Raw genomic sequence first — 57671 nt, forward strand, 5'->3', positions numbered from 1 at the left:
GTTGCAAGAGAACTCTGACAGTGGATTCTACCTCTATAGCGCGCTCTGGTGTGTGGCTGCATGCCGCCGCGCAGGTGCTCAGGCCTGCTTTTTCAGATGGCCGGGTGTGTTTGCAGTTTGTTTATTTGTGGCTTCTGGCGATGCGACAGTGCAGATTCATTATTGCAGCCTGAAATGTTTGAACAGCGCCTGCCGCGCTTCCATATAGTTAATATTTCCATTCGGCGCGGGCATACCATAAAAGTGGTGATCACTACCGCGGTATGCCACCAGTACATCACATATTTTTATTGGTGGGCCGCTGGGAGCGCCGCTTTTGCTTTTGGCTCTTACCCATTCGCAGTCGATCACCGAGATATGTTCATGGCTTATTTTTTCATATGAAAGCCCGGCGGTACTTTCAAACCAGATAAACAGGGTTAACAGCACCAGCAGTGGCAAACACAGGTAAGCATGGTGCAATACGGCTTTGTTATAACGAAAAGCCAGCCAGGGAACGGCGACCATATTGCCAACAAGCAGTACAAATAACACCGTATCGCCCAGCATCAAAAATAAGCGTGTGTCGCTGACTGCCATCAACAGCATGGGAGCAATAAGCAGAACTTCCAGAATGACGGCGCAGCTGACACGGGTACCGGGGTTACGTGCAAAAAGAGCGAGCAGAACAAGGCTGATGCCGAGATACGCCAGTGATAAAAACACCGGTATCGCCAGCGGTGAGATAACGACCAGGAAAATATTTTCGCGGGCAATATCCAGTGCCGGAATATTGACAATAATCAGCGCACAGAGATAAAGGCTGAGCAGAATGATCAGGCTGGCCCACGGAGCATTAAGCATGGCCATAAAAATCCTGCCCAGCACCCGGTTGCAAAAGCCGGTGATATAACTGACCGGTGGGAGCATGCGCAAATCGGTGCCGTTCTGGTCTTGCGGATGATTCTGTGGCTCAGGGGCTTTGCTGTTCATTGTTGTGTTCTTGGCTGGATGTTAGTCGTATTATCCGAACGCCGTTTAAACCGGATCTGGATATACAGGAAACTACGGAAAATCCGGTTTGCTGTCAGGTTGGCTTAATGGGTATTAACAGGCCTGCGTGATTATGCCAGCAGGTGTCGATAGTAAGTGCGACGGCCATCGCAAACTGCATGGTGAGTGCAGCGTTTACCTGATCTTATCTTTACCTTTATCAGTTGCAACCTTTAAACTCCGGGCGAACTTATCAATACGGGATAGCAAATGTTCAGGTTTTCTGAGTTTGCATTAATTGCTCTGGTTGTCCTTTTAACCGGCTGTGACAGCGATTTTGCTGAGCTTAAATTCGGCAGCCCGGTGGTGGCCGATAAGGTCGATTACAGTAACGGCAGCTGGATCAAACCGGTATACCGCCAGGAGATTGAGAGTATTCTCACCGCAGCCGGCGCCGATCCGGATCTGGTAAAAATACACCACGATAAAGATGATTACCGTGGCCAGACCATATTGCTCAGCACACCGATGTTTGGTGGTATTACAACAGAGCAGAAAACAGCCATTAAAACCGCACTGGATAGCGTAGTCGCGGGCAGAAGCAACAGCCTTAATGCACGCTTTATCCTGCATCCGCAAGCGCCGGACAGTGAGATAGCGGACACAGAAAACGAGAGCTACCGTGAGGCTGTCGCCACGCTTGAGGCAGAATATAATACTGAGCTGACACTGGATGATGTGATCATTGGTATCGCATATAGCCTGAGTGATACCTATATGGCCGCGCTGCAGGGCAACAGAGAAAGCAGCGGTGAGGCATTATGTACCGTCAGTATGACGCTGTCGCCATTGCTGCCTTTTCGCGATATTAAGGTTGTGTCGCAGGATAATCAGGTTACCGGATTTGCTTTGGTTAAGCCGATGAACCGTGGCTTTGCCAGCTACGATATTCCGGCGGATATCCATGTGGATTATCCGCTGTTACAGACAAAACTCGATGATAAAGAAGCCCTTATTTCCACTGAACTGACCAATAGTGATCAGTCGCCGTTAAACCGTGGTGAAATTAAAACGCTGGAAATTCAGGTAGGGCCGATAAAAGAAGTGAAACATCAGCTTGGCAAAATGAATAATATGTCGATTTTTGCTCTTAAAGACACATGCCGGAAAATGGCTGCAGAGAAGCTGGGGCGGCCCTTTACCTACAGCATGGGAGAGTCGTTTGACCGCCTTGAGTCTGTCCGCTTTTTGTAGCGGACGATAAGCTTTCAGGAAACAAGGTGCCCTGATTTTTTCGCGGTTAAAAACACCTTAACGAAGCCAACAATCTGCCTGTCAATCTGTGGTAGAGTTTTGTCAGTGATTCTCTAACGGTGGAAATAAACATGGTCAGACCAGGTGTAATGATGCTGGCTCTGCTGCTGCCTTTAAGTGGTTATGCGGCAGATAAAATCAGAGTTCTGGCAGAGGGGGATGAAGCATCCTGTGAGCTGGTATCCCAGCAGGTGTGTTCAACCACCAGTATGAATCCGGCAGACGAATGTCTGGCCTGGCATAAAAAGCAGGCAACGGATGCCGGTGCTGATGCCCTGCTGATTCGTGGGTCAGAAGACTCACGCCGTAATAAACCTTCGCTGACCGGTATGAAAACCGTGGTTACCACCAAAGTGTCGGCAGATTATTACCGTTGTGCTGCAGCGGTCAGTGTTGCGGAAATTGTTGCGGAAACTGTAGTAAAAGACTCTGAGGGCTGGAGCACCGTAGAGAAGCGTTTACTGGTGCTGGAATCGCTGAAATCCAAAGGCCTGATTTCGGTTGAGGAATACCAGTTAAAGCGTCAGGATATCCTTAAGGACCTGTAATCAGTATGGCTGCAGCGCGGCACTGAGGCTTTGGCTGGTCAGTGCTGCAATCATTGATAGTATTCTTTGCAATGGATTGCTTATAGAATGCGCGCCGACTTGAAGGACTAAGGAGCGCACTACATTGAAGGATTTCCGTTCTGCTTTGCGTATTGCCCTGCTGGGCAGCGTTATATTCGCCCATTTTGCCACTGCAGATGGCTTGTCAGAATACCGTGCCCTTATTGGTTTTGATATACGTTCTTCCGACTCAGACAGTATGGAGACCGATAGCCGCAAACTGAGAGGGAAATTATTTTTTTCGCCAGTGAATACCCGTAATGACTACCCTATGGAGCTGCAGGAGTATTTTAACCGCAGCAGTTCGGTGTATCTGAGCCGTACCGCCGCCACTCAGGAATCAGTCATTAATGCCAGCAGTCATCATCTTGGTAAAGGACTGACACTGGCTTCAGCGCAAAGCCCCCTTGTATTCAGCTGGTCAAAACTGGAGACGCAGGATGCCGATGTAAATGCGCTGGTAAGCTTCTCTGGTCGTCAGGATGCGATGGCGGATCAGGCGGCAGATACTAAGTCTCTGGGAATATATATTGATGAGTTCTTTGTGCGTTTCAGTCGCACTGAGCTGGATTCAATGCTGAAGTACAAATATGGCGAGAGCATACATATTTCTGGATTGTCTCCCATTGCAGGTGATCATTATTACTTACAGGTGGATAGCAGGAAAACATCTGATGAACTGGCAGTGATGTATACTGACCGCATGTCGGATGGAACGTATTTTTCGGCGGGTATGAGCCTGGTTTTTTCTGATATTAATGAGGAAATATCAGATCTGAATTATTTCGTACCATTAATGCTGGGTAGTGATCCGGATTTCCCGGGTGCTTTAGTCAACAAAGTGTCGGTAAAGCGATCCTCTGACGAAGAGCTCTGGCGTTACTATGCAACCTGGTACCCCAATCGTTATTCCTACATTAAGACTGAGTATTCCCGTGGTCTTAATCAGGGGATTGCTTTACAGGGTGGCGCCTATCTTACCTACCGGATGTCTGTGTACGCGTCTTTTGTTCATGGAAGTGGCAGCCATAATCCTGCAAAAGTGACAATGGCTGGCCTGGAGTATCTGTTTTAGCGGGTTAATAGCTATTGGCGGCAATACGCTGCCCATTCCTCCAGTGCTGTCAGCACCAGCGGAAAGGGCAGGGTAACCGGGGTCAGGTTGTCACTCGGATATAAGCAATCAAGCAGAAAGCCTTCTGCGTTGCATTCGAATTCATAGCCGTTACCGCAGCCGGAAAATTCTTTAATGTTTCCTGTGGTATAGCGCCGGATACCAGTAATCAGTTCTTCTGCCTGTGTGGCTGAATGCTGTACGTCCAGAACCAGAAAACCCTGTAATGCCTGATGCGCGGGGCTGGCGTCATAGCTGCTCCAGCGAAAATTTTCTGTACTCACGGATAAGTATTTGTCGTGTAGATCGGGAAGCCCGTGTTGATTTTGCTGCTGTCGTCCGGCAGAACCGCTGTGGCAATTTCAAAGTGCTTAGCCGGAAATCCTTTGCAGTATTTATTTTCGCTATCGTTATCCGGTGCGTTCGGGCCGCATTTTGCCCAGCTCGGATTGGCGCAGTTGCCGCTGGCGTTTTGCTGTGCAAATACGATAGAAGCATTGACCTGAGCCTGGGTGCAGTGATCCGGGAACATGGAGCTGAAAGATTTAATGTGAGTACTTTTATTAAAACTCAGGGCAATTTTTTTAAGGGTGTAGATGCCGGAGGCATTCGGGGAGTCCCCTTTTTGTGAGCTGAGGTAGTCACTGGGCGGCTGGTTTTGCGGCATGGAATGAAAGCCTTTGGCATTACCGCTTTTTGCTGGTTCACCACAAAAAATATGATGCTGGTTAACCTGCATGCCTTCTATTGGAGTACTCCACTCGCTGAGATTACTGCAGTTTATGCCGTCAGCAAGGGACAAGGCCGGGAGTATCAGGGCTGATATAAATAAGAGTGTTTTCATGGATCCTTCCTTTGTACTCGGGATTATTTCATTGCTCACAGAGCGGGAGTCGGGCGTCCGTCAGACTCCAGAGGGGCGCTTTATAGCAGAATATTGGCGAGATACAAGAAAAATGGCCGATATTAACCTGCTTAACTGACTGCGCCGCCAGTTAAAGGAGGGGGAGTATCCTGTTGGTTGTGGGCTTATTTGCCGGAATATTGCGCGGAATTGTCTTATTTTATCCGCTGAGGTGTCTAATTCGCCAGAATTGGTCGGAATATTGAAACAGTTTGGCTACAAAACCTCTGTTTACACTGAACACATTACCGTTAGACTGCTACGATTTTCGTAGTCCTTTTCAGGTTTTTTATGTCCAAACAACAGAAACTCAGTGCGTTATTGGTCATTCTGCTGCTGGCCGGTGGTTATTGGTGGTGGTGGCATCAGGGCCGTGAAGATACCGATAACGCCTATGTAAAAGCCGATATCGTGCCGGTCATGAGCCGTATTCAGGGGACGGTAACGGCGACTCCCGCACCGGCCAATCGCCTGGTCGCTGAAGGTGATGTGCTGCTGCAGCTGGACCCGGCGTTGTATCAGGCGAAGCTGGCTGAGGCAGAGGCTGTGCAGGCCGAGGCGGAAGCGCGTCTGGTGCATCTGGCCGACCGTGAGAACGCTCAGCAATCGCAGATTGTCGCCGCCCGTGCCAGCGTGGCTGCCGCCGATGCCGAATGGCGCCGTACGGTGCAGCAGGCTGATCGCCTGTTGCAGTTAATGGGCAAACAATATGTGTCGCAGGATGATCTGGATGCGGCCGAACTGAATAAGGCCGCCGCGCAGGCACGATTGAATCAGGCCAAGGCTCAGCTGGCTGCACAGCAGGCCAATCTGGTGACGCTGAGTGGTGAGAAGCCACAGTTGGCTGCCGAGGTGGCCAAGGCTGCGGCGGCGGTACAGCGGGCGCAGCTGGAGCTGGATTACACCACCATCCGTGCGCCGCGTGCGGGGATTGTGACCAGTCGTCAGGTGCAGGTGGGGCAGAGTGTTGAGCCGGGTATTCGTCTGCTCAGTCTGGTGACTGAACCGATCTGGGTGTACGCCAATTTTAAAGAAACCCAGGTTGCCGATATGGCTGTGGGTCAGGCCGTCGATATTCATGTGGATGCGTTGGGCGGCAAAGTTCTGAAAGGCCATATCGACAGCTTCTTTGCTGCCACCGGCTCTGAATTTGCGTTGCTGCCACCACAGAATGCGACCGGCAATTTCACCAAGGTGATTCAGCGTTTACCGGTAAAAATTCTGTTTGATGAAGATCAGGATCTGAGCGCGGTGCGTCCGGGCATGTCGCTGGAAGTGACGGTTTTTACTGAATGAGCGAGCGCTTTCCCAAGCACTGGCTGGCCATCAGTGGCGCTCTGTTGGGCGCTTTTATGGCCATTCTCGATATCCAGATTACCAATTCATCGCTGAAGGATATTCAGGCGGCGCTGGGTGCGACGCTGGAAGAATCGTCCTGGATTGCGACCTCGTATCTGGTCGCCGAGATGATCGCTATTCCGCTCTGTGGTTTCTTTGCTGCCTGGCTATCGCCGCGGCGTTATCTGCTGTGGAACGGTACGATATTTATTCTCGCCTCGCTGGCCTGTTCTTTTGCCTGGAATCTGGAGTCGATGATTGTCTTCCGTGCCGTGCAGGGGTTCAGTGGCGGCGCGCTGATTCCGATGGCCTTTACTCTGATTATTACCCTGCTGCCGCTGGATAAGCGTCCTCTGGGAATGGCGTTGTTTGGTGTTACAGCGACCTTCGCGCCAACCATTGGCCCGACGCTGGGCGGCTGGCTGACCGAAGCCTTCAGCTGGCATTACATCTTCTATCTGAATGTTATTCCCGGTATCGCTGTATTAATGTTGCTGGCGGCGGGTCTGGATAAAGAAGAAGGTGATCCGGAACAGCTTAAAAAAATCGATCTTTTCGGCATGCTGACCATGGCTCTCGGCCTGGGCTGTCTGGAGATCATGCTGGAAGAAGGCGCGCGCGACGATTGGTTTGATGCCGAATATATCCGCTGGCTGGGGCTGGTTTCGGCCATGAGCCTGTTTCTGTTTGTGCGCAAACAGCTGACTACGGAACATCCGCTGGTGGACCTGCGCCTGTTCCGCAGTCTCGATTTCTCTCTCGCCTGTGTGGCGTACTTTGTTCTCGGTGCAGGGTTATTCGGCTCGGTGTATCTGGTGCCGTTATATCTGGCATCGGTACATGACTATACGGCGCTGGATATTGGCCTGGTATTAATGTGGGTCGGCTTTCCACAGTTGCCTTTCTTTCCGCTGATTCCCCGTCTGCTGAAATTTATTGACGCCAAATATCTGGTGGCTTTCGGCTTCTTTGTGGTCGGTGGCAGTATGTGGATGAATATGCATATGAGCATCGATTACAACGGCTCTTATCTTATTCCGGCACTGCTGGTTCGTGCTTTGGGACAGCCATTTATTATGGTGCCGCTGTCGATTATGTCGTCGCAGAATCTCGACCCCAAAGACGCACCCTCGGCTTCTACGCTGTTTAATGTGATGCGTAATCTGGGCGGCGCTGTGGGGATTGCTCTGCTGGCAACCCTGCTGTCGGAACGCACCGATTACCATCTGGCTGAGCTTAAGCAGACGCTGGTCAGTGGCAGTCAGAATCTGGCGGAATACCTGCGCCTGCTCGGAGGCGCTCTGGAGAGCGGCGGGGGCAGTGCCGATCAGAGCTATGGTGTCTTGATGAAGGAAGTAACTCAGCAGGCCATGGTTATGTCTTATAACGAGGCTTTCTTTGTGCTCGGGCTGACCCTGATGGTTGCTGCCTTGGCATCGCTGGCGATCCGTTCGGCTGATAAGCAGGCAGCAGGGGCTGAAGCCGCTGTTCATTAATATTGCCGGTTGTTATTAAAGCCGCAGGCGGAGTTTTCCGGCTGCGGCTTTTTTGTTGCCGATTCTGCAACTGGCCGGTAAACCTGCCCGCTTCCGAAAGTTTCCTGCGGCCCGTTTTGCTGTAATTATCCACCCCGGATTTGTTTATATAATTCTTTATTATTAGATTTATAAATTTGTTAACAACGTCTGAGATATTGCGCAGCTGTCCTGATTGGTGAGTAATATTGTCCGGATGCGTGATTGCATTCCGGATGCTATTTGTCCTCAGTAAAAAATTGTCGGATAAGTTGCATTAATTCTTATTTTTTCTGTTCCTGTCTCTGGCCTTAAGGGAATGCTCTGGGTAATATCCGCGGCCGTTCCGGGCATTGTTACAACGATTATTCTAAAGCCGCTGATGGCAAACGATGTGCCAGTTTTTTTTAGCAAGGCTAAAAGGATTTTATCGTGTCATTCTCACTGCGTTATCCGTGGCTGGTTATTGTTGCCGCCATGATACTAATAATAAGTCTGACAACAGGGGCGACAAAGCTGTCATTTGTGTCAGACTTCCGGGTTTACTTCAGTGCTGATAATCCGCAGCTGCTGAGCTTTGAGCAGCTTGAAAAGGATTTTAATAAACAGGATACGCTGACGTTTCTGTTGCAGCCGTCATCGTCAGCCACTGTGCTTGATCCCCTTGCGCTGAATGAAATTGCGCAACTCACCCAGGCCGCCTGGGAAATTCCCTACGCCCGTCGGGTAGATTCTCTTACCAATTATCAGCGTATTCAGTCTGCTGATGACAATATTAATATCGATGATTTCTATCGGCCCGAGCAAGCGTCTGCTTGGGATATTGCGGGTGAGTTGGAATATATCCGGACTCAGCCCGATCTGCTGAATCGTCTGGTCAATAAAGACGGCGATCTGGCATTAATTATTGTCAGCCTTTCATTACCGGACGGTGACGAAAAAGCAACCGCCGAACTGGTCGCCTATACCCGTGAATTACTCGCCGCCACAGAATTGCAGTATCTGGATGTGCAGCTGTTTGGTACGGCGATTATTAATCTGGCGCTGGCTGAAGCCGTAGAGCGCGATATGGAAGCCTTGATTCCAGCCAGTTATTTACTGATTTTCGCCGGTATCTTTTTTCTGACCCGCTCTCTGGCCGGTACTTTTCTGGCATTAACCCTGACGCTGCTGAGTGTAATGGCGACCTTTGGTGCTCTGGGATGGGCCGGTGCGCTGGGACTGACAACGGCACGCCTGACTCCGGTGGTGGGTGTTGTGCCATCGATGATTATGATTATCGTAATTGCTGACTGCCTGCATATTCTGGCGACCTATCAGCATGGGCTGCGTGCCGGTATGAGCAAAGTACCTGCACTGGCGGAAGCGGTTAAATCCAATATTCGTCCGGTGTGGATTACTTCGATCACTACTGCGTTTGGTTTGTTGTGCCTGAATTTCAGTGAGTCTCCGCCATATCGCGACCTGGGCAATTTAGTCGCTTTTGCCGCGTTGTTAGCTGCGGTGCTGAGTCTGACTCTGTTTATTGCTGCATTGCGTGTTTTACCACAGCCAAAAATACAGCCGGGCCGGACGCTGGCGCATCCCGGACAATGGCTCAGTGGTTTATTGCTGACATTCTGGCAGCGGGTATTGCAGCCGCATCCGCGGGCGTTACTGCTGGGGGCGGTCATTGTTTCAGCGATGCTGGCAGCAGGTGTCAGTCAGCTGAAATTCAATGAACAGTGGCATCAGTATTACGATGAATCCTTTGCGGTTCGCCAGGCACTGGATCTGCAGAACGATAAACTTAACGGCGTTAATTTTATTCAGTACCGCATCGCGGCACAGGATGGTGGCTCGCTGTACCGTACCGAACCTATGCAACAGTTGCAGCAACTGGCTGAGCATCTGGAAACCTTTGCCGAAGTCGGTTTTGTTGACAGTCTGCATCAGCCATTACTGACACTGAATCAGGCACTGCATGATGGCGATAAAAATTACTACCGCATTCCCGCTTCCGATGAGCAGGTCGCTCAGGCAATGCTGCTGTACGAAATGTCTCTGCCTTTTGGCATGGGTCTGAATGAGCGTCTTACTATTGATCAGACCGCCAGCCGTTTTACCGTGCATTTATTCAAGCGTACATCGCGTGAATTAGTGGCCTTTGATCAGGCGTTACTCGACTGGGCGGCAGAACATACTCCGGCGCTGAGTATCGCTCCGGGCAGTGGGCTGGATATGGTATTTGCCCAGATTTCTGACCGTAACAGCATCAGCCTGTTTCAGGGCACATTACTGGCGCTGGTATTAATTTCGGCGGTCATGATGCTGGTACTGCGTTCGGTACGCCTCGGGTTGATCAGTCTGGTGCCGAATTTACTGCCGGCACTGCTGGCCTACGGTATCTGGGGTTATATCAGCGGCCATGTTGATCTGGGGCTGAGCATTGTTGCCTGTATGAGTCTTGGTCTGGTGGTTGATGACACCGTGCATTTTCTTGCCAAGTACCGCAGCGCCAGGGCCAGAGGTGAAAGCACCGAAGCGGCCATCGAATACGCATTTTCTACCGTTGGCGTGGCCATGATTATTACCAGCCTGGTACTGGCCGCCGGTTTTGCACTGTTGCTGTTGTCACCTTTTTCGCCCACCTGGGGCATGGGTGGGCTGATGGCTCTGACGGTTATCGTTGCCTTACTGGCCGATCTTATTCTTTTACCTTTGTTGCTGATGCTGTTGGATCGCGACTGAATTTTTCTGATTTATTCAATTAATGAGACCTCTCTATGACTAACTCTGCTGTTATTGCCGGCGAGCCGTTGCTGCGCCGTATCCGCGCCTGGATGGACGAACGTTTTCCGTTCGCCAATGCCTTGCTGTTTTTTATTCTTTATCTGGTCACCGCCAGTGTTGTTCGTGCCAGTCAGGGCGAATGGTTTTTTAACTGGAGCGATATCGTTTCCTGCCTGATTACCTGGTCGTTGTTTTTAACCATCCGTATTTTCGATGAACATAAAGATTACGAGCTGGATGTTAAAAACCACCCGCAACGTGTACTGCAGAGTGGCCGCATTACTCTGACGCATCTGAAAAGTCTGGGCATTATTGCGGTCATTGCCCAGCTGCTGTGGAGCCTGTTTCTGGGTACCGATACCCTGATCGTCTGGGCCGTGATGTTTGTTTACCTGTGTTTAATGGGTGCCGAGTTTTTTTGTGGCGCCTGGCTGGAAAAACGTTTGCTGCTGTATGCCCTTAGCCATATGGCGATTATGCCGCTGATCGTGCTCTGGCTGGCGGCGATGGCACAACCACAACTGCCGGTAATGCAGCTACTGAATTCTGCACCTTTAATGGCGATGATGAGCCTGGCGTTTATCAGCGGCTTCTGTTTTGAAATTACCCGTAAAACCCGTGGCCCGGAAGAGGAGCGCGAAACGGTCGATTCTTACTCGCGCATCCTTGGCGTGCAGGGTGCCGCTAATCTGGTCATTGCGCTGTTCTGCGCCATGGTGGTGAACCAGCTGGTATTACTGTGGCTGCTGGATGTCGCAGTATTAGTGGTTTATGCCGTATTGCTGGTACTGGTTCTGGTACTGGCTCTTAAAGCTGTTTTCAAATTCAAACAATCCCCCCATGAAAGCGGCCGTGAAAATAACGAGAAAGCCGTCGCCCTGACGATGTTGCTGGGCTATCTGGTGGTGATTATCGCCGCTGCATTAAACATTCACCTGCTGGGAGCTGCCGTATGAAAAAGGCCCGCGTTTATACTACTCAAGCCCGTTATGAATTCAGCCCTGAACAGAACGCCAGCGTACGTCTGCAGTGCGGTGATAACTGGCGCAATGCCGAAGCCGTGGATGTTTCCAAAAGCCATTTATGCGTGCTGGCCGAGCCCTGCGAACAATGGCAGCTGGATGCTGCCTTTACCACGGTGACTCTGGTTCTGGCCGACAAAGAATATGTGCTGCGCGATTTAATCATCAGCAAACTGGAAGTCGCGCAGAATTCTAAATTATGGCGTCTGGTATTGCGTAACGATACCGATGGTGAAAACACCGCCGAAAACAGCCGTCAGCTGTGGCAGATCAGTTATGCACTGCGTCAGCGTGCGGCAGAAGATGATGGTCGTTTATACGACGAACTGACGTTGCCGAAAGTACCGGCGCGTGGTTTATACACCGAAGAGGCCCGTCAGGAGCGTCTGGGTTTTGTCCGCGCAGAAACCGGTGCGGCGATGGAGCGGGTAGCGGACATTACTCTCGATCCGAAAGCGCTGGTCAGTAATATCGAAGCGTTAATCGGTACTGTAGAAATTCCGGTGGGTGTGGCCGGGCCATTGCATATCCGTGGCGAACATGCGAACGGTTTATTTTATGCACCTATGGCAACTTCTGAAGGTGCACTGGTGGCATCGGCTACCCGTGGTGCCACAGCGATTTCCCGTGCCGGTGGTGTGAATGTTCGGGTACTGGGTCAGCGTATGCTGCGTGTACCGGTGTTCGTATTAAGCGATTTATCTTCGGCGTTATTTTTTGCCGAATGGGTAAAAGACCATCAGAACGAAATTGCTGCCCAAACCCGTAAATATTCGAACTATGCCAATCTGGTGGAAGTGCATACTGAATTAATGGGCCGCACGGTGCACGTACAGTTTGTGTATGAAACCGGTGATGCTGCGGGTCAGAATATGACCACCACCTGCACCTGGCAGGCGTGCCAGTGGATTCTGGCCGAAATGCGTGCTTTCGAAGGGATAGAGTTTGAAAACTTTATGGTTGAGGCCAACCTTTCCAACGATAAAAAAGTTACCTATAACTCTTTCCTGCGTGGCCGTGGTGTGCGCGTACTGGCAGAAGCCGTACTCAGCGATGATGTCTGCCGTAAAGTATTAAAAGTCAGCGCGCGCGAACTGTTCACCGCCTATAACCATTTTGTTGGCGGCAGTATTGCGGCCGGCATGGTCGGTCTGAATATTAATATCGCCAACGTGATCGGTGCGATGTTTACTGCCACCGGTCAGGACATTGCCTGTGTACACGAGTCGGCCATCGGCCAGCTGCATATGGAAATGACCGATGATAATGCGATTTACGCCACGCTGCGCCTGCCAAGTCTGGTGGTCGGTACGGTCGGCGGCGGCACCAGTCTGCCGCAGCAGAAAGAATGCCTGCAGATGATTGGCTGTGCTGGCCCCGGCTGTGCGCATAAACTGGCCGAAGTGATTGCCGGTTACTGTCTGGCGCTGGATTTATCCACGCTGTCGGCCATTGCCAGCGACCAGTTTGCCCGCGCTCACGAAAAACTCGGCCGTAACCGCCCGGTAGAATGGTTAAAACTCGGTGATTTAAATCCGGAGTTTTTCAGCCGTGCATTATCACAGGGTTTAAACCGCAACGTGCAGGTCAGTGCGCAGCAGAGTCTGAGCCTGTCGGGTAAAGGCAGCAGTATTATTACCGAACTGACAGCACATAAAATCAATAAGCTGGTTGGCCATTATCCGTTCCGCCTGACACTGGACGATGCCGATCAGACGCTGGATGTAATGGTTAAAGTGAAGCCGCTGGATGACGAAGTTATCCTGATGCTTAACTCTATGGCGTCGATGTGTGATGCCCGTCTGGCGCATGCTTACAACGAATTCCGCAAGCATGTTGGTTTCCGTGGCTGTCATGTGCGTGAGCTGGAAGTGATGGCGCAGCAGGATGAACGTTTCCGCCGTGTTGCTCCGACCACCTATATGGCCTGGGCGGATGCCTCACGTGAAGCCTATGTTCTGGTGCAGGAATATCTCGACGGTCTGGAATTAATGGATTCCGCTGACGACACTTCCGGCTGGACGACCGAACACTTTAATGCCGCCGTTGATGGCATTGCTCAGGTGCACAGTATCTGGCTGAACCGCGAAGACGAACTGCTGACTCAGGACTGGATCTGCGACGCACCGAATACCGCCAATATGCTGGAAAAAACCCGCCTGTGGGAAATGCTTGGTGCCCACGCCCAGCAGGAATTCCCGGAGTGGTTCAGTGCCGGTGATATGGAGCGCTTCCGCGATCGCGTGTACAGCATGGAGCAGTGGTATCCGCAGCTGGATGCCTTACCGAAAACCCTGATCCATAACGATTTTAATCCGCGCAATATTGCCTTCCGTCGTCAGGGTAGTGAACTGACACTCTGCGCTTACGACTGGGAACTGGCGACCGTTCAGGCACCGCAACACGATCTGGCTGAATTGCTGGTATTTACCCTGAATCCGGATTTTGATCCGCAGCTGGTGGAAGCTTTAATTGAGCGTCACCGTGTGCAACTGGAACAGGCCGCTGGCGTTACGCTGGATGCTGCACAATGGCGTTATGGCTTTACCCTGACACTGTGGGATCTGGTTGTTAACCGTGTACCTATGTATGTAATGGCACATACCTTCCGTCATTATCCGTTTATGGAGCGGGTGGTGCGTACCTTCCGTCGTCTGCTGGATCTGGAAATTCAGCGTCTGGAAAACGGAGATCAAAGCCTGTGAAAAAAGACACTGTAAACAGCCCGGCTAATTATTGTCTGGATGCGCTGCAGGCCGCAGCGCTGAGTGCTGATCAGGTCGGTGGCAAAGCCTTTAACCTGGCATTTTTAAGCCGCCAGACTCTGGCGATTAATAGTCTTCAGGTGCCGCAATGGTGGGTGGTACCCGTTGCGGCTTTCCGTGCACAGTTACGCTCGCTGAATCTTGAACAGTGGATTGAAACCGAACTGGCGTCACTGGGCGATAAACCCGACAGCAGCGCGCTGGAGCAGGTTGCTCAGGGGATTCAGCAGAAAATCCGCGATGGCGGTTTATTAATTGCCATTGCCGACGATGTGCGCACAGCCATTGGCAGCGATGCATTGGCACATGGCTGGTGGGCGGTGCGTTCATCGGTGGTGGGGGAAGATGCTGAAGGGGCGTCTTTTGCCGGACAAATGGACAGCTGCTTATATCAGCGTGGTGAAGAGCAGATTGCCGCGGCCATTATTACCGTGATGCAGAGTGCCTTTAATGCCCGTGCTCTGGCTTATCGCATTCAGAAAGGTCTGGGCCTGACCGATATTAATGCCGCAGTGATTATTCAGCGCATGATTGATGCCGATGTTGCCGGTGTGATGTTCACCGCCAACCCGGTTAATGGTGATCGTGGCGAAGCTTTTATTTCGGCTACCTGGGGTTGTGGTGAAGGTCTGGTTTCCGGCCACTGCAATGCCGATGAAATCAGTGTGCGTTTAAACAGCAATGAACTCAGCGTACAGGTCAACGATAAAGACCTGTGTCTGGTGCAGGATGCTGAACAGGGCGGCACCCGTGAACAGGAAGTGGCCGCCGATAAACGTACCGTTGCCTGTTTAACCGACACGCAAATTTTTGCCCTGCGCGATCTGGGACGCAGCATTGCGGAAGCCTATTTCGCACCGCAGGATATTGAATGGTGTCTGAAAGACGGTGCCTTTTATATTCTGCAGGCGCGTCCGGTGACGCGTTTACCGGAACAGAACCCCGACACCGACCGTCTGCAGGTCTGGGATAATTCCAATATTCAGGAATCCTATTGTGGGGTAACCACACCGCTGACTTTCAGCTTTGCCAACCGCGCTTATAAAACCGTATACGAGCAAACCCTGCGTTTATTGGGGGTGCGTGAACATGTGGTTCAGCAGCATCAGGATATGCTGGAAAATATGCTCGGTCTGATTCGTGGCCGGGTGTATTACAACATTAACAACTGGTATCGCGGTTTATTATTTCTGCCATCTTTCCGTACCAATAAAGCCGATATGGAACGCATGATGGGCCTGACCGATCCGGTGGATCTGATTCAGGATCGCGAACTGAGTGGCCGCGAAAAACTGGCACGCCTGCCGCAGATGTTACGCGCATTGTTTGCCATGCTCAGCCGTTTCCGCCGTATGGATGAACTGGTGGCTGAATTCCGCGCGCACTTTGCCGCTGAATATGCCCGGGTCGAGCGCAATAAATTGCACAGCCTGAGCATGGATGCATTAATCAGCCTCAGCCGTACGCTGGATAAAACCCTGCTGAATAACTGGACCACGCCCATCGTTAACGATTTTTACGTAATGATGATGAATGGCAAGGTACACCGCTGGCTGGAAAAACTCGGCGTAGAAAATCCGGCGCTGGTACAGAACAACCTGCTGTCCGGTGAAGAAGGCATCGAAAGTACTGAACCTACCAAATTCCTGCTGCGTTTATGCGATGAAGCGCGTACGCAGCCGGAATTGCTGGCGTGCTTAAAAGATCAGCCAAACGATCAGCTTCTGGTTCTGCTGCAATTAAAATTCCCGGATTTCCACAGCCGCTGTCTGCAGTACATTGAACTCTACGGCGACCGCACCATGGGCGAGCTGAAGCTGGAGTCGGTAACGCTGCGTCAGGACGCTTCCTTTATGTTTGCGGTGCTGAAAAACTTTTTAAGCCGTGACGATCTGACCCTGGCGACACTGGCCGAAAACGAAGCCCGTTTCCGTGCCGAAGCAGAGCAGGCCGTATTACCAGCGTTGCAGAAGCAATTTGGTCGCCGTGGCTTAAAAAAATTCCAGCGTGATTTAAGCCGCCTGCGCGATGCCATCCGCAACCGCGAAAACATGCGTCTGGCGCGTACCCGTATGTTTGGTCTGTACCGCGATATTTTCCGTCAGCTCGGTGAGCAGCTGGCGTTTTATTCACAGCTGGAGCAGGCCGAGGATATTTTTTATCTGACTCTGGAAGAAATCTACGCCTATGCCGATGGCCGCTCGGTGACTGCTGATTTAAAACCGCTGGTGGCAATCCGTCGTGCGGAGTTCGCGTCTTACGAAGCGGATGAACCGCCGCATCATTTCCACACCCGTGGGCCACTGTACTGCAATAACCGCTTTGAATATCCGCATGCTCAGGAAGAAACCGCAGCCGCCGATGGCAGTCTGCAGGGCACCGGTTGTTATCCGGGTATTGTTGAGCAAAAAGTACGGCTGATTTTCTCGCCGGACGATGAGCTGAATTTAAATGGTCAGATTCTCTGCACCGTACGTACCGATCCGGGCTGGGCACCGTTATTCCCGACCGCTGGCGGTATTCTGGTGGAGCGTGGCTCAACCCTCAGTCACTCGGCGGTGGTGGCCCGTGAGCTGGGAATTCCTGCGGTGGTGGGCATTCCGGGGTTAACCAAATTACTGGCCGACCAGGAGCTGGTGCGCATGGATGGTTCCAGTGGCCGTGTAGAACGGCTGGAATTTAATGCCGCCGAGTCTGTGTCTGCGGCCGAGGAGTCGGTGGCATGAACAGCATCCCGGAACTGAGTGATGAGTTTTTCCGTATTGCCCGTGAGCGTTATAGCAACGATACCTTCTGGCTGGGTGAAGACGAAGCCGCAGTGCGCCGTCAGTTCAGTACGGAAAATGATTATTTCCGCACTGGCCGTGCCTGGGCAGAAACGGCAGAAGGTTGTCGTTTAGCCGGTTTTTTAAATCCCGAGCAGCGTATTAATGATGAAGCCGTTGCCTATTTCGGTTTCTGGGAAAACAGCGGCGACAACGACACGGTACTGAATGCGCAGCGGGATTTATTCGCCCGCTTTGAGCGCTGGGCCGCGGAGCAGGGGGCGGAGCGTATTTACGGGCCGATTAATTTTAATACCTACGGCCCGTACCGTTTGCGCTTAGCCGACGAGCAAGGCGGTATGCCGGGACCGGTATTTGCCGGCGAACCCTATAATCCGCTCAGTTATGGCGAGCAGTTACAGGCGCTGGGTTACGACATTCATTACCGCTATTACACCCGCATTAATAATAATTTACCGGCACTGGCGCGACAGATGGAAAAACCACTGGCGCAGGCGTTACAGCAATTGCAGGGTGAATTTATTGTCAGCCGTCTGGATGGCGACACCTGGATGAATAATCTGCCGGAGCTGTATCCGTTAATCGACCGTATGTTCCGCCAGAACTTTGCCTACAGCCCGATCAGCGAAGCACAGTTTGTCGCCGCCTGTGGTGAGCCTTTTGCGCGCAAGCTCTGCCCGCAGTCGTCGGTACTGGTACGGCATAAGAGCGGCGCCATTGCCGGATTTTTCCTGTGTTATCCGGATTACAGTCCGCTGCAAGTTGCTGGCCCATTGATGAAGGCTGCGGATATCAGCTACGCCCAGCATGCGGCACTGTTGCCTGAGCCGCGTCTGGCGCTGGCGAAAACAGGGGCTATTCATCCCGATTATCGTCAGGCCGGTCTGTTCACCCTGATGTCGATGCAGCTGACCTGCTGGGCGGCACCTCACTATCAGCGCGTGGCTGCGGCTCTGGTGCGTGAAGATAATCCGTCACTGCGTTATGCCCACAACGGCGAAGAAGTGCGGGTGTATGGTCTGTTTACCAAACAGCTGGCCAGCGCGGCTGCTCAGGAAGGCTGATATGAGCGGGCTGAATTTCTGCCGTCATGTGCTTGAGGAGGCACGGCGTAATCCGCAGCGGTTGGCGCTGGATATTCCATTAATGCAGGGGCGTCGTTGTCTGGGCGCTGAGCAATGTACCTATGGTGAGCTGATGCAGCGTGTGAGTGCGTTGCAGTTACTGTGGCAGCAGCAGGGATTGCAGCCCGGCGAGCGGGTGGTGGTGATCGCCCGGCCGTCGGTTGACCTGTATGCGGTGGTGCTGAGTTTGCTGGCCTCCGGTCTGGTGGCGGTGTTTATCGATACCGGCATGGGCCGCAAGAAAATCCGTATGGCACTGGCCGATGCCCGCCCGGTGGCGATTGTCAGTATGCAGGCGCTGTTGCGCTGGTTCTGGCTGATTCCTGAGCTCTGGTCTTTAAAGCGCTTCAGTATTGACCGGACAACGTTAGGAAGTCGTTCGCTGAGTAAAGCGCTGGCGGCGTTTAAGGGCAAGCTGGCGTCTGTTGATAGCGGCACATGGCCGCAGCTGGCGGTGCCTCCCACAGGCGATCACGGTCTTATTTCTTTTACCTCCGGCAGTACCGGCCGGCCGAAAGGCGCCGACCGGACTCATGCCAGTCTGGATGCCCAGCATGCCGCGATTCGCCATCACTGGCCGGATGCCGATGGCGAGCGTGACAGCCCGTGTTTCCCGGTGATGGTGCTGCATAACCTCAGTTGCGGCATGAGCAGCTGTTTGCCAGAGGTGGATCTGGCCGCTCCGGCACAGGTGGATGCGGCAGCGGTTCTGACACGCTGGCAGCAGCAGGGTGTTACCCGCATCAGTGGTGCGCCGGCCTATTTCCGCGCCCTTTGTGATGAGCTGTTACTGCGTAAGACGACCTTACCGCAGATCACCAGTCTGGTAATTGGCGGTGCGCCGGTCAGTCAGCTGCTGGCGCGCGATCTGTTGCAGGTCTTCCCCAATGCCTATGCGCGTATTGCCTATGGTTCCACCGAAGCTGAGCCCATCGCCTCATTGCTGCTACAGGATTATCTGCACAGTGACGGGCAGCCCGGTGTGGCCGCTTTGCTGGTGGGCGATATTGCCGAAGACACCGATGTGCTGATCTGCAATCTGCCTGCAAACAGCGATGCCCTTCTCAATGAAAGTCTGGTTAACGAAAGCCCTGTTAATGAACATCATGTGCGGGATGGCCGTTGTGATGTGGGCGAAGAGGGCGAAATTCTGGTCGCCGGCCGTCATGTGCTGCGTGGTTATTACCACAACCCTCAGGCCGATGCAGAAAACAAAATCCCGCGCGCCGATAGCCTGGTCTGGCACCGTACCGGCGATACCGGCTGGCTCGATGAACAGGGCAGGTTGTGGCTCAGTGGCCGGGTAAAAGATGCGGTGCAGCTTGGCAGCCAGCGCCGTTTGCAGCCGCTCTGGCTGGAGCAACAGCTGGATGCGCTGGCCGGTGTACAGCGCAGCGCGCTGATTGGCTATGAACAGCAGAGCTGGCTGTTCCTGTGTTGTGACGAGCCTCTGGAAAACCTGAAAAGTGCGTTGCTGGCTTTGCTGCCGGCCGGTGAATGGCAGGTTGCCAGACTGAAGTACATGCCGGTGGATGGTCGCCACAACAGCAAGATTGACCGTCCGCTGCTGCGTCAGATGGCGGCTGCAGGCCGTACCGACATGGTGGTTACCTGGAACAAAACGGAGAGTACATCAATATGAGCAGTTTACCGGCCGGTGGCTGGATTATCCGCCTGAACCGGGTTGATCTGATCACCCTGAGCAGTGTTCCGCTGACCTTGCTGGCCTTGTTTTTTACCTTGCAACAGGAGCTGCTGACGGCGCTGGCGTTGCTGTTTCTGGCGATGACCGCCGATGCGCTGGATGGCTTGCTGGCCCGGCGCTGGGGGCTGACCCGTGAGTTTGGTCGTTACCTCGATGGTTTTATGGACGTGCTGATTTATCTGGTCAGTCCGGCGCTGATTTTACTGCAGTGGGGTTTTGATGGTGCTTATGCCGTGGCGCTGGTGACTATGGTCGCCGCGGGTTGTATCCGTCTGTCGGTATTCAATCAGACCGGCAATATTGAGGATGCGAGTAAGGGCAGCGCCCGTCCGGCCTATCTGGGCATGCCGGTATTCTGGAGTCTGCTGATTATTGCGCCATTGGTATTGCTGGAGCATTGGCTGGGTTGGACTGCCTTTATTAAAGGCCTGCTGGCGCTGGTGCTGCTGTGGTTTTCGGTACAGATGCTGCGCGCCCGGCCGTTCTTTAAGTTCACCTCACTGGCACAGATGCTGTGGATTACGCTGGGTGGTTTCTCGCTGCTGTGCGCCACCACGCTGGCGGCTAAGGGCACACAGGCGCCGTTGCATCCGCTGCTGATGGCGCTGTACCTGCAGGTGCCGGTGGTGATTGGCGGTGTGGCGCATATGTGGTGTGTCAGCAATGACGTGCTGCCTTCTCTTGCCCGGCCGGTGTGGAAATCGGCCTTTGGTGCCAACAAAACCTGGCGCGGCGTTTTATTGGTGCCGCTGCTGACGGCGCTGGGCGCGCTCTGTCTGTGGCCACTGGAACTGATATTTCAGGCGCTGGGCTGGCCGACCGTGTGGAGTGGTTACTCACTGCTGCTGGCCGGTGCGGTTGCCGGCGCTGGCTATATTCTCGGCGAATTGCCCAATTCCTGGTTTAAGCGCCGGCTGGGCATTGCGCCGGGGCAGGTGCCGGAAGAACAGCGTTACTGGTTTATCGCCCTTGATCAGATCGACTCGGCTGTTGGCGTTGCTCTGATACTTGGCTGGTGGCTGGATCTGAGCTGGACGGTGGTGGCCCTGTACATTCTGACCTTCCCGCTGACCGCGCTGCTGGTTAAACAATGGCTGTACCGTAACAAACTCAAAGACAGTGCTGTCTGAGGCGTGAATGAATGCTTGTGGCAGCAGGGCAGATTTTATACACTACGCGCCCTTTTATTAGGTCTCGTCTGGCTGGATGCCATGTTTGCGTGCATAACATGCCGCTGTAATGGTGTTGGGGCAGATGAGTTGATGAACGGCAGGCGATCCCAAAACCTGTCCCTTGATAAACGATCGGAGTGATCTGAAACTATGGTAGTAATCCGTTTGGCCCGTGGTGGCTCTAAAAAACGTCCTTTTTATCACATTAACGTAGCTGACGCGCGTAGCCCTCGCGACGGTCGCTTTATCGAGCGCGTTGGGTTCTTTAACCCTGTTGCTCGCGGCCAGGAAGTTGCTTTCCGCATCGATGCGGAACGCGTTGAATACTGGTTGGCCAAAGGTGCTCAGCCAACTGATCGCGTAGCTAGCTTACTGAAGCAAGCCAAAAAAGCTCAGGCTTAATTGGCGACGACCGGAGTTCTGATGTTGAACGACCAGATTGCGGGTGAGGAAATCACCGTCCTCGGTAAAGTAACCACCGCATTTGGTATTAAAGGCTGGGTGAAGGTGTATTCGTACACAGATCCCATGACCAACATCCTGGATTACCCGACCTGGCTGTTACGTATTAACGGACAGTGGCGCGAATTCAAGGTGACCGACAGCAAACTCCAGCCAAAAGGGTTGGCTGTAGCTCTGGCAGGAATTACCGACCGGGATGCCGCTCTGGCGTTATCCCAGATTGAAATCGGTGTACCTACTTCGGAGTTACCGGAACTCGAAGAAGACGAACATTATTGGTTCCAGCTCGAAGGCTTGAAGGTGGTTAACACCGACGGCGTGTGGCTGGGCCAGGTGAAAGAACTGTTTGATTCCGGCGGCGGTAATCAGGTGATGAGCGTAAAAGGTTGCGAAGGCAGCATTGATAAGCGCGAACGTCTGATTCCATACGCAGAAACAATCGTTCTTGAAGTTGATCTGGATAACGGTGAAATCCAGGTTGACTGGGACCCGGATTTTTAAGCCCGGTGTTGTAATTATGTGGTTTGGGGTTATTTCCCTCTTTCCTGACATGTTCCGCGCACTCACCGACCATGGTGTCAGCGGGCGGGCAGTCAAACAGGAAAAAGTGAGTATCGAATGCTGGAATCCGCGTGATTTCGCCTACGATAACTACCAGACCGTGGACGATCGTCCATACGGCGGCGGCCCCGGCATGCTGATGAAAATTCAGCCTCTGCAGGATGCCATCCACGCAGCCAGAACGGCCGCGGGGGAAGGCGCTAAGGTGATTTATTTATCACCTCAGGGACGCAAGCTGGATCAGGCCGGCGTGTTAGAGCTTGCTCAGCGCGACAAACTGATTCTGGTGGCCGGACGGTACGAAGGTATTGATGAGCGTTTGATTGAGCGCGAAGTCGACGAAGAGTGGTCTCTTGGCGATTTTGTTCTCAGTGGTGGCGAACTGGCTGCCATGACGCTGATGGATGCCGTGATCCGATTGGTACCCGGCGTGCTGGGGCATGACCAGTCGGCACAGCAGGACTCCTTTATGGAAGGCTTGCTGGATTGTCCACATTACACCCGCCCGGAAGTTTACGAAGGGCAGGCCGTACCGGACGTGTTGCTGAGTGGCAACCACGAAAAGATCCGCCAGTGGCGCCTTAAGCAGTCACTGGGCAGAACCTGGCAGCGCAGACCGGATTTACTGGAAGCGCTGGAACTGACAAACGAGCAACAAAGGTTATTGACAGAGTATCTGCAAGAGCTAGAACAGAACTCAGCAGACTGTTAAGGAGCGAACAATGAGCAACAAGAACCCAATCATTCAGCAGATTGAAAATGCGCAGCTGAAAGACAACATCCCTGCATTCAGCACCGGTGATACCGTTGTTGTGCAGGTTAAAGTAAAAGAAGGTAACCGTGAGCGTCTGCAGGCGTTCGAAGGCGTAGTTATCGGTAAGCGTAACCGTGGCCTGAACTCTGCATTCACTGTACGTAAAATCTCCCACGGTGTGGGCGTTGAGCGTACTTTCCAGACTCACAGCCCGATGATTGACAGCCTGGCTGTTAAACGTCGCGGTGACGTGCGTCAGGCGAAACTGTACTACCTGCGTGAGCGTAGCGGTAAGTCTGCACGTATCAAAGAAAAGGTTTAATCCTTCTCTTGCAGAAAAAACGGGCCTCTGGCCCGTTTTTTTATGCCCGTTTTTATGTTTGTTGTTATATCTGTGCAGTGTTTGTCATCAGAAAAGCACGTACGGCTGATATACTGCTGTCTGGTTTGACACTTACTTTCTTGACACTGGCAGGCGCATTTGAAAGGGTAGGGCCCGGAACAAACAAGGGCTCTGGGCCTCCAAGCCTGAATGATGACGTAAAGGTTGCAGTAATGAAGAAAACACTTTTAGCCGCCGCGCTGGGCCTGAGCCTGACGTTACCGGCAATGGGCGCCGCCGCTGACAAAGCGCTGCCGCTCGACAAGCAGGTCGAAGCCAAACTGGTGCAGGCTTTCGGTCCGCGTCTGCAGGTACGTGAAGTTGCGCCTTTGGCTGGCAACCAGATTTTGGAAGTGGTCCTGATTGACGGTTCTGTTATGCACATGACACCGGATCTGAGTCACTTTATTTACCGTGATGAGCTGTATGAGCTGAGTGCCGAAGGTCCGCAGAACATCACCCAGAACCGTAACAATCCGAAGCGTGCTGAGCGCCTGGCGGCCGTCACTGACAGTCAGACGGTTGTATTCAAAGCCAAGGGTGAACAGAAAGCCCTGATCAACGTCTTTACCGATATTGACTGTGGCTATTGCCAGAAGCTGCATCAGGAAATCCCACGCCTGAACGAGCTGGGTATTACTGTGCGTTATCTGGCTTATCCACGTGCCGGTATCAAAGATCCGCGCAATGGCGAGCTGACCGATTCCTATCGCAAGATTAACTATGTCTGGTGTCAGGCTGATCGCAAGTCCGCAATGACCAGCATGAAGAACACTCAGCGTGACATGAATATGCTGGGTCAGCGTCTGCGCCAGTCTGGTGGTTCAGCAGAACTGGAAGACCAGTACCGTGCCCTGCAGGGACAGGTTGTGGCGATGATGGACAAGAGCAAAGACTGTGGTGCTCCTATTGCTGCCCAGTACGATCTTGGCCAGGAAGTGGGTGTAACCGGTACTCCGGCGATCGTGGTTGATGATGGCCGTCTGTTCCCCGGTTATATGCCGGCAGATGATCTCGCCCGTCGCCTCGGCGTGATGTAATTTCAGTATCGTTTACTGGAATACCTGAAAACCTCCTGCGGGAGGTTTTTTTATACCTTTTTGCAAGGTTATGCACAGCGCACCGATTTACTTCACATTCACCCCATTAAATTAGTACCTTTGTATTAAAACTATAACAGTCTGTTTTCTATGGATATTTTCTGACCGATTGCAGCCTATGAGCTGGCTCTTCATTCCATCGCTCAGATGGCAGCGGCTTTTTTCAGAATTTACCCCCTGAATTATCCACAGATTTTTAAGGGAAGTGATTACTTACCGTCTAGGCCTTTTATTCTCAGGCTGAGTGACGGGGGCGGGTCTGGTGCAACCGGAGGCTCTATTTTGGCGCAGGATGAACTCAGATGATGCATCTTATGCACACTGGGCCATAGGCTTGTTCATTCCGGAGAAATTTGGCCTGAAAATAGGCAAAATGACTATTGATTTTTATAAGTCGTTGAAAAATAAGGATTTTTAATGTTGGTTAAAAAGTGATCAATCTAAGGTGGGGCCTCTGTTTATGCGAAACAGGGATACTTTCCAAGAGCTTACTCACAAAGTTATGCACAGAAATTGTGGACATTTTGGCAGCCCTTCCTGCTGGGCACTGAGGACATTTTCAGCGCAACTGGCATTGTTTTTCCCTTGACTTAAAAAATATACCTCCGAGTGGTTATGCACATCGCTGGGTCTCTCTTTTTGAACGGACATTCAAAAGTCAAAAAACTGAAACAAATCGGGAGGGAGTATATAAGCCATTGAATTATATAAGATTTGGCTGTTGTTGTTATTTCAGCCAATCTGACCTGAAGCCGCATGAATACTGGATTTGTGGCACTTATCAGAAACTTACCCAGAGAATTACCCACAGTTTTTGTTGATAACCCAAAGAAAACCAGAAACGGCGCGACCCGGCGCCGTTGTGGATGGTTTTTCCGGCCCTTCAGACGCTCTCTTCGTCGTCCTCATCCGTGACATTCAGGAAACAATCCAGCGATGGATGCGGCGTATCCTGCTCATTGAAACGCAATGCTTCTGGCAGGGCGTCGTACCAGTCCAAGTGCTGAACCAGACGCCGCCAGATGCCATCCAATGGGGCATTGAATACCAGCGTTTCACCGCTGACAGGGTGGCTCATGGTCAGCTGTGAGGCGTGCAGCAGCAAGCGTGGCGCCTGCAACTGATCGCGGAAATAGCGGCTGTGGCGGCCTTTGCCATAACGGGCGTCACCGATGATCGGATGGCTGAGGTGTTTCAGGTGACGGCGCAGCTGGTGCTTACGTCCGGTGTGTGGAATGCACTCGACCAGCGAATAACGCGACTGCGGGTATTTATCGATAAAGACCGGAATTTCGGCATGGGCCAGCGAGCGGAAATCAGTGATGGCTTCCTGCTCGGGTTTGATTCTTTCATGTTTGGCGTATTTATCGACCGGTGGTGCCATGGGTTTATCGAGATGGATAAACTCGGGCATCCAGCCACGGACGATGGCGAGATAACGTTTATCTACGGCGCGCTGGCGCCACTGGTCGGTAATCAGGCTGGCCATTTCCTGGCTCAGGGCAAAAGCCAGAACACCGGATGTGGGTTTATCCAGACGATGTACCGGGTATACCCGTTGCCCCAGTTGATTACGCAGCAGCTGCAGGGCGAAACGGGTTTCATGGCGGTCAATTTCGCTGCGGTGTACCAGCAGGCCGCTGGGTTTGTTGATAACGACCAGTTCGTTATCGAGGTAAAGAATATCGAGATCCACTGCATGCCCGGTGTGATCACCGGCCCCCGGATAAAACGCGGCACTTTACCCTATGTGCTGCAGTGCGGGTAGCACAGCTGGATTACCGGGAGTGGTCTTGCGCGGTTATATGGCGCAGGTTTTCCATTGGGCGGCAAACTTTGCTACTTTGTGCTCCGCGAATGACTGTCCGTCCAGATTAAAAATAACAAAGGAGTCGTCATGATCAGTCGCTGGATTATTGCTGTATTGCTGTTGTTGGTCCTGCTGTTTGGCACGCTGCGCCAGGTGTATGTAGAAAGTGCTTCATTCCCGGATCGCAGTGGCGCACCGCGTCTGCCATCGACCGAGCTGGAGCTGGTCGCCAGCCTGCCTGAACCTCCCGGAAATCTGGCGGTGGCCGCTGATCAGCGGATCTTCTTCACCTTTCACCCGGAAGCCTCACCAAAAACCAACGTCGCTTTATGGGCGGATGGCGAAGTCAGTGCTTTCCCGTCGTTACAATGGCAACCCGGCGGCAGCGAAGAAGGTGCGCTGAATGAAGTGCTGTCGCTGCGCCTGCATAACAATGAATTGTGGTTGCTGGATAATGGCCGTCATGCGCTGAACAGCGTACGTCTGCTGGCCTTTGATATTAACAGCCGCGAGTTGCTGCACAGCTATCGCTTTCCACGCGATGTGTTTCCGCTGGGCGCCCACGCCAATGATTTCCGCATCAGCGCCGATGGCCGCTATTTCTTTATCACTGATGCCAGCCTGCTGGCACGCACCCCTGCTCTGGTGGTGTACGACCGGATCAGCAACAGCAGCCGCCGCCTGCTGCAGAGCGATGTCAGCGTTCGCGCCGGAGAGTTTGAACCCGTGGTGCAGGGCCAGGCGATGACCCTGTACGGACTTTTTACGGTTAATCCGGGGGTGGATGGTATCGCACTGGATGACGCCAATGAGTGGCTGTACTTTGCTGCCGTTGCGGCTGACCAGCTGTACCGTATCCGGGTGGCGGATCTTGTTGATACAGAACTGCCCCATGCAACGCTGAGCTCCCGCGTGGAAAGCCTGGGTGCGAAAACCATGACCGATGGTATGGCAATGGATGCCGCCGGTAATGTCTATCTGTCTGATCTGGAACATTCAGCGATTGTGCGCCGCACGCCGGATGGTGAATTACAGACGCTGTTGCGCAGTGTGGATCTGCGCTGGCCGGATGGCTTCAGCCGTCAGGGCGACTATCTTTATGTTACCTGTTCCGCTTTGCATCAGGTGATCGGCCACAGTCGTGAAGAGATTCTCGCTGCCGGACCTTATCCGATTTACCGTTTTTCGCTGAGCAGGGCAGAATCCTATCTGAATCCCTGACGTATGAGGCCGATGAATGAAGTGTGTTTACCAGGCTGCGGATACACTGGAAGCCCATCTGGTGCTCGGGCTGCTTGAGCAGCATCGTATTCAGGGATTTATCGAAGGGGCTCACCTGACGGGTGGTCTGGGTGAGCTGCCGGTGCAGAATTATGTACGGGTTCTGGTGAACGACGTTGATTACGAGGCGGGGCGGCGGTTGATGCTGGAGTACGATCAGGCCAATGCCATCACTGATCCGTTGCCGCAGCCGGTGTTCCGTCACTGGGGCTGGTTTGTATTGGCGTTGCTGGCCATTATTGCCGCTGAAAGTCTGCGTTTTCTCTGATGTTCCTGCTGCTTACTGTTACTGACCGTTGAGCAGGTTCTGAAAGACCGCCTGACTGCCGGCATCATTATCACGATGAAAGTCCGTTAATAGCATGGCCAGATGTTCAGCATCTTCCAGATGCGGAAAGTGACCGGTTTTTACCCGCAGCGCGCCGTAGCTTTTGCTGTGTCTGCTCAGTGGATCATATTCTCCGTCGATGTACTGCTGCGTATTGCTGCTGGCCATACTGGTTTCGCTGCTGAGTGGCAGTTCATAACGATAGTGCAGCAGCTGCGGCAAAACCTGCAGCCCCTGATGGGCACATAATAATTGCCACAGGTCCTGCCGGGTCTGACTGCTTATCGGAGTGAAAGGACCACTCAGGGTTTCCAGATAACGACCATACAGACCTTCACTGATGCAGTGACTGAGCAGTGGGCCCAGCGGTCCGGCGAGCCAGAGTTCACGCCAGAGAAAGTAGCGCGCTTCGCCGCCGCGGCGAGCGGCAATCCAGCTGCAGCGGCCAAATTCGATATCGCCGGGGGACTTAAGCAGCTGGCGGCCAAGGCTGGCGCCGTAGTCATGGCCGATAATCTGGCACTGGCGGATATTAAGGTGCCCGAGTAAATCACTCACCAGCTGAGCCTGATCCTGTAAGCGGTAACTGTATTCGGAGGGTTTATCGGAGTCACCACAGCCGGGCAGATCGGGGCAGATCAGGCGGAACTGTCCGGCCAGCATCGGCCACAGACGGTGCCAGTCCCAGCTGCTGCCTGGCAGACCATGCAATAACAATAGTGCCGGACCTTGCCCTTCATCGTGAAAGCCGACACGCAGTCCCTGCCAATGAAAATCACGTTGCTGACTGCGCCAGATATTAGGGTTAAGCACGGCTGCTCCTTAGCAACTTTTTATTATTGTTATTATTTTCACCGGTCCGCTCCGCCGGTACTCAGTCATTAAGATCCGCAGTCAGCAGCAGGTCGGTAATACCGAAGTCGACTCCCAGGCGGCTCAGTTCAGCCGTGATCTGACCGCGGTGGTGAGTCTGATGATTGAATATATGCTGCAGCACCAGATCCAGTGGTTTGGCCATCTCTTCGCCGCGGCTGTTGGTGTACTGCAATACATCGCGGGCGTCATCGGCACGCAGCAGATCGCACCAGCGGATATAGGTATCGTCGAGGCGTTCGCGCAGTGGACGCAGGCTGTTCAGATCGGGGGCGAAGATCACGTTTAATGCGCCCGGAGTGGGCAGATCATGCAGCTCTTCAAGGATGGGAAAAATAAGAGATAAACGTTTGAGCCAGAGAATGTCGGTTACCAGCAGGTGATTCCAGGTACCAAGCAGTGAGTCAAAATAAAGACCGCAGGATTTTTCCAGTTGCTCACGGCTTAAGGGCATACAGGCCTCAAGCAGTTGCTGATTCATTGTCCGGTTATAGCGGGCGTAGCGACGATAAATGTCTGACCATGACATGATATTTCTCCCGGCTGTGAACAGGTTTTTTATCGCAATCGGTGACCGGTTTTTCCCTGCTGTCAGGCGCATTGGTAAGTGCCTGCAGATCTCTACTCTATGTCAGCCTAATCCGTGCGGCAAGCAGCGTGGGACGGTTGTTGTTGTGCTTGTTGTTGCAGTTGTTGTTGTCATACGAATCCGCTATTTTCGGGCAACCATTTTTCAGGGAAGCCGGGCCATGAACGGAGCTGTTATCTGTCGTGCAATACTGTTGTTGTTATTCACTCTGCTGAGTCGTCAGGGACTGGCTATTCCGGCCGCCTGGGATCGCACGGATACCAACTGGCAGACCCGCACGTCAGCGCATTTCGAGCTGCATTATCCGGCCCGCTACGATCAGATGGCGCAACACGCGCTGACCATTGCCGAGCGCGTACACGATGAACTGGTGCCGTTTTTCACACAGGAACCGGACGAGCGCACGCAGATGGTGCTGGTGGATGATTACGACTATTCCAACGGTTGGGCCACGCCGTTTCCTTTTGTGCAGATTCGCCTGTTTGCCAGTCCGGCTGAGGATGTTGCCGGGCTCGAACATATGGATGAATGGCTGCACGGTCTGATCCGTCACGAGTATGTGCATATTCTGCATATGAATATGAGCCGTGGCGTGACCCGCAGCGGCCGTAAAGTGTTTGGCCGTCTGTTCTGGCTGTTCCCACATGTGTTTACCCCGTCGATGTTTACCGAAGGGCTGGCGGTCTATCTGGAAACCAACCGCAAGCTGGGATATGGCCGTCTCGACGGCAGTGTCTATGCCATGCAGATGCGCATGGAGCTGGACAGTCATCAGGGCGACGACCTGAATCAGGTGGTGGTGCCACTGCGCGACTGGCCACGCGGCAAACATTATTTATACGGCGCCTATTTCTGGCAGTACCTGGCGGAAACATACGGCGAAGAGACGATGAGCCGTTATCTCAACCAGTTCAGCGGTCAGCTGATTCCTTATGTGATGCAGAACTACGTCGCCAAAAAGGTGTTTGGCAAATCCTTTCCGTCGCTGTGGAATGACTACCGGCAGTGGCTGCTGGCCAGCTTCACTCCAGCCACAGAAACGCTGCGGGCGCGGGAAATCTCCGGCGATGCTTTGCCGGTACTGAGCAATACGCAGCAGGTGACCGCCGCAGCACAGGGTTCGCTGCTGCAGGTGATTGATAACGGTGAAGACCGGGTGGAGATCAGCCGCTGGCAGCCGGACGGCCCGGCCGGTAATGGCTGGTCTGTACAGCCGCTGACAGCAACAAAAGGCGTAACCGATGCCGATATCGCCGCCGATGGCACATTGGCTGTCTCACGCCTGATCAGCCATGCCAGTGGCCGTGACCTGAATGATGTCTTTCTTTGGTCGGAGGACAGCGGCTGGAAGCGGATCAGCAAAGATCTGCGCCTGCGTAAAATCCGCTGGCTGGCAGACGGACAGCAGCTGATCGGCAGCCGCAAGGTGCATGGCCTGAGTGAATTATGGCGATTGCAGCGTGATGGTGATGCCCGCATGTTATGGCAGGGCGGGGATCAGACGGTGCTGGGCAGCTTCGATGTGGCGCCGGACGGACAATCACTGGTGGCGTCGGTCAAGCGGCCACAGCAGGGCTGGAATCTGGAGCGTCTCGACCTGGGCACATTGCGCTGGCAGGCGTTAACGGACACCCGGGCGACTGAGCATCAGCCGGAGTTTCTGCCCGATGGCCGTATTCTCTACAGCGCCGACTACGACGGCGTGTTTAACCTCTATGTGCTGCAGCCGGCAACCGGCATGGTAGATCAATGGACACAGGTGGTCGGCGGTGCGTTTCAGCCGCGCTGGCTGAATGGACAGGTGGCGTATCAGGATTACACCAGTGAAGGTTATCAGCTGAAAATCCTGACACCGCGGGCGCTGGCCAGTTTCAGTATTGCCAGCCGTCAGGGGCGCTATGATTATCCGCCGGCGGTCAGCGGCGTGGTGCCTTCTGAGCGCAGTGACTATTCACCCTGGCCGACGCTGGCGCCTAAGTACTGGCTGCCGTTATTCAGCTTTGACGATTACTCTTCCGCTTTGGGTCTGGCCACCAGTGGCAATGATGCGGTGGGCCGTCATACCTACAGCATTGCCGCCTTATGGGATTTCAAACAGGACTGGGCGGATGTATCTGCCAGCTACTTGTATGACAACCGTTGGTCGCTGCTTTGGAACCGTACTCACAGCTACACCGACCTGAATACCGGGCTGGACGATGATTATTATGCCAAGCGCGAAGATTTGCTGATCGTCCGCCGTGACCATGTATTGGATGCCTTTGAAGATCAGTTGCAGCTGCATCTGGGGCTGGTTGCCGATCATGAAAAAATCGAACGGGCGCCCGCGGGAATTGATCGTGGTGAAGGCTATGAAGAAACCCTCGCCGGTGTTGCGCTGAGTTTCGATAACCGCGAACTGTACCGCAATGTACCGGGCATCGGCTGGGGAACCTATGCCGATCTGGTGTACGAAACCAATGATGTGCTGAACAGCGATTACGACGGTTATCAGTGGCAGGCGAGTGTGAAGCACACCTTCGACCTGCCCGGGCGTAATACGCTGAGTCTGGGTCTGGCCGGTGGTGTGGCAGAACGCACGGCGGAGCCTTTTACCCTGGGCGGTAATAATGGCGAGGAAGCCCTGCTGTTTGGCCGCGATCAGTTTGCCTTGCCGGGCTATGAGGACAATGTGCAGATTGGCCACAAGTATTACAACGGCGTGCTGCGTGTTAACCGCTTCCTGACCCGGGTTGAACGCAACTGGGGCATGATTCCGCTGGGATTGGGTGACATCTCCCTCGGCGCCTGGGCGCAGACAGCCAGTGCCTGGTTCCGCGGTCAGCAGCGGCCAGAGCTGAGTGCCGTTGGCGCTGAGCTTGGCATTGATGTGGTGCTGGGCTACAACCTGGTGTTACCCGTCTCTCTCGGGGTAGCCCGCGGTCTGGATGAGGATCTGGGGGAGACCAAAGGTTATCTGCGTACCGCCGTCTTCTTCTGACACAGTGCTGCCTCCGGAAACAGTTGGCACTGTGCACACAGGGCCTGACACCGGTCAGGCTGCTGGTTTTCCGCCCGCGCTATACTGGGCGCGAGACTTAATCAGTAACAGGATTTTGCATGGATTATTTGTGGGTATTAGTGGCGTTCCTTTGTGGCTTCGTCGTCAAGCAACTGGGAATGCCGCCCCTGGTCGGCTACCTGCTGGCCGGTTTTGGTTTGCATGCGATGGGCGTGCAACCGGTTGGCAGCCTGCAGGCGCTGGCCGATCTGGGGATTACCCTGATGTTGTTTACCATCGGCCTGAAGCTGAATATCCGTGCGCTGATGCAAAAGGAAGTGTGGCTGACCAGTGTGCTGCATACCGGTGTCTGGGTGGTGTTACTGGCGGGTGTCTTGTTGCTGGCAGCCTGGCTGGGACTGAGCCATTACTTTGATATTCCGCTGACAGCGGCGCTGCTGGTGGCCTTTGCCCTGAGCTTTTCGTCCACGGTCTGTGTGGTGAAAATGCTGGAGGAAGCCTCCGAGCTGAAAACCCGTCATGGCAAGATCGCGGTCGGTATTCTGGTGATTCAGGATATTCTGGCGGTGGTGTTTCTGGTGGCTTCAACCGGTAAAACGCCATCGGTCTGGGCTTTCGGCCTGTTCGGTCTGTTTCTGATCAAACCGCTGTTACATCGTCTGGTCAGTCAGGCCGGACACGGCGAGTTACTGCCGTTGCTGGGGTTTTTCCTGGCGTTGGGCGGCTCTGAACTGTTTACCCTGGTGAATATGAAGGGCGACCTGGGCGCCTTGCTGGTCGGCATGTTACTGGCGTCCCATGCCAAATCAGCCGAGCTGTATAAAGTGCTGATGAACTTCAAAGACCTGTTCCTGATCGGCTTCTTTTTGTCCATTGGCTTTACCGCCTTGCCGAGCCTTGATATGGCGATGACGGCGTTACTTCTGACCGCTCTGCTGGCGGTGAAATTTGTGCTGTTTTTTGCCTTGCTGGCGCGCTTCAGTGTGTCTGGCCGTTCGTCTTATCTGAGCGCACTGGCGCTGACCAACTACAGCGAATTCGGACTGATTGTGGCCAGTCTCAGCGTCAACCGTGGCTGGCTGAGTGAAGACTGGCTGGTAATTATCGCGCTGGTAATGTCGCTGTCGTTTATTCTCAGCAGCTTTATTTACCGTCGTGCGCACCATATTTATGCGTTGCGTAAAGACAGCATTAACCGTTTCGAACGGCCGGGAACCCATCAGGGATTTGAGCAACCGAAAGAAGCCAAAGTACTGATTCTTGGTATGGGCCGTGTCGGTAAAGGTGCCTATTGTGCACTGGAGCGTGAATACGGCAGCCGGGTCTGGGGTGTGGAGTCGGATGCTGAGCGTGTCGCTGCGCTGAAAACCGAAGGTTTCAATGTGGTGGTCGGCGACTCCGATGATATGGAATTCTGGCAGAAAGTCAGTACTCAGGGCGTGCGTCTGGTGATGCTGGCACTGCCTTCCCAGACCGAAATGCGCAGCACGCTGGAAATGCTGAAGCTTGCCGGTTATCAGGGCAAAGTCGCTGCGGTTGCGCGTTATGAAGATGAGCGTGCCGAGCTGTTACAACTCGGCGTGGATGTGGCTTTTAACTACTACTCCGAGGTCGGCGCGGGCTTTGCGGCAGAGAGCCGTCACCTGCTGAATGAAGGCGAGCCACTGGACGTCGCGCAGCAGGTTTAAGCCCGGATCGTTTTCAGAGTCAGTGGCCGGCCTGCAGGCTGGCCAGCAGTTGCTCCGGAGTGCTGGCGCGCAGCAGTTGCCGTTCGCCGTGGGCAAAGCCTTCCTGCTGAACATGGCTGAGCAGATCAAACAGTGGCTGCCAGTAGTTATCCACCTCATAGCAGGCGCAGGGTTTGCTGTGTGCACCCATGCCGGCCCAGCACCAGATTTCAATCAGCTCATCCAGTGTGCCGATACCGCCGGGTAAGGCAACAAAAGCATCGGCCAGATCAGCCATCAGCGCCTTACGTTCATGCATACCGGCGACGTGATGCAGGGTAGTGAGGCCGCGGTGGGCCACTTCCCGCTTGTGCAGTGAGTCGGGAATCACACCGATGACTTCGCCACCTTCGGCCAGTGCGGTATCGGCAATAATGCCCATCAGACCACTGTTACTGCCACCATAGACAATACCGATACCCTGTTTTGCCAGATAGCGCGCTAGGTGCCCGGCAGCCTTAGCGTATTTGGGGTCGTTACCGCTGCGCGCACCGCAGTAAATGGCAATTCGTTGCATAACCTCTCCTCATCATTGTCCTGCAAAGTGTAACAGCGCTGTTTTATAGCTTCCTGCTCTTTTGCCCGGGTTGATTAGGTTGTATGTGTCTATGTGCTGGCTTTCACGCGGCTTTTTCCTGTCTCTGGGTTAGGCTCAGAAAACAGCCTGAAGAGGAGGGCCGCGCCATGGCTAAGATGTCATTCCGTTTTACCACTGAAGTCGAAGTTGAGCTGCGTGGTGACAGTTACGAAGAAATTTATCTGATGCTGAAAGATATGATGCACGGAGCGCGTCCGATCAGTACTCAGGGCAATGTGAAAATCTTTCCGCCGGAGCAGAGTGCGATGTACTTCAGCATGGAGGGGGAGCAGGAGTTGCATGAGATCCCGATGTTTAAAGGGGATTTCCGGCGCGATATTTTGGAACACTGACTGCAGGGCACGGGCATAAAAAAGCCCCGCAGCTTGGCAGAAACGTCTGGCGTTTCAGGTGGCGGGGCGATTTTCCGGATGGCTGTTATCAGAACAGCTGCAGTACCAGTGCAGCCTGCTCGCAGTGATCTTTTTCTTTCAGATCGTTTTTCTGCTTTGACTGGCCGGATTTGATCCAGGTATAGCTGCTGGGTGAACCTTTACAGATGGTCAGGCCGAGCACGTTATTCTTGGATTTTACAAACAGATTCATGTTTACCAGACCACGGGTGCGCGAGCGCAGGTGGATTTTTTTCGGCGAAATCGTAAACGAGCGCAAACCATCTTTGGCGGTCACATTCATGCTTTCGCCGGCGGGCGCATTAACGAAGGCCGCATCGTCGCGGATTTCAATACTGGTCCAGTTGGAATCGGTTTCAAATTCCAGTTCGTAGATTGTTTCTTCTGCCGGCGCAGCAACAACGCTGGCGGACAGGGCAGTAAGGGCGGCGAATACAAGTGCTTTCATAATATGAACCTTCCGTGGATCTCTCCGGGATGGTGAATTTAGGGGCGATAAAAAAGGCTTTGAATCATGCTGGCATGTTCAAAGCCCTGTTAGTTATATAGTTCAGACTTCTTATATCGTCAAAGATCTGATACTCGGTAACTCCTTAATAACCGTTATAAATGGGTCTCTGCATATTCCGCCAGAATGGACCTTGGTGAGCCTTCCAGGTGAATGGTGCCGCCGCTGCTGAATTCTTTAAAACGCTCAATCAGATAGGTCAGACCTGAGCTGATCGGATTCAGATAAGGCGTATCGATTTGCGCCAGATTCCCCAGACAAACCACTTTTGAACCGGCGCCGGCACGGGTGATGATGGTCTTCATCTGATGCGGGGTCAGGTTCTGGCATTCATCAATCAGAATCAGGCTGTGCTGAAAACTGCGTCCGCGGATGTAGTTCAGCGATTTAAACTGCAGCGGTACTTTTTGCAGAATGTAGTCGACGCTGCTGGTGGCGTGCTCATCGTCATTGTGGAGTGCCTCAAGGTTATCGGTGATGGCGCCCAGCCAGGGCTCCATTTTCTCCGCTTCGGTGCCGGGCAGGTAGCCGATATCTTCATCCAGTCCGCGGGTTGAGCGGGTGGCAATAATGCGGCGGAACTGTTTGGTGGCGACGGTCATTTCGATGGCTGCAGCGAGTGCCAGAATGGTCTTACCGGAACCGGCCTGGCCGGTCAGGGTGACCAGATGTACCTCCGGGTCCATCAGCAGATGCAGGGCCAGTGCCTGCGGAATATCGCGCGGTGTCAGCCCCCAGGCACTTTGCGATAACAGCTGCTCGGCCGGCAGATCCTGCAGCAGGGCGGTTCCTTCCTCAATCAGCACCACGCGGCCGATAAAGCCCTTCTCGTCGACGATAAAGCGGTTCACATAGAGTTCGTCGGGCAGGTTTTCCAGTGGTACGCGGTGGTAGGTGCCGGTTTCATCGTGGAAGGTTTCAACCTGTGACTGGGTTTCCCAGAACGAATCGGCAAAGGCGTGATAGCCGGTTTCCAGCAGGGATACGTCGGTCAGCAGCTGGTCGTTCTGGTAGTCCTGTGCACCGACGCCACAGCCGCGGGCTTTCAGGCGCATGTTGATGTCTTTGGTAATCAGAACAACTTCCCGGCGCGGGTATTTTTCCTGCAGCCCTACGAGGCTGTTAATGATCTTGTTGTCGTTCAGGTCGGGTGGCAGTGAGCGGTTAGGCGCTTCAAAGTTATCCAGCAGAATAGACAGATGGCCCTGTACCGAGCCATCCGGGCGGGCAATGGGCACGCCTTTGGCGATTTCGGTAGGGGTGGCATCACCGATGATATGGTCGATCTTGCGGATTGCCTCACGGCAGTCGGTGGCAATGGACGCTTTGCCCATTTTCAGTTTATCCAGCTCCTCCAGAACGGTCATAGGGATCACCACCTGATGCTCTTCAAAATTCAGGATCGCGGCCGGATCATGAATCAGAACATTGGTGTCCAGAACGTACAGCTTGGTTGCGGATTTACTTGCGGCCATATAAGCACTCTCCTGGTTGCAGGTTGGGCTGATCAGATACAGAAATGGCGGAATGCCACGGTGCGCACAGCGCGCGCAATGGGTCGGGCTTGCGGTCGTCAATGGCTTGGCTGGTGGGTTGAGGTCTGGTTGGGTGTGGCCGAGCGGATTGCAGTACGATGGTTTTTGCGACGAAAGGGTTAACGGGTTGAGTGACAAGGGGGTGAACAACGATGGAAGGGGAGTGGACGTTGCAACTGAGGTTCAGCGTCGGTGGTTGCATACTCTGTGTGCACAGGTTTGTGTGGCCTGCCCGCACTCTGTATCTGCCATATCCTGGCAGGTTGATACTGCTCTCGGGTAGCAACTTACCCTCCCTCCGTGGGTGATCGGTACGCTTTGCCGCCGCTATGCATGTGTCGCTTATGCGACAGCAAAAACACGCCTTCAGTTACTATGGCGTCACGCAGACTCCTTGCCAAGTGTTTGTTTTATGACAACGCTTTGTCGGCAATGGTCAGCGGATCTGGCCTGAGTCAGCTTTTCAGCCGCGTCAGAAACTGCGCCAGATCCGGCAATAACTGCAGATAAACGCCGAGCCGGCTGGCCAGCAGCACACCGTCTTTACTGGTCAGTTTTTCCTGTGCCTGCTGCACCGTCTGCTGCAGCACCCGTCGGGCGCGCAGGCGGTTCATGCCCCATTCAACCCCCGGTGCCAGTAATGGCGATAACAGCAGGGCGGAGAGAACACCACTGCCGATTCCGACCCAGCTGACCCAGGCCGGTACACCGAACCAGCCGGCCCAGAACGCTCCCCACCAACTCTGCTGGCCCAGATACACGCTGCCGGCGACGGTGCCGCCCAGGCTTGCGGCGCTGCTGAGCATGGCTTTATCGCCCAGTAGGCGGCCGGTGAGCATGATGGTCAGTGCCAGCATGCCTTCGCGCAGCCCTTCGCTGGGCAGATGCAGGCGTACCAGCTGATGTTCAACATAGCGCTCGAATTCCTGCCGTTGTGCCGGCGTCAGTGCCTGCTGGTCTTCAAGGTCATGACGGTAATGCTCGATGATACGCTCACAGTATTGCTGCAGGCTGGCTTCAAGAGCGGGCAGATCAAGCAGCTCCTGCTCCAGAATACGGCGCATTTCCTGTTGCTTGCCACTGGGGCTGGCAATGCCTCCCGGACGGCGGTGCAGCAGACCGAGCAGCGTGCGTGGCAGGGCGAGAAGATCGCCGGGAATATCGCGGCGGTGGCGCCAGTGGCGGGCAAAAACCGCTCTGGCCGGAGCAAAGTGGCGGCGATAGACCGTATCCACACGCTGACTGGCCAGCGCGAAATGCTGGTCGAGCAGTTGCTGCAGCGCCCGGCTGTGTTCTGAAGCCGGTAACGTGTCGTTTTGTGCACGCTTTTGACGGTGCGGAGATGCTGGCTGTTGGCGCATTTTAACCTTTCTAAGACCCTTGATTGACTCTATTGTCGCGGGCCCGATGACTACTGGGCCAAGCTTTTTGGCGGCTTAAGCGTTAGACTGGGGCCGGGCTTAACCACAGTGCCAGACACTCAGGTAAGACCCATCAGGATGACCGTTATCCTGAACAGAATAAAAAAAATTACTCATCAGAAAATGGGGGCGTCATGTCTTTCCTCGCGCGTATTTCGCTGGCAGTGCTGGCGATCAGCAGCATGTCCGGCTGCAGCATGATCTACAAAACAACCGGCTGGTTTGCATACGATTACACCGAAGAGTATGCGATTCCCTATACCATGAAAAGCAGCGACCCGGAGATGGCCTGCGGCATGACCACGGCTATGGCACCGACGCTGATATCGTTCTCTGAAGTCACTTTTGCTCCGGACCGCGCGGCGGTGACTATGTACATGATGTCCGGCTCCTGTGCAGAAGAAAAAGCCCATGAAGAAGCACTGACCTACGTACGGGCCTTTAAGAGCCAGAACATTGCCGAAGCCAAAGATGCCCGTATCCGCGAAAAACGCGCCTTTGCTGTGGCAGCCAGCCGCCAGTACATGGCGTATCAGCACATGGTGGCCGAGTTTGGCGAGCCGGGCGATAAGTGTCCTGATCTGAGTGAAGATGAAGAAATTTACTGGGTACTGGGCTCTATTGCCGGTATGCAGTCGGTAATGAGTGACCTGCGTTCACAGAGCAGCGTTAACGTACCGAAAGACATCGCCATGAAAGCCGTTCGTGGTCTGCAGTGTGTGGATAACGTGCGCTGGTGGGGCCTGCCACAGGCGTTGCAGGCCGGTATCTGGGTAATGATGCCGGACACCGCTCCGAAGGGCACCGACCCATGGCAGGAAATGGCTAACGCCAGCCGTATTGCCACCGCCTCCGGTGTGCGTATGGCCCATGCCATCGAAGTGGTGATTGCCGACGGTTCAGGCAACACCGAGCAGCTGCGTGATGCTATCCGCCGCCATGCAGCTTCGCTGAAGACCACTTCCAGCAATCCGGATTACCGCATGATGGATATTATGGCCAGCCGTCAGATTATGGCTGTATCCGACCGTCTGTGGACGGAAGCAACCGGCGCCCGCACACCGACCGGTGGTCTGGGTACTTTCTGGGATGATGTTCAGCCAAAAGCGAACACCCTGGATATCGACGATCTGCTGGAGGACTGAATATGTTACGGGCATTACTGCTGATGGCTCTGGGTACCAGTCAACTGGCCTTCGGAGCACTGGAAAAACGTACATTCTGTGTGTATGACCCACTGGGCGCCAATGGTTCAATCTATGGCATGACCAAAGACTACAGCACCATTGCACTGGAATGGGGTGTGGATTTCCACCTGCGCGCCTATACCGATGAAAAAATCGCGGTCGATGACTTTAAAGCCGAGCAATGTGACGCGGTGCTGATGACCGGCGCGCGTGCGCGTCCGTTCAACAAGTTTACCGCTACGGTTGAAGCCATTGGTGGTGTGCCGAGTGATGACGTGATGCGCAATCTGGTGAATACCATTGCCTCACCGAAAGCGGCGAAGTTTATGACTGAAGGCCGCTATGAAGTAGCGGGTATTCTGCCGGCGGGGCCTATTTATCTGTTCCTGCGCGACCGCACCGTTGATTCGGTCGAAGAGCTGTCGGGTAAGCGCATTGCCACCATTGAATACGATGAACCATCGATGAAGCTGGTCAATCATGTTGGTGCTTCGGTGGTGCCGTCCAACTCGGCTAACTTCTCCGGTAAGTTCAATAACGGCAGTGTGGATGCGGCTTACGCGCCGGCGGTGGCTTACAAGCCGCTGGAAATGTACAAGGGCCTGGGTAATAAGGGCGGTATTCTGCGCTTTAATCTGGCCTATCTGGACTTCCAGCTGATTCTGCATAAAGACCGTTTCCCGGCAGAATTCGGCCAGAAATCACGGTTGAAAATCGCCAGCGTATTCGATCGCATGCGCGAATATATCGATAAGGACACTGCCGAAATTGATCAGAAATACTGGGTCGATCTGACACAGGATGATCATGATAAATACAACCAGATGCTGCGCAATGTACGCATCTCTCTGCGTGATGAAGGCGTTTACGACGGCAATATGCTGCGCCTGATGCGTAAACTGCGCTGTGCCGAAACACCGGCCGCCGCAGAGTGTGTCGAAAAACTCGAATAACAATAAACAGCCGGCAACACCGCGGTTCCGTCCGGAGCTGTGGTTGCGGATACCCTGCGCGCCGGCAGCAGTAATTTTCAGAGGTATTCTTCCATGGAGCAGACAGTACGTGTAGGCAACCGCACGGCGTACGAATGGCTCGCCGCTCTACCCGCATTTCTGGTGCTGGTATTTGTTGTCATCCTCAACAGCAGTCACGCATTGCATGCTCAGTTGCTGCAATTGGGTGAGGGTGTCTGGGATGGTTATTTCCAGCTGCGTACCGACCCGGTACAGCCTTCCTGTAACCCGACCATGGATATTGATGCGCAGTTAGCGCGTCTGGTGGCAGAAGCCAATGCTCAGCAGGATGATGAGTGGGATTTATTTGAAGAAGAGCCGGCCGATCCTGCGGTTATGCGTCAGTCGTTACTGGCCGCGCAGGAACAGTGCCAGCAAAAACATGCCCTTTATGAAAGCACCGTTGACCGGGTAACACCGGCCGTCCGTGTATTCCGTGCTATTGAGTTAAGCGTGGCCGAATTCGGCGAATTCGGCTTAAGTGCCCAGCGTATTATGCTGGCGGTACTGGTGCTTATCTGCGGCCTGACCGCGTTATTCCGCCGCCATCATATTGCGCTGCGTCCGATGGAAACGGTGATGGATTACCGCGTTGCTTCCGGTGCTCAGCTGCTGGCCAGTGCGATTCTGTTTTATTCGGTCTACAGCTTCCGTGAAGTCGCGTTCTCTGCCGGTGTGGAAGTCACCACCCAGCACAGTATTCTGCATCATCTGTGGATTATCGGTTTTGCCTTTATTCTGCTGCTGAGTCTCTATCAGTTCCTGTTTATTCCTAAAGATGCCAAGCCCGGCGGCAGCTTCCTGAAAGCACAGCTGGCTGTACCACTGTATGCCACCATGTGCATTATTTCCGGGGTGTACTTTATTTCCGCGGGGCACAGTGCCGGTATTGGTATCTACCTGAATCAGATGATGGAACTGTCACAGCTGTTCCTGAATGTGGGGCTGTATGTGTGGATCGGTATGCTGCTGAAGCGTACTGAACTTGCTCAGGTGGTGTTTAATCTGTTCCGTCCGTTCAAACTGCCACCGGAAATGCTGGCGGTTGCGGTGGTTGCGGTGGCGGCTATTCCGACCGCTTATACCGGCGCCTCGGGTATTTTTGTAATCGCCGTTGGCGGTCTGATTTATAACGAGATGCGCCGCGCCGGCGCGCGTCGTCAGCTGTCACTGGCAGCCACGGCGATGTCGGGTTCGCTGGGTGTGGTGCTGCGTCCTTGTCTGCTGGTGGTGATCATCGCCGCACTGAATAACGAAGTAACCACCGATCAGCTGTTTGGCTGGGGCGTTAAAGTCTTCTTCCTGACCACGCTGCTGTTTGCCCTGATGGCGCTGGCAACACGCCAGGGTCCGATGCGTCTGGAAACACCGGACAATGTTTTCCCTGAGTTTTTACGGGCACTGAAGCCGCTGATTCCTTATGTATTTATCATCGGTATTACGCTGGCGATTTATGCGGTGGCTCTGAATGCGTATCTGGATGAGTTTTCTGCGCCTTTTATTCTGCCGGTGCTGCTGCTGGTGATTCTGGTTTATGAACGTCTGGGGCAGGAAAAAGCCGCACTGAAACGTGAAAACCTGAATATTGATTACGTTGAAAACCGTCTGGAGCAATCCTGGAGTGATCTGCGCCGCGGTAACGATTCCATCGAAAAAACCATCCGTGAAGCCACCACGGAAACCACCGGTCACATTGGTGCGTTACTGATGCTGATGGGGTTGTCGGTGAGCATCGGTGGTGTGGTCGAGCGTGCCGAACTGATGAGCATGGTGCCCACAACCTTCGATTCGATCTGGCTGGCAATGGCCTTGCTGGTCGCGATTCTGGTGGTGATTGGTATGGTCATGGACCCATACGGTGCGGTGATTCTGGTCAGCGCAACCATTGCCACTATCGCTTATGACAGCGGCATTGATCCGGTGCATTTCTGGATGGTAACGCTGGTGGCCTTTGAGCTGGGGTATCTCAGTCCGCCGGTGGCGCTTAACCATCTGCTTACCCGGCAGGTGGTTGGCGAAGAAGAGGTTCGCCTGGCGAAAGAAGAAAGCGCCGGTATGAGCTTTTGGTATCGTCATGAGCGTATTCTTCTGCCGCTGACCACCATGGCTATTGCGCTGGCGATCGTTGCCTTTGTACCGCTGGCTATTGGTTACGACTGAGGGTGAGTTGTAAATAATCAAGAACAGAAAAACGGGAGCAGCAGCTCCCGTTTTTTTATCCTCCTGTGTCTGCGCTGGTCAGGTAATCCGGCTGCAAACAGCCATGAAAAATTCATCTGTCAGTCGCGCTTTTGTCATCTGATTCTGCGCTTCAGGTGGCTCTTCAGGCCAGTTGGCAATTGAGTACCACATCGGCGCGAATCGTTCACTTTTCACGCTGTACTATGGTTCCAGTATTGTCTAATCTCAGGCGCTCTCACCTGAGGACTATAACAATGAAATGGATCCGCTGTTTGCTGGCTCCGCTGTTCCTGACGGCTATGACTGTTCAGGCGGCGACCGAAACGATGACACTGGCGGCTGATGCCGATGCCGGTGTGCAATTCCCCATGAATATTCAGACTGTGACCGGACAGAGCAGTGACGGAAACCAGTTTCTGTCGGTAACTGCCGATGTGTTTGGCGCGGTTGAAGCGGCTATCAACACCACCGTTGCCGATGTACAGGCAAGCTTCTTTGAATGGAGCTACAACCGTGGTGTCGGTACCATTCCCAATACCTGTCCGGCCGGCTATGACGCCAATGCCGGCCTGTGTGCTGAGCAATGCCCGGCGGGCTTTGATTCTGTTGCCGGCGTGTGCTGGGAACAGTGCCCGGAAGGCTGGTCGGATGGTGGTGCCCTGTGTACCCAGTGGAAATGGTGGCCGGAAACCCGTGCCAAACAATCCTGGATTCAGCCACGCATCGCTATGCAGTGTGCGCCGGGTTCCGTGAATGAGGCTGGTCTGTGCTACGAGCCTTGTGCCGATACCTTTACCGGGGTTGGCCCGCTGTGCTTTGGCCGTTTTGCCAATAACGACAGTGCCGAGCGTATCCGCCAGCAGGCCGCTGAACAGCAGGCTGATGTTCTGGCCAATCTGGGCGAAAGCGGCATTGTGGTGCCGGAAGGTCAGCAGCCACAGCTGAAGACCGATATGTCTTTTGCGCCGATTGTCTGCGGCCTGGAAGCAGTTGAAGGTGCCTTCGGTCTGCCAGTACCTGATCCGGTAAACATTGGCGGTCTGGCAGTGGATGCGACCGGTGATGCGATCCTCAACGCGATTTCGGATTCGGTGAGCAGCGGCGCCTGGTTCGTACCGAGTCTGGCACAGACCGTTGTACTGGATTTCTCGGCTCAGGCCGGTTGTGAAGACGATGGCGTAGTGGCCAAAGCGTCACTGAATTTCAAGCCCAGCGTAACGGTAAAAGCCAGCACCCGCATGTTCGACAGTGTGCTGCACAATATGGCCGGTGTGGATCTGGGTATTATGAGCGTCTCTGTTTATGAGCTGATCCCGTTCCGTGTGTACGGCACTGTGGGCAGCACCATGAGCACCGATGCGACCCTGACCTCTGTGGTTGACCGTAGCATGCCTCCGCTGATTATCGATGGTAAACAGCATGCCAACAGCACCGCGCTGGCGGTGACTCCGGGTATGGATCTGTGGCTGTCGGCGGAAGCTTATCTGCGCGTGACCAGTATCCTGAGTTTTATTCCGGATCTGCTGCAGCTGGGCGCAGAATTCAAAGTCTGGGTTCTGGAACTGGCAATGCCTTATCAGCTGGAAGAAGGTATGCGTAACGGTGCTGAAGGCTACGAAATGTACAAGCAGGAATCCCTGCACAGCCTGCTGTCTTCCGGCCGTGGCTATGTGGATACTTTCCTGCGTGTCTTCGGTATCGAAACCAATGCGTTCGGTGATAATGCCGATGTGCAGTGGGACGGTTACCACGAAGACAAAACGCTGTTCGATAAAGAGGCCAGCCGTCCGCTCAGTTTCTGAGTAACGCTGCCTGAACGGTAAACCCGAGGCCCTTCCTGTGAAGGGCCTTTTGCTTTTACAGACAGACTGCTCAAAAACGGAGCCCTGATCATCATGCGTTGGTTGCTACGAATTCTGTTGTCACTGCTGGCTTTGCTGATGCTGAGCGGAGCAGGTTTTTATCTTTATCTGCAGACCCTGCCGACCAAACCACCGGCCTTTGTCAGTGCGGCCGATCTTGATGAGAGCCAGACTGCACAACCACTGCAATGTGCGGCGGGTCAGCCACTGCAGGCTGCATACCGGGTGCGGGTTGAGGTGCTGTCGCGCCTGAATGGTCAGCAGGTGTATGCCTCTAATGTGAGTTTCCGCACTCAGCTGCAGCAGGCAAATGGTGATCTTGTCCGTGCAGTGGCCACGGATATCCGGGTTGATGAAGGCGATGGCGCGGCGACCTTGCCGGATCTGCCCTATCTCAGCCGCGTACAAAGTGCCCGGGGGGCGGTGTTTGTGGCGTTTAATGATCTGGGACTGATGGAGCAGCACCCGCTGGTGGTGATCAGCCAGCTGCTGAAAGGACTGTCGGTAGGTAATGAAGGCGAAACCTACCGTTATGCCTATGACTCGCTGCAGCGCTTATACCGTTACCGCCAGACGGGTGCAGGCAGTGAACGGGCGGTGTTCCGCGCGGATAGCGATTTATCGCTGCTCAGCCGGGATTTTGCCGCTAACCGCAGCGACTGGCGTATTGTCAGCGATGGTGGTTGTCTGCCGCAGCAGCTGACATCCACCGAGCGTCAGGCGCTGCAGGTGGCGGGGCAGCAGGGCTATATCGAGTTCCGTATTCAGGCTGAAGCTATTCCGCCGTATGCCGATCTGAGCCGTTACACCTTTAATGCCGGTGCCAATGCTGCACAGCGCTGGCAGATGCGTCAGGTAAGTACCGCCGAGTTTGCTTCACCGGTGAATTCTGCCGCTGATATGTGGGCAGTGTTTGCCGGTTTTGCCAAAGAACGTAATACCGCCCGCCTGATCCGTGCCGCGGAATATCTGCTGGATAACCTCTCGCCTTATGAACTGGCCGACGCTCTGCAGGGTCGGGGGATGGAACTCAGTGATGAGGCCGGGCGCGATCTGATTTTTGCACTCGGCATCAGTGGTCGGCCGGAGGCGGAAGACTTTATGCTCGACGTATTGCAGACCCTGCCACAGGATGCCGGTGAAGCGGTGGATATGCAGAAAGTACGCCTGATGGTGGCCCTGTCTGCCTCAGGACAGGTTACGCCGCGGGCGTATTCCGCACTGGATTCACTGGCGCGCAATACTCAGGAAAGCGTTAACGTTCAGGCTAATGCGCTGATCAGTATGGGCAGTATGGTGCGTCAGCTCGAACGGCAGGGCAGCGATAACAGCAGTCAGGAGCAACAACTGACACGGTTGTTAAGTGAGCGTCTGGACGGCCCGCAGGCAGCCTCAGCCATTATGGCGGCCAATAACGCCGGACTGACCAATCTGGAGCCTGAAATCATTGCTCACCTGGGCTCATCGTCGAGTCGTGAGCGTTATGCCGCCGGAATGACCCTGAGTCGTAATCCGCAGCATTATCCGCTGTTGCTGGAACACCTGCAGGGGGAAACCTCCAACCTGGTGAGTCAGGCTATTCTGGCCAATATGGATGTGAGTAAACTCAGTCAGACACAGCGTGGTCAGCTGGATCAGATCGCCAGCGACAGCGCCGATGCCGATAAGGCGATGTTAATTCAGCGCTTTCTTGCTCAGTAATGCAGATAACAGGCATAAAAAAACGCCGTATATACGGCGTTTTTATTTCTCTGTGCACTAATGCAGCAGTAATTCATCGCAGCTGAATTTTGACGCTGGTACCGGCACCAAAGCTGATATCGCGGATGATAACATCGCCCATATGCTGACCTTCAGAGCCAGCGACTCTTACGTTGCGGAAGGCAATCTGCTTGATGGTGGTCGGCATCTGTACTTCCAGCGAACCGTCGGCATTGATGGTGGTACGTGGACCGGGTTCGTATTCAACACCGGACACTTCCATTTCAGCATCCAGCAGGTTGGTGCCGGGAATCAATGATGACGCCAGGCTTTCCAGCGTGGTAATGGCTGCATCATCGCTGTCGAGATCACTGTTTACGATATCCAGCAGGCGTTCATAGTTGGTCATTGCGCCCTGAGCGGTAATATCAGACATTGCGCTGTCGGACATCATCTGCATGCCACTGCGCTCGGTAATCTGTTGCTCTGCAATGGCGCTGTTATCTGTTGCGGCATTGGCGTTGGCCATAAATGGCTGAATAGGGCCAAGCAGGACGGCACTGATGGCGGCAATCAGACGATAACGGGATTGTTTCTTCAGTGCTTTGCTGAGCTGACGTTCGGTTAACCAACCGTTGTTAACCAGTACTTCACCAAGGCGCATGCCGCTTTGGGCCTGCAGTGTGAGTGCTTCGTCCAGTTGTTGGCGGGTGATCAGTCCTTTATGAATGAGCAGGGTGCCCAGACGTGAGCGCTGTTGTATTTCTTGCCGCTTTTGCATGCTAGCCGACCTTTTATGGGTTCTTGTTATTCCGTGTCCGGTTATGCTGCCCCAGTGGCGCAAAGGGAACAACAAAAGGACTTTGACGGAAACCGTTTATTTGTCATCTGGCCTCTTTAACTCATTGAAATTAAACGGAAATACAAAAGCAGGCCAATTTGTAACTGAACGTTGCCGGGGACTGGATATTTTCCCCTTACTGCGAGTATAGACAGGAATGTCAGGGCTGCTGGTCTGGAACCCGGTGATAGGCAGGATGGATGAGCAGATTGACAATATTAATTTACCCCCTGGGCTTTTTACCGCTACTCTGCGGGCAATTGTCGTGGCTGGTCCGTAAACGGCAGGCTGTTGTTGCCGGATAAACACTCTGTATCGGGCATTATCGGGCATTTAAATCGTCCATCGATTTATCCCGGCGGCATTGCTCCCTATAATGGCCGCCATTGACACCGAATTCTGACATTGGAGACGCATCAGCATGAGCGCAGCACGCCACGTTAAGTTATTGATTCTGGGTTCCGGTCCTGCCGGTTACACCGCTGCGGTTTATGCCGCGCGCGCCAACCTGAATCCGGTGATCATCACCGGCATGCAGATGGGTGGTCAGCTGACCACCACCACTGAAGTGGACAACTGGCCGGGTGACGCCATGGGCGTTCAGGGGCCAGAGCTGATGGAGCGCATGAAAGCCCATGCTGAGCGCTTTGAAACTGAAATTGTGTTCGATCAGATCAGCGAAGTTGATGTGCAGCAGCGTCCTTTCCGCCTGAAAGGCGACAGCGGTGAATACACCTGCGATGCATTGATCATTGCTACCGGCGCCAGCGCCAAGTATCTGGGTCTGGAAAGTGAAGAAGCCTTTAAAGGTAAAGGTGTTTCTGCCTGTGCGACCTGTGATGGTTTCTTCTACCGCAAAAAACGCGTCGCTGTGATTGGTGGTGGTAACACCGCCGTGGAAGAAGCGCTGTACCTGTCGAACATCGCTTCTGAGGTGGTGGTGATTCATCGTCGTGAAGGCTTCCGCTCTGAGAAAATCCTGGCCGATAAACTGATGGAAAAAGCAGCTAACGGTAACGTGACGATTCACTGGAACAGTGAACTGGACGAAGTGCTGGGGGACGACATGGGCGTAACCGGTATGCGCATCAAAAACCGTGAAACCGGTGAGACCCAGAATATTGAGCTCGAAGGTATCTTCGTGGCTATTGGCCACTCACCAAACACCGGCATTTTCGCAGGCCAGCTGGAAATGAAAGACGGCTACCTGGTCGTGCAGAGCGGTTCTAACGGCAATGCAACCCAAACCAGTGTTGAAGGTGTGTTTGCCGCCGGTGACGTGTCCGACCACATCTACCGTCAGGCCATTACCTCGGCCGGTACCGGCTGTATGGCCGCACTGGATGCCGAGCGTTACCTGGATAACCTGAAGTAATTCTGGTTTCTGACCGAATAAAAAAGCCCGGCTCTGGCCGGGCTTTTTTATGGCTGCGGAATCTGAGCTTCTTTACTGCCTGCTCCGACATTCAGCTGCAGCAGAGCGGGTAGTGGCGTCAGCTGGCTGGTAGTTGCAGGCACGGCGGCTGAACCGCTCTGACTGATCTGTTGCAGGCGTTCGCTGGTTAATGGGTGGGTTTGGAACATCAGCGCCCAGCGGCTTCCATCGTGTTCTGCGAGCATATTACGGAAGAACTCATCGGCTCCGCTACTGTGGCCATAATGGCTTTGCAGTATTTCAAGTGCGCGCTGATCGGCGCTGCGCTCCATATCCCGGCTGAAACTTAACAGCGTCAGCAGACTGGTGTGCTGGCCGATCATGCTGGCCGCCCCTTCACCACCGATGACGCTGCCGAGCAGAGTGATTGCCAGTTGTTCCAGTGCCAGAGTCATTGGGTGACGCTGCTCCACGTGGGCATATTCATGGGCCAGTACCATGGCCAGAGCATTTTCCGACGACACCTGAGTTAACAGGCCACGGGTCACGAAGATATGGCCACCGAGTGTGGCAAAGGCGTTGGGTGTGTCTTCATTCGCTAACCAGTGCAGCCGCACCTTTAATGGCGCGCTTTGTTGGCTGAGCAGGTTGTCCAGCAATTGCTGCAGTGCCTGCTGGTGTTCTGTATCAGCAGCGTGCGCGTCCAGAGTGGTGGGCTGCAGGGCGCCGGATACGGCTTCCGGGGCGGAGGAGAACCAGCGGCTTTCCCAGGAATAAGGAATTTTCGGCCCCAGCCACTGGGCACTCCAGCCCAGCAGCAGGGTCAGCACGAACATCAAAGCCAGCAGTGCGCCGGCCAGCAGCAGAAAGTCTTTGAGCGGATGTTCGTTACGGTTATTGATCTGTTCGGGCAGTTTGGGGTTGCCCTGTGGCAGGGGCGAGCCCCGCCTGGGCGCATGGTTGTGTAAGGGAGGCACGCTCATCTCAGCGTGCCACTGCCGACGCAGCTGAAGCAGAAACCGGTGTTGGAATAAGAGCCGTGCCGTATGCCAGTACCTCTACCGACCCTAACCCCTGTCCGGCATTCTGGCCGATGCGGCTGGTTTCGAACTTGAGGTTAAACACCGCCTCAGCTCCAAGGCTCTGCGCTTCTTCCTGCATGCGCAGAATGGCTTCGCGGCGGGCGCGATCCAGCAGGCTTTCATAGGCGCCCACACGGCCACCAAATAAACCACGTAAGCCTGCAGCAACGGTTTTAAAGTAATCCACCGAAATAACCACTGAGCCGGTGACCAGCGTGCTGGCATGGTTCTGATACTGAATGGGTGGCATGCGGTCTGGTAGTACCAGCAAACTGCGCAGGGCGTCTTCGCGGGCAATAATGCTGCGGTAATGACGTGATTCTGCCAGCCGGCCAAAGCCATAGCCCAGCGCCAGCAGTGTCAGAAAGACAATCAGCTGACCCATCAGCGATCCTCCAGAATCACCGCTGTACCGTAGACGAAGATTTCGGATGCTCCGGCGGCGATGGATGAGGTAGAAAAGCGCACATTGACCACCGCATTAGCGCCCAGAGCGCGGGCTTGCTCGCTCAGACGCTGCAGAGCTTCATCGCGGGATTCGGATAACAGCTCGGTGTAGCCTTTGAGTTCACCACCAAAGATGTTTTTCAGCCCTGCCATAATGTCACGGCCTGCATGCTTGGCACGCACGGTGCTACCCTGTACCAGTCCGAGATGGGTGGCGATTTTTTTACCGGGGACGACTTCCATATTACTGATCAGCATACTGGCTCCTTGTGTTTGATCGCCTTATTAAGCCCTGTGGGGCAGAAAAAGGGAATATGGCGGTTTTTATAGCCGGGAAGCAAAACAACCAACATGAACTAGACTTGTTGGGAATAAACCTCACTCTGGCCAGAGAGCAGATACTCATGATGGAGCAGTTTTCCGGATGGACACTGGGGCTGATGATCGCAATAGCGGCGCTGTCCCTGTTCTTCCATTTTTACCGTTATTCCAACCGCACCGCTGAAATTGCCCCCAATATTCTGACCAGTATTGGTATTTTCGGCACGTTCCTCGGTGTGGCTCTTGGCTTATGGCATTTTGATACGACTGATATTCAGGGCAGTGTACCGAAGCTGATGGACGGTCTGAAAACCGCGTTCTGGTCATCCATTGTGGGGTTGCTGGGTGCTCTGACACTGAAAATCCGCGCTGCTCTGGCACAGACCGGACGGCGTGAAGTCAATCAGACCCGGGTGGCAACCATCGACGATCTGGATGCTTCACTGAAGCATATTGCCGACCAGATGAATCCGGAGCAGGAAAACGGTTTGCAGCATTTATTACAGCGTCAGCATCTGCAGACTCTGGAGCGTATGAATCAGGTGATTGGTGCCCTCGACAGTTATCAGGAACGCATGGCAGAAGCCAACGCTAAAGCATTGGTTAATGCGATTGAAGCCGTAATGCGTGAGTTCAATACCAAAATTAATGAGCAGTATGGCGATAACTTCAAACGCCTGAACCAGTCGGTTATTGCCATGCTTGAGTGGCAACAGAATTACAAAGACCAGTTAAATACCCTGATTACCGAGCAGGAGCGCACCTCGGGTTCTATGCAGGAAGCCAGTCAGGCGTTCGAATATATGGTGAAACATGCCAATGCGTTCAATGGTATTTCTGAGTCGTTGCAGGATCTGCTGAACGGCCTGGAGGCCCAGCGCGCGAATCTTCAGTCACAGCTTGGCAGTCTGGCCGATCTGGTTAATCACGCCGCCGATGGTTTGCCGAAGCTTGAAGACCGTATTGTTGCATTAACTCAGGGAATGGCCGATGCCGTGCAGATGCAGCAGCGCTGGGCGGTTGATGAACTGGGTAAAATGCAGCAGAGCATTGAGCAGCAACTGCAACAGAATCTGACTGACAGTGGCCAGCGTTTACAGGATCAGCAGCAGCAAAGTCTGCAGCAACTACAGCGTATCGGCGAGCGGGTTGAACGTCAGGTGGTGGTGCTGGATGAGAGTATGGAAGAGGAGCTGAATAAAGCCCTGAAATCCTTTGGTATGCAGCTGACCGCGTTGTCCGAAAAATTTGTCAGTGATTACTCACCACTGACTGAGAAACTGCAACGACTGGTGCAAATGGCAGAACAGATCGATGAATGAAAATGAACTGGAGCAGCTGAAAGAGCAGGAAGGGCACTGGGTTGCCGTTTCCGATTTAATGGCTGGCCTGATGATGGTGTTTATGCTGATTTCCATTGTCTTCATGATTAATGTCGAACAGGAACGCGATAAAATACGCGATGTCGCCATTCTGTACGATCATCTGCGTGTGCAGTTGTACGAAGATTTAAAAAGCGAATTTGCTGATGATATGCAGCGTTGGGGAGCGGAACTGGATAAAGACCTGACCTTCCGTTTTAACAATACCGAAGTGCTGTTCGATAAAGGTGCCGCTGATCTTAAGCCGGAATTTCAGTCAATACTGGCGGACTTTTTTCCTCGTTATATCGGTATTATTACCCGTGAAAAATACCGTGACGATATTCTCGAGGTGCGTATAGAGGGCCATACCTCCAGCGCTTGGTACGGTGCACTGAGCGATGATGATGCCTATATCCGCAATATGGATTTATCACAAAAGCGTACGCGTTCTGCTCTGGGTTTCGTGCTCGAATTACCGGATGTCAGCGCCAATAAAGACTGGCTTAAATCTCACCTGACAGCGAATGGCCTGTCATCAGCCAAAGTTGTGCGCGACGATAGCGGTGTGGAAAATGACGAGCGCTCACGACGGGTGGAATTTAAAGTCCGCACTGATGCCGAAGGGCGGATTGCCACCATTCTGGATCGGGTATTACCGTGAAGATTACCGACTTTTTTCAGGATGAAGGCTTTAACCGTCTGCGTGAACGCATGGGAACCGATGCCTTGGGCAACTTTGAATTATTCGATCCCGCCCGTCAGCTGACCTATGCCGAGCGTGAAGCTCTCGATAACGGCATGCTGACTGCCGAAGGGCAGGCATTACGTATCCTAAAAGATAAAACCCTGGCCTTTAAAAACACCCGCGTCTGGCTTTTTTATGAGCAGGATTATCATCTTGCCTATTGTCAGAAAGTGCAGGCGTTGCGCCATCATCAGGATCGTTTACAGATTGGCACCGGAGCGCTATCGGCTAAAAAGACCGAAGGCGTATGCCTTGAGTGTTTGTCTGTGCTGCAATATCAGGGCGTGGACGCACGCCGCTTACGGCGTGCGGAGTTTTCTGAACAGATCAGGGAGCAATTCTCGCTGGAGCTGTTTAAACAGGAATATCCGTTTTATCCGGTATAAGAACCGGCACGGCCAGAAAGCCGTGCTGTTCTGCGGATTACTGCCAGTTAAACTGATTCCAGCGGGCTTTATCCCAGCTTGCTGTCTGGTCGGTGTCGCCACCTGAGGAATTGTCTGATCCGTCACCGGTATCGCCGCCTGAGGAGTTATCTGATCCGTCGCCGGTATCACCGCCTGAGGAGTTATCTGATCCGTCGCCGGTATCACCGCCTGAGGAATTATCTGATCCGTTGTCTGTATCCGTTGGTATATTGTCTTCCGGTGTACTGTCTCCGGAACCGCCAGCACCACCGCAGGCGGTTAAGGTCAGAAAGAAAACAAGAATAAAAGCCAGTTTCATGGGCTGACCTTCTCAATGATAATGTGATCCAGAAGGTTACTCAGCTCCGTAATTTCCTCAGAAAAGTCCGAATTAACGCTGACGTCATCATCAGTAAAATCGTAATCCCCTATACTGACGACTTTCTTTGCCTGTCTTAGCGTATTGCTTATAAAACCAAGCGACATAATCCGGTTTCCGAGAACCACATTCGCTGAAAACGATACGTTTGCCTTTTCATAGTGGTTTCTGAATTCATAGGGACTATCTTCACCGAAGTTTGAATAATGTTTGCTGCGGATTACATTGAAGCCAATGTTTTTATTGTAGGCGCTGGGATAGCCGGAAAGAGTGGTGTTATTGCATACATAGTCGCTGCTCCCAAGGGGAATAAAGGTCGCGGGAGAAAACATAACATAGCGACTACCATCATCTTTCACTGTTACCTGAAACGGGTAGGTGATGTGATAAATGTCACCGTTTGCAGGATCGACAACTTTGTATTTGGTTAAGCGGTATTCGGTATCACCAAGGTAGAATGATGTTCCGAGCGGTGCGGTTTTTTTTGAGTAAGTATAGGGAATATCGATAGCATTATCTGAGCACTGAAAACCAGACTGGTTAGTGTCTCCGGATTTCAGATCAGAAATCTGCCCTGCAAGATATTCGAAGTTTTCATTTACTTCAGAAGCTCTGGCCGGAGTATTCGCGGAAAATGTGTGAGGTAAATCTGCCATAGAGGTTGCCGAATACAGAAACATAGATAAGACGGCCAAACCGGTACTGCGCATACAAGAACTCCTGCTGGGGCATACTTTTTAGTTTGTCAGTAGTAAAAAATAAATGGGCGCTTTATTCAAGATGCTGAGGCTGAAGAACTTCAGCAGCGGATCTTTCATTATGAGTAAAGGAGATCCTTACGCGAGGCTGGATGCAAGAAAATTGATTAATTATTAATCAGAAGGTTTGGCAGACGCCGGTGTTCTCAGATTGTTTGCCGTTATGGTGCTGAAAATCGCAGGCCTGGTGGCCTCCCCACAGGGACTCGAACCCCGATCGTCCGCTTAGGAGGCGGATGCTCTATCCTGTTGAGCTATAGGGAGAAGGGCGGGCATTTTAACGGCTGACAGCGGTGCTGTCAGCCTTTGTTGTTAAACGTCGCCCAGAGATTCTTCTTCGAGGTCTTTATGGTGGCGCTCTTCCCACTGAAATTCGGTGATCAGGCGGTCGAGGTAGCGCTGTGCCATGGCCGATATCATGGTGAAGGCAAAGCCGCAGATAGTATTGCCTTCGTCATCATTGATGATATGACGGGCTTCCAGGCTGCAGTCCATGGTGTTTTCTTTGTTAAATCTTACCCGCGCGATAGGAAAATCACGTTGCTCTTCCAGGCGCTTTTTAACATTAGCGCTGAAGTGAGCTTTGAAGCCGCTTGATGACAGATCAAGCAGACGACCGAGCAAATCGCCTTCACCATCGTTCATTTTAATTTTCAGCAAAATGTTGTGCGCAGGTGGAACGGCGACGCGATAGGCAGTACGGCGCTGCAGATACAGAACCTGTTCAGGAAACTCCGCACGGTATTGTTCTTTCTGGGGCTGGTACTTCAGCCGGCCGGTCATGCGGAATTCAATACGCACACCCTGACTGTCGCATTCTATATGAAAGCGTTTTCCCGCCCGGATAAGATCATTGCCATGTTGCGGAATGACTTTGTCCATGAAAAAGCTGCGGCTTTTAAAGTCTGTTTGTGGAATGGCGGAGGTGAACTCTTCGTCGCTGCCGTCAATCCGTACTTTAACCGGTGTGCCCATCAGGACGATTTTGCGCAATGCTCCGTAAATATCTTCCGGTTCATCGAGCAGGTATTCTTGATTTTTTTCCTCAGACATTGCCCTTGGTTCCCAGACATGATCAGACCTGAATGTACCCTTGTCCCTGCTTCAGGCTGCTTGCTTTCCCTTTATCGTTATATAAGTGTGGATCATTCTGCTGACCACGCAAGATTTTAAGTTTTTGCAGGGTGCGATGACGGGCGTGAAGGACGATATCGGAGAGCTGAACCGATAGCTTCTGGTTCTGTTTATACTGGTTTTCAAGGTTGGACCATAGGAGGCGGATGTTTGCCGCAGCGGCAATATCCGGATGCTGAAGGCATTGCGCAGATTGTGGCAGGCCCGATGCTTTCATCCATAGAAGGCGTTGTTCGGCGTGATCCTGTAACTGGCGGAGGCAGAGTGTTTTTTCCTGCTGGAGTGTTTGCAGGCCTTGCAGGTCGTTGTTGGCCAGAGCATCCCGTTCCTGTTCAAGAATCGCGTGGATTCCCGTGGTTAATTCCAGCTCGGTTTGCAGGAAAGCTGCGAATTGCGCGATGTCTGTGCTCATAGGAGTTCACTGCTTCAGTTGAGACGATCCTCAAAATCAAGCATTTTTCCTGCCAGTTTTTCATAGTCGATCTTGTATTCGCCTTTTTCGATGGCTCCGCGAATGCGTTCTACGGTTGCGTCATCGACGTCAGGCATTTCACGGATTTCCGCTTCAACCTGCTGAATGCTTTTGCTGCTGGCGCTCAGCTTGACCTGATCGGTAAAGACTGCGCTTTCCTGCGCTTTGGCGGTTGGTGCCGGGTCTTTATTTACCGGTTCGTTACGGGTGCGTGAACTGTTATCTACACCACCGGTTAACTTATTGATATTCATAGACAAATCTCCGAGCCAGTTAGGCATTTTACACTCCTGCATAGGTGTTATCGGCGGCCATAGTTGGAACTTTAGCAATTTTTTGAAATTTTATTCGACCTGTACTAAGCCCCGTCCGGCCACCCGGCCATAAACGATTTTCTGTGACTGCTCATTACGCACCCGGATTCGTTCGTCCTGCCGGCCATTTTCCAGCGCGGTACCGTTCATTTCAATGCGGATACCCGGGCGGTTGACGCGGATTTTGACCCTCTCGCCACGGTTTATGATGACGGGAGGATCGAGCATGTCCGGACTGAGTACGGTGCCGGCGCGCAGGCTGCGGCGGCTGATCTGCTCCTGAACATCTTCCGGATGGAGGTAATAGCCTTTGGTCAGTTCTCCGGTGTCATGGCGAACCATGGAAATGTCATCTGCGGTCAGGGGCTGGCCGGCGCTGACGGGTTTCCGTAGTACGGCAACGGCTTTGTAAATGTGCAGTTGTACGGCCAGGTGCTGCTTCCAGTAGGGCGTATTACAGCTGAGTTCAAGTCCGTTGCGCCCGGCCTGCAGAGGTTTGACCAGAGCCAGATCGAAGCCTCCCTCGCAATCGGGAAGCTGGTAGTCTGCCGGCAGCCCCGGAAAGGAAAGTGCACTGTCAGATTCATGACCACTGATTTCCTGCCAGCGAATAAGCAGGCGTTGTTCAACATCCTGTTGCCAGCCGGAAGCCTGGATCGCCGGTGCGTACAGCAGCGGAATTGCAGCAAGGAAAATTGCAGCAAATATCCGACAACGGCGCTGGTTCTCTACTATGCTCATAAACACGTAATACTGAATGTCATTTATCTGGCGTTAAATCTGTGGGTTCAGCAGGTACAGCAAAGGTCATGCCGGATCGATTTTTTGGGAGCTTGTTATGGCAGGTGTGTTAGACACAGTGAATCAGCGCACGCAGCTGGTTGGTGAAAACCGGCTTGAGCTGCTGCTGTTTCGCGTCAATGGACGGCAGGTTTATGGCATCAACGTCTTTAAGGTTAAAGAAGTGCTGCAATGCCCGAAACTGACAATTCTGCCGGGCAGTAACCCGGTGGTCCGTGGTGTGGCGCATATCCGTTCGGGCACGATTCCGATCATGGATATGAGCATGGCAACGGGGAATACGCCGTTGCAGGATCTGAAAAATGCTTTCGTCATCATTACCGAATACAACCTGAAAACTCAGGGCTTTCTGGTGGCTGGTGTGGAACGCATCATCAATATGAACTGGGGAGATATTCATCCGCCACCAAAGGGAACCGGTCGTGAGCATTATCTGACGGCGGTTACTGAAGTGGATAAGCAGTTGGTCGAAATCATTGATGTGGAAAAAATTCTGGCGGAAGTTTCGCCGGTTAATGAACAGATCAGTGAAGGGGTGGTCAGCGAGGATGTTCATGCCAAGGCGAAGGCCAAAAAAGTGCTGATTGTTGATGACTCTAAAATTGCCCGTAAACAGGTAAGCCGTTGTCTGGAAAATGTCGGTGTAGAAGTGGTTGCACTGAATGACGGGCGTGAAGCCTGGGAGCATCTGTATGCCATTGCCGAGGCCGGAGAAAACATCAGTGATCATTACATGATGATGATTTCTGACATCGAAATGCCGGAGATGGACGGCTATACCCTGACCACGCGTGTGCGTGGTGACAGCCGTATGGCAGGATTCTTCATTGTGCTGCACTCTTCTCTCAGTGGTGT

The 57671-nt window shown here is 53.4% G+C and carries 52 protein-coding genes and 1 tRNA gene (1 of these 53 only partly in view); 32 read left to right on the top strand and 21 right to left on the bottom strand.

Features of this window, described 5'->3' with window-relative positions; all coding sequences use genetic code 11:
• Positions 1-159 precede the first annotated feature (159 nt).
• Entirely contained in the window at positions 160-972 is an 813-nt protein-coding gene (locus B3P58_RS17215) for a hypothetical protein (RefSeq protein ID WP_286719302.1), read from the bottom strand.
• A 270-nt stretch (positions 973-1242) separates the two neighbouring features.
• On the opposite strand from B3P58_RS17215, the gene B3P58_RS17220 reads away from it, so the two are divergent.
• The 3 genes from B3P58_RS17220 to B3P58_RS17230 all read left to right on the top strand — a co-directional run bounded on the left by B3P58_RS17220 (position 1243) and on the right by B3P58_RS17230 (position 3969).
• Positions 1243-2226: a hypothetical protein gene (locus tag B3P58_RS17220; protein WP_286719304.1), complete on the top strand. Its 984-nt coding sequence runs from the start codon at positions 1243-1245 to the stop codon at positions 2224-2226.
• Positions 2227-2357: 131 nt separating this feature from the next.
• Positions 2358-2834, top strand: coding sequence for a hypothetical protein (locus B3P58_RS17225; protein WP_286719306.1), 477 nt, complete (start codon positions 2358-2360; stop codon positions 2832-2834).
• A gap of 124 nt (positions 2835-2958) precedes the next feature.
• Positions 2959-3969, top strand: a complete 1011-nt coding sequence (locus B3P58_RS17230; RefSeq protein ID WP_145465929.1) for a hypothetical protein — start codon at positions 2959-2961, stop codon at positions 3967-3969.
• Positions 3970-3980: 11 nt separating this feature from the next.
• On the opposite strand, the gene B3P58_RS17235 is transcribed toward B3P58_RS17230, so the two are convergent.
• Positions 3981-4292: a hypothetical protein gene (locus tag B3P58_RS17235; protein WP_286719307.1), complete on the bottom strand. Its 312-nt coding sequence runs from the start codon at positions 4290-4292 to the stop codon at positions 3981-3983.
• A complete protein-coding gene (locus tag B3P58_RS17240; protein ID WP_145465927.1) occupies positions 4289-4852 on the bottom strand; it encodes an EndoU domain-containing protein in 564 nt (187 codons plus the stop codon). The genes B3P58_RS17235 and B3P58_RS17240 overlap by 4 nt, the downstream gene beginning before the upstream one ends.
• Before the next feature lie 351 nt (positions 4853-5203).
• Here B3P58_RS17240 and B3P58_RS17245 point away from each other — a divergent pair, with 351 nt between their 5' ends.
• The 14 genes from B3P58_RS17245 to B3P58_RS17310 all read left to right on the top strand — a co-directional run bounded on the left by B3P58_RS17245 (position 5204) and on the right by B3P58_RS17310 (position 24309).
• Positions 5204-6208 (top strand): HlyD family secretion protein, encoded by a 1005-nt coding sequence (locus B3P58_RS17245; RefSeq protein WP_286719310.1) that lies wholly within the window; start codon positions 5204-5206, stop codon positions 6206-6208.
• Positions 6205-7746, top strand: a complete 1542-nt coding sequence (locus tag B3P58_RS17250) for a DHA2 family efflux MFS transporter permease subunit (RefSeq protein WP_225693426.1) — start codon at positions 6205-6207, stop codon at positions 7744-7746. The genes B3P58_RS17245 and B3P58_RS17250 overlap by 4 nt, the downstream gene beginning before the upstream one ends.
• A gap of 450 nt (positions 7747-8196) precedes the next feature.
• Positions 8197-10494, top strand: a complete 2298-nt coding sequence (locus tag B3P58_RS17255; protein WP_286719312.1) for an efflux RND transporter permease subunit — start codon at positions 8197-8199, stop codon at positions 10492-10494.
• 35 nt (positions 10495-10529) lie between these two features.
• Positions 10530-11492 (top strand): UbiA family prenyltransferase, encoded by a 963-nt coding sequence (locus tag B3P58_RS17260; RefSeq protein WP_286719313.1) that lies wholly within the window; start codon positions 10530-10532, stop codon positions 11490-11492.
• Positions 11489-14263 (top strand): phosphotransferase, encoded by a 2775-nt coding sequence (locus tag B3P58_RS17265; RefSeq protein ID WP_145465917.1) that lies wholly within the window; start codon positions 11489-11491, stop codon positions 14261-14263. Before B3P58_RS17260 ends, B3P58_RS17265 begins: the two co-directional genes overlap by 4 nt.
• Positions 14260-17049, top strand: a complete 2790-nt coding sequence (locus tag B3P58_RS17270; RefSeq protein ID WP_286719316.1) for a phosphoenolpyruvate synthase — start codon at positions 14260-14262, stop codon at positions 17047-17049. Before B3P58_RS17265 ends, B3P58_RS17270 begins: the two co-directional genes overlap by 4 nt.
• A complete protein-coding gene (locus B3P58_RS17275; RefSeq protein ID WP_286719318.1) occupies positions 17046-18173 on the top strand; it encodes a hypothetical protein in 1128 nt (375 codons plus the stop codon). Before B3P58_RS17270 ends, B3P58_RS17275 begins: the two co-directional genes overlap by 4 nt.
• A 1-nt stretch (position 18174) precedes the next feature.
• Complete coding sequence (locus tag B3P58_RS17280) at positions 18175-19875, top strand: AMP-binding protein (protein WP_230330501.1); 1701 nt, start codon at positions 18175-18177, stop codon at positions 19873-19875.
• The gene (locus B3P58_RS17285; RefSeq protein ID WP_230330502.1) at positions 19872-21068 is read left to right on the top strand and encodes a CDP-alcohol phosphatidyltransferase family protein; all 1197 of its coding nucleotides are present in this window, start codon (positions 19872-19874) and stop codon (positions 21066-21068) included. Before B3P58_RS17280 ends, B3P58_RS17285 begins: the two co-directional genes overlap by 4 nt.
• A gap of 192 nt (positions 21069-21260) precedes the next feature.
• Positions 21261-21512 (top strand): 30S ribosomal protein S16, encoded by a 252-nt coding sequence (gene rpsP, locus B3P58_RS17290; RefSeq protein WP_145465908.1) that lies wholly within the window; start codon positions 21261-21263, stop codon positions 21510-21512.
• A gap of 21 nt (positions 21513-21533) precedes the next feature.
• Complete coding sequence (gene rimM / locus B3P58_RS17295; protein WP_145465906.1) at positions 21534-22073, top strand: ribosome maturation factor RimM; 540 nt, start codon at positions 21534-21536, stop codon at positions 22071-22073.
• Positions 22074-22089: 16 nt separating this feature from the next.
• Positions 22090-22845 carry a tRNA (guanosine(37)-N1)-methyltransferase TrmD gene (gene trmD / locus B3P58_RS17300; RefSeq protein ID WP_145465904.1) on the top strand — a complete coding sequence of 252 codons (756 nt, stop codon included), beginning with the start codon at positions 22090-22092 and terminating at the stop codon, positions 22843-22845.
• Positions 22846-22855: 10 nt separating this feature from the next.
• On the top strand, positions 22856-23209 hold the full coding sequence (rplS, locus tag B3P58_RS17305; protein ID WP_145465902.1) for a 50S ribosomal protein L19: 354 nt from the start codon (positions 22856-22858) through the stop codon (positions 23207-23209).
• 233 nt (positions 23210-23442) lie between these two features.
• Positions 23443-24309, top strand: coding sequence for a thioredoxin fold domain-containing protein (locus B3P58_RS17310; RefSeq protein ID WP_145465900.1), 867 nt, complete (start codon positions 23443-23445; stop codon positions 24307-24309).
• A gap of 943 nt (positions 24310-25252) precedes the next feature.
• Here the strand turns inward: B3P58_RS17310 and B3P58_RS17315 are convergent.
• Positions 25253-26065, bottom strand: coding sequence for a pseudouridine synthase (locus B3P58_RS17315; protein ID WP_230330503.1), 813 nt, complete (start codon positions 26063-26065; stop codon positions 25253-25255).
• 201 nt (positions 26066-26266) lie between these two features.
• Here B3P58_RS17315 and B3P58_RS17320 point away from each other — a divergent pair, with 201 nt between their 5' ends.
• Together B3P58_RS17320 and B3P58_RS17325 are read left to right on the top strand one after the other, a co-directional pair.
• Positions 26267-27400 carry an SMP-30/gluconolactonase/LRE family protein gene (locus tag B3P58_RS17320; protein WP_145465896.1) on the top strand — a complete coding sequence of 378 codons (1134 nt, stop codon included), beginning with the start codon at positions 26267-26269 and terminating at the stop codon, positions 27398-27400.
• 16 nt (positions 27401-27416) lie between these two features.
• Positions 27417-27728: a DUF2007 domain-containing protein gene (locus B3P58_RS17325; RefSeq protein ID WP_145465894.1), complete on the top strand. Its 312-nt coding sequence runs from the start codon at positions 27417-27419 to the stop codon at positions 27726-27728.
• An 18-nt stretch (positions 27729-27746) separates the two neighbouring features.
• Here B3P58_RS17325 and B3P58_RS17330 read toward each other — a convergent pair whose 3' ends face one another.
• Both B3P58_RS17330 and B3P58_RS17335 read right to left on the bottom strand, forming a co-directional pair.
• Positions 27747-28601: an alpha/beta hydrolase gene (locus B3P58_RS17330; RefSeq protein ID WP_230330504.1), complete on the bottom strand. Its 855-nt coding sequence runs from the start codon at positions 28599-28601 to the stop codon at positions 27747-27749.
• A 61-nt stretch (positions 28602-28662) separates the two neighbouring features.
• Positions 28663-29190, bottom strand: a complete 528-nt coding sequence (locus B3P58_RS17335; protein WP_230330505.1) for a DinB family protein — start codon at positions 29188-29190, stop codon at positions 28663-28665.
• A gap of 220 nt (positions 29191-29410) precedes the next feature.
• Between B3P58_RS17335 and B3P58_RS17340 the strand changes: the two genes are divergently transcribed.
• Both B3P58_RS17340 and B3P58_RS17345 read left to right on the top strand, forming a co-directional pair.
• Positions 29411-32230 (top strand): hypothetical protein, encoded by a 2820-nt coding sequence (locus tag B3P58_RS17340; RefSeq protein ID WP_230330506.1) that lies wholly within the window; start codon positions 29411-29413, stop codon positions 32228-32230.
• Positions 32231-32349: 119 nt separating this feature from the next.
• On the top strand, positions 32350-33939 hold the full coding sequence (locus B3P58_RS17345) for a cation:proton antiporter family protein (RefSeq protein ID WP_145465886.1): 1590 nt from the start codon (positions 32350-32352) through the stop codon (positions 33937-33939).
• Between the two features lie 19 nt (positions 33940-33958).
• Here B3P58_RS17345 and B3P58_RS17350 read toward each other — a convergent pair whose 3' ends face one another.
• Positions 33959-34495 carry a TIGR00730 family Rossman fold protein gene (locus tag B3P58_RS17350; RefSeq protein ID WP_225693451.1) on the bottom strand — a complete coding sequence of 179 codons (537 nt, stop codon included), beginning with the start codon at positions 34493-34495 and terminating at the stop codon, positions 33959-33961.
• 167 nt (positions 34496-34662) lie between these two features.
• Here B3P58_RS17350 and B3P58_RS17355 point away from each other — a divergent pair, with 167 nt between their 5' ends.
• Entirely contained in the window at positions 34663-34908 is a 246-nt protein-coding gene (locus tag B3P58_RS17355) for a hypothetical protein (protein ID WP_145465882.1), read from the top strand.
• A gap of 88 nt (positions 34909-34996) precedes the next feature.
• Here B3P58_RS17355 and B3P58_RS17360 read toward each other — a convergent pair whose 3' ends face one another.
• The 3 genes from B3P58_RS17360 to B3P58_RS17370 form a co-directional block, all read right to left on the bottom strand.
• Entirely contained in the window at positions 34997-35416 is a 420-nt protein-coding gene (locus B3P58_RS17360) for a hypothetical protein (protein ID WP_145465880.1), read from the bottom strand.
• A 155-nt stretch (positions 35417-35571) separates the two neighbouring features.
• On the bottom strand, positions 35572-36951 hold the full coding sequence (locus B3P58_RS17365) for a PhoH family protein (protein ID WP_145465878.1): 1380 nt from the start codon (positions 36949-36951) through the stop codon (positions 35572-35574).
• A gap of 515 nt (positions 36952-37466) precedes the next feature.
• Positions 37467-38372 (bottom strand): hypothetical protein, encoded by a 906-nt coding sequence (locus tag B3P58_RS17370; protein ID WP_230330507.1) that lies wholly within the window; start codon positions 38370-38372, stop codon positions 37467-37469.
• Positions 38373-38566: 194 nt separating this feature from the next.
• Between B3P58_RS17370 and B3P58_RS17375 the strand changes: the two genes are divergently transcribed.
• The 5 genes from B3P58_RS17375 to B3P58_RS17395 all read left to right on the top strand — a co-directional run bounded on the left by B3P58_RS17375 (position 38567) and on the right by B3P58_RS17395 (position 46376).
• Entirely contained in the window at positions 38567-39577 is a 1011-nt protein-coding gene (locus B3P58_RS17375) for a hypothetical protein (protein ID WP_230330508.1), read from the top strand.
• Positions 39578-39579: 2 nt separating this feature from the next.
• A complete protein-coding gene (locus tag B3P58_RS17380; RefSeq protein ID WP_145465873.1) occupies positions 39580-40572 on the top strand; it encodes a putative solute-binding protein in 993 nt (330 codons plus the stop codon).
• 93 nt (positions 40573-40665) lie between these two features.
• Positions 40666-42792: a TRAP transporter large permease subunit gene (locus B3P58_RS17385; RefSeq protein WP_145465871.1), complete on the top strand. Its 2127-nt coding sequence runs from the start codon at positions 40666-40668 to the stop codon at positions 42790-42792.
• Between the two features lie 275 nt (positions 42793-43067).
• Positions 43068-44615: a hypothetical protein gene (locus B3P58_RS17390; protein ID WP_145465869.1), complete on the top strand. Its 1548-nt coding sequence runs from the start codon at positions 43068-43070 to the stop codon at positions 44613-44615.
• Between the two features lie 93 nt (positions 44616-44708).
• Positions 44709-46376 (top strand): hypothetical protein, encoded by a 1668-nt coding sequence (locus B3P58_RS17395; protein WP_230330509.1) that lies wholly within the window; start codon positions 44709-44711, stop codon positions 46374-46376.
• Between the two features lie 73 nt (positions 46377-46449).
• Here the strand turns inward: B3P58_RS17395 and B3P58_RS17400 are convergent, their stop codons facing one another.
• Positions 46450-47157 (bottom strand): hypothetical protein, encoded by a 708-nt coding sequence (locus B3P58_RS17400; RefSeq protein ID WP_145465865.1) that lies wholly within the window; start codon positions 47155-47157, stop codon positions 46450-46452.
• A 481-nt stretch (positions 47158-47638) separates the two neighbouring features.
• On the opposite strand from B3P58_RS17400, the gene trxB reads away from it, so the two are divergent.
• Positions 47639-48592: a thioredoxin-disulfide reductase gene (gene trxB, locus B3P58_RS17405; protein WP_145465863.1), complete on the top strand. Its 954-nt coding sequence runs from the start codon at positions 47639-47641 to the stop codon at positions 48590-48592.
• A 47-nt stretch (positions 48593-48639) separates the two neighbouring features.
• Here the strand turns inward: trxB and B3P58_RS17410 are convergent, their stop codons facing one another.
• Genes B3P58_RS17410 through B3P58_RS17420 form a run of 3 tightly spaced genes read right to left on the bottom strand, consistent with a single transcriptional unit; the run spans position 48640 to position 50379 of the window.
• A complete protein-coding gene (locus tag B3P58_RS17410; protein ID WP_286719333.1) occupies positions 48640-49575 on the bottom strand; it encodes a M48 family metallopeptidase in 936 nt (311 codons plus the stop codon).
• A 1-nt stretch (position 49576) separates the two neighbouring features.
• Entirely contained in the window at positions 49577-50059 is a 483-nt protein-coding gene (locus B3P58_RS17415; protein WP_286719335.1) for a YbjQ family protein, read from the bottom strand.
• Positions 50059-50379 (bottom strand): YbjQ family protein, encoded by a 321-nt coding sequence (locus tag B3P58_RS17420; protein ID WP_145465857.1) that lies wholly within the window; start codon positions 50377-50379, stop codon positions 50059-50061. The genes B3P58_RS17415 and B3P58_RS17420 overlap by 1 nt, the downstream gene beginning before the upstream one ends.
• 146 nt (positions 50380-50525) lie before the next feature.
• On the opposite strand from B3P58_RS17420, the gene B3P58_RS17425 reads away from it, so the two are divergent.
• From B3P58_RS17425 to B3P58_RS17435, 3 genes are read left to right on the top strand one after another with little or no spacing between them, the layout of a single operon-like run.
• Complete coding sequence (locus B3P58_RS17425; protein WP_145465855.1) at positions 50526-51764, top strand: hypothetical protein; 1239 nt, start codon at positions 50526-50528, stop codon at positions 51762-51764.
• Entirely contained in the window at positions 51757-52467 is a 711-nt protein-coding gene (locus B3P58_RS17430; RefSeq protein WP_286719338.1) for an OmpA family protein, read from the top strand. The genes B3P58_RS17425 and B3P58_RS17430 overlap by 8 nt, the downstream gene beginning before the upstream one ends.
• Complete coding sequence (locus B3P58_RS17435) at positions 52464-52937, top strand: hypothetical protein (RefSeq protein ID WP_225693461.1); 474 nt, start codon at positions 52464-52466, stop codon at positions 52935-52937. Before B3P58_RS17430 ends, B3P58_RS17435 begins: the two co-directional genes overlap by 4 nt.
• A gap of 37 nt (positions 52938-52974) precedes the next feature.
• On the opposite strand, the gene B3P58_RS17440 is transcribed toward B3P58_RS17435, so the two are convergent.
• The 7 genes from B3P58_RS17440 to flgA all read right to left on the bottom strand — a co-directional run bounded on the left by B3P58_RS17440 (position 52975) and on the right by flgA (position 56756).
• Positions 52975-53277 (bottom strand): hypothetical protein, encoded by a 303-nt coding sequence (locus B3P58_RS17440; RefSeq protein ID WP_286719340.1) that lies wholly within the window; start codon positions 53275-53277, stop codon positions 52975-52977.
• Positions 53274-54047: a hypothetical protein gene (locus B3P58_RS17445; RefSeq protein WP_286719342.1), complete on the bottom strand. Its 774-nt coding sequence runs from the start codon at positions 54045-54047 to the stop codon at positions 53274-53276. The genes B3P58_RS17440 and B3P58_RS17445 overlap by 4 nt, the downstream gene beginning before the upstream one ends.
• A gap of 236 nt (positions 54048-54283) precedes the next feature.
• Positions 54284-54359, bottom strand: a tRNA-Arg gene (locus B3P58_RS17450).
• 48 nt (positions 54360-54407) lie between these two features.
• Positions 54408-55148 carry a flagellar brake protein gene (locus B3P58_RS17455; RefSeq protein WP_145465846.1) on the bottom strand — a complete coding sequence of 247 codons (741 nt, stop codon included), beginning with the start codon at positions 55146-55148 and terminating at the stop codon, positions 54408-54410.
• Between the two features lie 22 nt (positions 55149-55170).
• Complete coding sequence (gene flgN, locus B3P58_RS17460; protein ID WP_286719343.1) at positions 55171-55641, bottom strand: flagellar export chaperone FlgN; 471 nt, start codon at positions 55639-55641, stop codon at positions 55171-55173.
• Between the two features lie 14 nt (positions 55642-55655).
• Positions 55656-55982 (bottom strand): flagellar biosynthesis anti-sigma factor FlgM, encoded by a 327-nt coding sequence (gene flgM, locus B3P58_RS17465; protein WP_225693468.1) that lies wholly within the window; start codon positions 55980-55982, stop codon positions 55656-55658.
• Between the two features lie 63 nt (positions 55983-56045).
• Positions 56046-56756 carry a flagellar basal body P-ring formation chaperone FlgA gene (gene flgA / locus B3P58_RS17470; RefSeq protein ID WP_145465842.1) on the bottom strand — a complete coding sequence of 237 codons (711 nt, stop codon included), beginning with the start codon at positions 56754-56756 and terminating at the stop codon, positions 56046-56048.
• Between the two features lie 97 nt (positions 56757-56853).
• Between flgA and B3P58_RS17475 the strand changes: the two genes are divergently transcribed.
• Positions 56854-57671, top strand: the 5' portion of a protein-coding gene (locus B3P58_RS17475; RefSeq protein WP_145465840.1) for a chemotaxis protein CheV. Its footprint extends 109 nt past the window's final position; only the first 818 of its 927 coding nucleotides appear in the window; it begins with the start codon at positions 56854-56856; the stop codon falls past the right edge of the window.

Origin of the sequence: Thalassolituus sp. UBA2009 (assembly GCF_002335285.1) — a bacterium.
Lineage (GTDB): Bacteria > Pseudomonadota > Gammaproteobacteria > Pseudomonadales > Oceanobacteraceae > Venatoribacter > Venatoribacter alkanivorans.

What these genes read in the sequence shown, in the direction of transcription:
- B3P58_RS17215 (WP_286719302.1), bottom strand. Translation starts at nt 972, where the DNA reads ATGAACAGCAAAGCCCCTGAGCCACAGAATCATCCGCAAGACCAGAAC.
- B3P58_RS17220 (WP_286719304.1), top strand. Translation starts at nt 1,243, where the DNA reads ATGTTCAGGTTTTCTGAGTTTGCATTAATTGCTCTGGTTGTCCTTTTA.
- B3P58_RS17225 (WP_286719306.1), top strand. Translation starts at nt 2,358, where the DNA reads ATGGTCAGACCAGGTGTAATGATGCTGGCTCTGCTGCTGCCTTTAAGT.
- B3P58_RS17240 (WP_145465927.1), bottom strand. Translation starts at nt 4,852, where the DNA reads ATGAAAACACTCTTATTTATATCAGCCCTGATACTCCCGGCCTTGTCC.
- B3P58_RS17245 (WP_286719310.1), top strand. Translation starts at nt 5,204, where the DNA reads ATGTCCAAACAACAGAAACTCAGTGCGTTATTGGTCATTCTGCTGCTG.
- B3P58_RS17250 (WP_225693426.1), top strand. Translation starts at nt 6,205, where the DNA reads ATGAGCGAGCGCTTTCCCAAGCACTGGCTGGCCATCAGTGGCGCTCTG.
- B3P58_RS17260 (WP_286719313.1), top strand. Translation starts at nt 10,530, where the DNA reads ATGACTAACTCTGCTGTTATTGCCGGCGAGCCGTTGCTGCGCCGTATC.
- B3P58_RS17265 (WP_145465917.1), top strand. Translation starts at nt 11,489, where the DNA reads ATGAAAAAGGCCCGCGTTTATACTACTCAAGCCCGTTATGAATTCAGC.
- B3P58_RS17275 (WP_286719318.1), top strand. Translation starts at nt 17,046, where the DNA reads ATGAACAGCATCCCGGAACTGAGTGATGAGTTTTTCCGTATTGCCCGT.
- B3P58_RS17280 (WP_230330501.1), top strand. Translation starts at nt 18,175, where the DNA reads ATGAGCGGGCTGAATTTCTGCCGTCATGTGCTTGAGGAGGCACGGCGT.
- B3P58_RS17285 (WP_230330502.1), top strand. Translation starts at nt 19,872, where the DNA reads ATGAGCAGTTTACCGGCCGGTGGCTGGATTATCCGCCTGAACCGGGTT.
- rpsP (WP_145465908.1), top strand. Translation starts at nt 21,261, where the DNA reads ATGGTAGTAATCCGTTTGGCCCGTGGTGGCTCTAAAAAACGTCCTTTT.
- rimM (WP_145465906.1), top strand. Translation starts at nt 21,534, where the DNA reads ATGTTGAACGACCAGATTGCGGGTGAGGAAATCACCGTCCTCGGTAAA.
- trmD (WP_145465904.1), top strand. Translation starts at nt 22,090, where the DNA reads ATGTGGTTTGGGGTTATTTCCCTCTTTCCTGACATGTTCCGCGCACTC.
- rplS (WP_145465902.1), top strand. Translation starts at nt 22,856, where the DNA reads ATGAGCAACAAGAACCCAATCATTCAGCAGATTGAAAATGCGCAGCTG.
- B3P58_RS17310 (WP_145465900.1), top strand. Translation starts at nt 23,443, where the DNA reads ATGAAGAAAACACTTTTAGCCGCCGCGCTGGGCCTGAGCCTGACGTTA.
- B3P58_RS17320 (WP_145465896.1), top strand. Translation starts at nt 26,267, where the DNA reads ATGATCAGTCGCTGGATTATTGCTGTATTGCTGTTGTTGGTCCTGCTG.
- B3P58_RS17325 (WP_145465894.1), top strand. Translation starts at nt 27,417, where the DNA reads ATGAAGTGTGTTTACCAGGCTGCGGATACACTGGAAGCCCATCTGGTG.
- B3P58_RS17335 (WP_230330505.1), bottom strand. Translation starts at nt 29,190, where the DNA reads ATGTCATGGTCAGACATTTATCGTCGCTACGCCCGCTATAACCGGACA.
- B3P58_RS17340 (WP_230330506.1), top strand. Translation starts at nt 29,411, where the DNA reads ATGAACGGAGCTGTTATCTGTCGTGCAATACTGTTGTTGTTATTCACT.
- B3P58_RS17345 (WP_145465886.1), top strand. Translation starts at nt 32,350, where the DNA reads ATGGATTATTTGTGGGTATTAGTGGCGTTCCTTTGTGGCTTCGTCGTC.
- B3P58_RS17350 (WP_225693451.1), bottom strand. Translation starts at nt 34,495, where the DNA reads ATGCAACGAATTGCCATTTACTGCGGTGCGCGCAGCGGTAACGACCCC.
- B3P58_RS17355 (WP_145465882.1), top strand. Translation starts at nt 34,663, where the DNA reads ATGGCTAAGATGTCATTCCGTTTTACCACTGAAGTCGAAGTTGAGCTG.
- B3P58_RS17360 (WP_145465880.1), bottom strand. Translation starts at nt 35,416, where the DNA reads ATGAAAGCACTTGTATTCGCCGCCCTTACTGCCCTGTCCGCCAGCGTT.
- B3P58_RS17365 (WP_145465878.1), bottom strand. Translation starts at nt 36,951, where the DNA reads ATGGCCGCAAGTAAATCCGCAACCAAGCTGTACGTTCTGGACACCAAT.
- B3P58_RS17370 (WP_230330507.1), bottom strand. Translation starts at nt 38,372, where the DNA reads ATGCGCCAACAGCCAGCATCTCCGCACCGTCAAAAGCGTGCACAAAAC.
- B3P58_RS17375 (WP_230330508.1), top strand. Translation starts at nt 38,567, where the DNA reads ATGTCTTTCCTCGCGCGTATTTCGCTGGCAGTGCTGGCGATCAGCAGC.
- B3P58_RS17380 (WP_145465873.1), top strand. Translation starts at nt 39,580, where the DNA reads ATGTTACGGGCATTACTGCTGATGGCTCTGGGTACCAGTCAACTGGCC.
- B3P58_RS17385 (WP_145465871.1), top strand. Translation starts at nt 40,666, where the DNA reads ATGGAGCAGACAGTACGTGTAGGCAACCGCACGGCGTACGAATGGCTC.
- B3P58_RS17390 (WP_145465869.1), top strand. Translation starts at nt 43,068, where the DNA reads ATGAAATGGATCCGCTGTTTGCTGGCTCCGCTGTTCCTGACGGCTATG.
- B3P58_RS17395 (WP_230330509.1), top strand. Translation starts at nt 44,709, where the DNA reads ATGCGTTGGTTGCTACGAATTCTGTTGTCACTGCTGGCTTTGCTGATG.
- B3P58_RS17400 (WP_145465865.1), bottom strand. Translation starts at nt 47,157, where the DNA reads ATGCAAAAGCGGCAAGAAATACAACAGCGCTCACGTCTGGGCACCCTG.
- trxB (WP_145465863.1), top strand. Translation starts at nt 47,639, where the DNA reads ATGAGCGCAGCACGCCACGTTAAGTTATTGATTCTGGGTTCCGGTCCT.
- B3P58_RS17410 (WP_286719333.1), bottom strand. Translation starts at nt 49,575, where the DNA reads ATGAGCGTGCCTCCCTTACACAACCATGCGCCCAGGCGGGGCTCGCCC.
- B3P58_RS17415 (WP_286719335.1), bottom strand. Translation starts at nt 50,059, where the DNA reads ATGGGTCAGCTGATTGTCTTTCTGACACTGCTGGCGCTGGGCTATGGC.
- B3P58_RS17420 (WP_145465857.1), bottom strand. Translation starts at nt 50,379, where the DNA reads ATGCTGATCAGTAATATGGAAGTCGTCCCCGGTAAAAAAATCGCCACC.
- B3P58_RS17425 (WP_145465855.1), top strand. Translation starts at nt 50,526, where the DNA reads ATGATGGAGCAGTTTTCCGGATGGACACTGGGGCTGATGATCGCAATA.
- B3P58_RS17430 (WP_286719338.1), top strand. Translation starts at nt 51,757, where the DNA reads ATGAATGAAAATGAACTGGAGCAGCTGAAAGAGCAGGAAGGGCACTGG.
- B3P58_RS17440 (WP_286719340.1), bottom strand. Translation starts at nt 53,277, where the DNA reads ATGAAACTGGCTTTTATTCTTGTTTTCTTTCTGACCTTAACCGCCTGC.
- B3P58_RS17445 (WP_286719342.1), bottom strand. Translation starts at nt 54,047, where the DNA reads ATGCGCAGTACCGGTTTGGCCGTCTTATCTATGTTTCTGTATTCGGCA.
- B3P58_RS17455 (WP_145465846.1), bottom strand. Translation starts at nt 55,148, where the DNA reads ATGTCTGAGGAAAAAAATCAAGAATACCTGCTCGATGAACCGGAAGAT.
- flgN (WP_286719343.1), bottom strand. Translation starts at nt 55,641, where the DNA reads ATGAGCACAGACATCGCGCAATTCGCAGCTTTCCTGCAAACCGAGCTG.
- flgM (WP_225693468.1), bottom strand. Translation starts at nt 55,982, where the DNA reads ATGCCTAACTGGCTCGGAGATTTGTCTATGAATATCAATAAGTTAACC.
- flgA (WP_145465842.1), bottom strand. Translation starts at nt 56,756, where the DNA reads ATGAGCATAGTAGAGAACCAGCGCCGTTGTCGGATATTTGCTGCAATT.